Annotated in this window: 52 protein-coding genes, 1 tRNA gene and 1 other RNA gene (2 of these 54 cut by a window edge); 26 read left to right on the forward strand and 28 right to left on the reverse strand. The window is 59.3% G+C overall.

Annotated features, from left to right (window positions below; all coding sequences use genetic code 11):
* Positions 1 to 488, reverse strand: partial view of an SIMPL domain-containing protein gene (locus tag AGR1_RS02475; protein ID WP_149146088.1) — the 5' portion only. The gene continues 256 nt to the left of window position 1, outside the view; the window shows 488 of its 744 coding nt (coding positions 1-488); it begins with the start codon at positions 486 to 488; the stop codon falls past the left edge of the window.
* Between the two features lie 180 nt (positions 489 to 668).
* Between AGR1_RS02475 and AGR1_RS02480 the strand changes: the two genes are divergently transcribed.
* Positions 669 to 744 (forward strand) — tRNA-Ile (locus AGR1_RS02480).
* Between the two features lie 173 nt (positions 745 to 917).
* On the opposite strand, the gene AGR1_RS02485 is transcribed toward AGR1_RS02480, so the two are convergent.
* Both AGR1_RS02485 and AGR1_RS02490 read right to left on the reverse strand, forming a co-directional pair.
* Entirely contained in the window at positions 918 to 1289 is a 372-nt protein-coding gene (locus tag AGR1_RS02485; protein ID WP_162927320.1) for a hypothetical protein, read from the reverse strand.
* 207 nt (positions 1290 to 1496) lie between these two features.
* Positions 1497 to 2129 carry an outer membrane protein gene (locus AGR1_RS02490; RefSeq protein WP_080790270.1) on the reverse strand — a complete coding sequence of 211 codons (633 nt, stop codon included), beginning with the start codon at positions 2127 to 2129 and terminating at the stop codon, positions 1497 to 1499.
* Positions 2130 to 2566: 437 nt separating this feature from the next.
* Between AGR1_RS02490 and AGR1_RS02495 the strand changes: the two genes are divergently transcribed.
* A complete protein-coding gene (locus AGR1_RS02495; protein ID WP_080790271.1) occupies positions 2567 to 3019 on the forward strand; it encodes a hypothetical protein in 453 nt (150 codons plus the stop codon).
* 209 nt (positions 3020 to 3228) lie between these two features.
* On the forward strand, positions 3229 to 3789 hold the full coding sequence (locus tag AGR1_RS02500; RefSeq protein WP_149146090.1) for a dual specificity protein phosphatase family protein: 561 nt from the start codon (positions 3229 to 3231) through the stop codon (positions 3787 to 3789).
* A gap of 198 nt (positions 3790 to 3987) precedes the next feature.
* Here the strand turns inward: AGR1_RS02500 and AGR1_RS02505 are convergent, their stop codons facing one another.
* Positions 3988 to 5247 (reverse strand): AGE family epimerase/isomerase, encoded by a 1260-nt coding sequence (locus AGR1_RS02505; RefSeq protein WP_187772023.1) that lies wholly within the window; start codon positions 5245 to 5247, stop codon positions 3988 to 3990.
* A gap of 178 nt (positions 5248 to 5425) precedes the next feature.
* On the opposite strand from AGR1_RS02505, the gene metH reads away from it, so the two are divergent.
* Positions 5426 to 9199, forward strand: a complete 3774-nt coding sequence (metH, locus tag AGR1_RS02510) for a methionine synthase (RefSeq protein WP_149146092.1) — start codon at positions 5426 to 5428, stop codon at positions 9197 to 9199.
* A 69-nt stretch (positions 9200 to 9268) separates the two neighbouring features.
* Here metH and AGR1_RS02515 read toward each other — a convergent pair whose 3' ends face one another.
* Positions 9269 to 10600, reverse strand: a complete 1332-nt coding sequence (locus AGR1_RS02515; RefSeq protein WP_080790274.1) for an MFS transporter — start codon at positions 10598 to 10600, stop codon at positions 9269 to 9271.
* A 78-nt stretch (positions 10601 to 10678) separates the two neighbouring features.
* On the reverse strand, positions 10679 to 11455 hold the full coding sequence (locus AGR1_RS02520; protein ID WP_149146093.1) for an AAA family ATPase: 777 nt from the start codon (positions 11453 to 11455) through the stop codon (positions 10679 to 10681).
* Between the two features lie 332 nt (positions 11456 to 11787).
* On the opposite strand from AGR1_RS02520, the gene AGR1_RS02525 reads away from it, so the two are divergent.
* The gene (locus AGR1_RS02525; protein ID WP_149146094.1) at positions 11788 to 12429 is read left to right on the forward strand and encodes a hypothetical protein; all 642 of its coding nucleotides are present in this window, start codon (positions 11788 to 11790) and stop codon (positions 12427 to 12429) included.
* Positions 12430 to 12473: 44 nt separating this feature from the next.
* Here AGR1_RS02525 and AGR1_RS02530 read toward each other — a convergent pair whose 3' ends face one another.
* The 6 genes from AGR1_RS02530 to AGR1_RS02560 all read right to left on the reverse strand — a co-directional run bounded on the left by AGR1_RS02530 (position 12474) and on the right by AGR1_RS02560 (position 18697).
* Positions 12474 to 13517 carry a zinc-dependent alcohol dehydrogenase family protein gene (locus AGR1_RS02530; RefSeq protein WP_149146095.1) on the reverse strand — a complete coding sequence of 348 codons (1044 nt, stop codon included), beginning with the start codon at positions 13515 to 13517 and terminating at the stop codon, positions 12474 to 12476.
* 72 nt (positions 13518 to 13589) lie between these two features.
* The gene (locus tag AGR1_RS02535; protein WP_080790278.1) at positions 13590 to 14648 is read right to left on the reverse strand and encodes an ABC transporter ATP-binding protein; all 1059 of its coding nucleotides are present in this window, start codon (positions 14646 to 14648) and stop codon (positions 13590 to 13592) included.
* Between the two features lie 12 nt (positions 14649 to 14660).
* Positions 14661 to 15443: an ABC transporter permease gene (locus tag AGR1_RS02540; RefSeq protein ID WP_080790279.1), complete on the reverse strand. Its 783-nt coding sequence runs from the start codon at positions 15441 to 15443 to the stop codon at positions 14661 to 14663.
* Positions 15440 to 16324, reverse strand: a complete 885-nt coding sequence (locus tag AGR1_RS02545; protein WP_149146096.1) for an ABC transporter permease subunit — start codon at positions 16322 to 16324, stop codon at positions 15440 to 15442. Before AGR1_RS02545 ends, AGR1_RS02540 begins: the two co-directional genes overlap by 4 nt.
* Before the next feature lie 99 nt (positions 16325 to 16423).
* Positions 16424 to 17530, reverse strand: a complete 1107-nt coding sequence (locus AGR1_RS02550; RefSeq protein ID WP_149146097.1) for an ABC transporter substrate-binding protein — start codon at positions 17528 to 17530, stop codon at positions 16424 to 16426.
* 288 nt (positions 17531 to 17818) lie between these two features.
* The gene (locus AGR1_RS02560) at positions 17819 to 18697 is read right to left on the reverse strand and encodes a MurR/RpiR family transcriptional regulator (protein WP_080790282.1); all 879 of its coding nucleotides are present in this window, start codon (positions 18695 to 18697) and stop codon (positions 17819 to 17821) included.
* Positions 18698 to 18872: 175 nt separating this feature from the next.
* On the opposite strand from AGR1_RS02560, the gene AGR1_RS02565 reads away from it, so the two are divergent.
* The 6 genes from AGR1_RS02565 (at position 18873) to AGR1_RS02590 (ending at position 26470) form a co-directional block, all read left to right on the forward strand.
* Positions 18873 to 19646, forward strand: a complete 774-nt coding sequence (locus tag AGR1_RS02565) for an N-formylglutamate amidohydrolase (RefSeq protein ID WP_080790283.1) — start codon at positions 18873 to 18875, stop codon at positions 19644 to 19646.
* Positions 19647 to 19870: 224 nt separating this feature from the next.
* A complete protein-coding gene (locus tag AGR1_RS02570) occupies positions 19871 to 21385 on the forward strand; it encodes an amino acid permease (RefSeq protein ID WP_149146098.1) in 1515 nt (504 codons plus the stop codon).
* 65 nt (positions 21386 to 21450) lie between these two features.
* Positions 21451 to 22818, forward strand: a complete 1368-nt coding sequence (locus tag AGR1_RS02575; protein ID WP_149146099.1) for a glutamine synthetase family protein — start codon at positions 21451 to 21453, stop codon at positions 22816 to 22818.
* A gap of 18 nt (positions 22819 to 22836) precedes the next feature.
* The gene (locus tag AGR1_RS02580) at positions 22837 to 24225 is read left to right on the forward strand and encodes an aldehyde dehydrogenase family protein (RefSeq protein ID WP_080790285.1); all 1389 of its coding nucleotides are present in this window, start codon (positions 22837 to 22839) and stop codon (positions 24223 to 24225) included.
* Complete coding sequence (locus AGR1_RS02585; protein WP_080790286.1) at positions 24222 to 25367, forward strand: iron-containing alcohol dehydrogenase; 1146 nt, start codon at positions 24222 to 24224, stop codon at positions 25365 to 25367. Before AGR1_RS02580 ends, AGR1_RS02585 begins: the two co-directional genes overlap by 4 nt.
* Positions 25368 to 25753: 386 nt before the next feature.
* Positions 25754 to 26470, forward strand: a complete 717-nt coding sequence (locus AGR1_RS02590; RefSeq protein ID WP_149146100.1) for a ParA family protein — start codon at positions 25754 to 25756, stop codon at positions 26468 to 26470.
* 48 nt (positions 26471 to 26518) lie between these two features.
* Here AGR1_RS02590 and AGR1_RS02595 read toward each other — a convergent pair whose 3' ends face one another.
* Positions 26519 to 27037 (reverse strand): periplasmic heavy metal sensor, encoded by a 519-nt coding sequence (locus AGR1_RS02595; protein WP_149146101.1) that lies wholly within the window; start codon positions 27035 to 27037, stop codon positions 26519 to 26521.
* 57 nt (positions 27038 to 27094) lie between these two features.
* Here AGR1_RS02595 and AGR1_RS02600 point away from each other — a divergent pair, with 57 nt between their 5' ends.
* The 3 genes from AGR1_RS02600 (at position 27095) to AGR1_RS02610 (ending at position 29586) form a co-directional block, all read left to right on the forward strand.
* Positions 27095 to 27649, forward strand: coding sequence for a Crp/Fnr family transcriptional regulator (locus AGR1_RS02600; protein WP_149146102.1), 555 nt, complete (start codon positions 27095 to 27097; stop codon positions 27647 to 27649).
* 61 nt (positions 27650 to 27710) lie between these two features.
* Positions 27711 to 28334: a TetR/AcrR family transcriptional regulator gene (locus AGR1_RS02605; RefSeq protein ID WP_210248730.1), complete on the forward strand. Its 624-nt coding sequence runs from the start codon at positions 27711 to 27713 to the stop codon at positions 28332 to 28334.
* Positions 28335 to 28380: 46 nt separating this feature from the next.
* Positions 28381 to 29586 carry an MFS transporter gene (locus AGR1_RS02610; RefSeq protein WP_187772024.1) on the forward strand — a complete coding sequence of 402 codons (1206 nt, stop codon included), beginning with the start codon at positions 28381 to 28383 and terminating at the stop codon, positions 29584 to 29586.
* A gap of 69 nt (positions 29587 to 29655) precedes the next feature.
* On the opposite strand, the gene AGR1_RS02615 is transcribed toward AGR1_RS02610, so the two are convergent.
* On the reverse strand, positions 29656 to 31044 hold the full coding sequence (locus tag AGR1_RS02615; protein ID WP_149146105.1) for a L,D-transpeptidase: 1389 nt from the start codon (positions 31042 to 31044) through the stop codon (positions 29656 to 29658).
* A 155-nt stretch (positions 31045 to 31199) separates the two neighbouring features.
* Here AGR1_RS02615 and AGR1_RS02620 point away from each other — a divergent pair, with 155 nt between their 5' ends.
* From AGR1_RS02620 to AGR1_RS02630, 3 genes are all read left to right on the forward strand, one after another.
* Complete coding sequence (locus AGR1_RS02620) at positions 31200 to 32036, forward strand: aldose 1-epimerase family protein (RefSeq protein WP_149146106.1); 837 nt, start codon at positions 31200 to 31202, stop codon at positions 32034 to 32036.
* A 97-nt stretch (positions 32037 to 32133) separates the two neighbouring features.
* On the forward strand, positions 32134 to 32472 hold the full coding sequence (locus AGR1_RS02625; RefSeq protein ID WP_080790294.1) for a TIGR01244 family sulfur transferase: 339 nt from the start codon (positions 32134 to 32136) through the stop codon (positions 32470 to 32472).
* 48 nt (positions 32473 to 32520) lie between these two features.
* A complete protein-coding gene (locus tag AGR1_RS02630) occupies positions 32521 to 32862 on the forward strand; it encodes a RidA family protein (protein WP_003494829.1) in 342 nt (113 codons plus the stop codon).
* 113 nt (positions 32863 to 32975) lie between these two features.
* Here the strand turns inward: AGR1_RS02630 and AGR1_RS02635 are convergent, their stop codons facing one another.
* The 7 genes from AGR1_RS02635 to AGR1_RS02665 form a co-directional block, all read right to left on the reverse strand.
* A complete protein-coding gene (locus AGR1_RS02635; RefSeq protein ID WP_080790295.1) occupies positions 32976 to 33392 on the reverse strand; it encodes a MarR family transcriptional regulator in 417 nt (138 codons plus the stop codon).
* Between the two features lie 75 nt (positions 33393 to 33467).
* Positions 33468 to 33842, reverse strand: a complete 375-nt coding sequence (locus AGR1_RS02640; RefSeq protein WP_236760795.1) for a multidrug efflux SMR transporter — start codon at positions 33840 to 33842, stop codon at positions 33468 to 33470.
* A gap of 53 nt (positions 33843 to 33895) precedes the next feature.
* The gene (locus tag AGR1_RS02645) at positions 33896 to 34216 is read right to left on the reverse strand and encodes an SMR family transporter (RefSeq protein ID WP_080790297.1); all 321 of its coding nucleotides are present in this window, start codon (positions 34214 to 34216) and stop codon (positions 33896 to 33898) included.
* 293 nt (positions 34217 to 34509) lie between these two features.
* Positions 34510 to 35274: a HugZ family protein gene (locus tag AGR1_RS02650; RefSeq protein WP_149146108.1), complete on the reverse strand. Its 765-nt coding sequence runs from the start codon at positions 35272 to 35274 to the stop codon at positions 34510 to 34512.
* Positions 35275 to 35341: 67 nt separating this feature from the next.
* A complete protein-coding gene (locus AGR1_RS02655) occupies positions 35342 to 37009 on the reverse strand; it encodes a thiamine pyrophosphate-binding protein (RefSeq protein WP_187772025.1) in 1668 nt (555 codons plus the stop codon).
* Entirely contained in the window at positions 37006 to 38208 is a 1203-nt protein-coding gene (locus tag AGR1_RS02660) for a CaiB/BaiF CoA-transferase family protein (RefSeq protein WP_149146109.1), read from the reverse strand. The genes AGR1_RS02655 and AGR1_RS02660 overlap by 4 nt, the downstream gene beginning before the upstream one ends.
* A gap of 101 nt (positions 38209 to 38309) precedes the next feature.
* Complete coding sequence (locus tag AGR1_RS02665; protein WP_149146110.1) at positions 38310 to 39260, reverse strand: alpha/beta hydrolase; 951 nt, start codon at positions 39258 to 39260, stop codon at positions 38310 to 38312.
* Positions 39261 to 39407: 147 nt separating this feature from the next.
* Between AGR1_RS02665 and ettA the strand changes: the two genes are divergently transcribed.
* From ettA to metF, 3 genes are all read left to right on the forward strand, one after another.
* Complete coding sequence (gene ettA / locus AGR1_RS02670; protein WP_078051840.1) at positions 39408 to 41057, forward strand: energy-dependent translational throttle protein EttA; 1650 nt, start codon at positions 39408 to 39410, stop codon at positions 41055 to 41057.
* A gap of 160 nt (positions 41058 to 41217) precedes the next feature.
* A complete protein-coding gene (locus AGR1_RS02675) occupies positions 41218 to 42231 on the forward strand; it encodes a metalloregulator ArsR/SmtB family transcription factor (protein ID WP_077981657.1) in 1014 nt (337 codons plus the stop codon).
* A 1-nt stretch (position 42232) separates the two neighbouring features.
* Positions 42233 to 43126, forward strand: coding sequence for a methylenetetrahydrofolate reductase [NAD(P)H] (gene metF, locus AGR1_RS02680; protein ID WP_187772026.1), 894 nt, complete (start codon positions 42233 to 42235; stop codon positions 43124 to 43126).
* Positions 43127 to 43591: 465 nt separating this feature from the next.
* Here metF and AGR1_RS02685 read toward each other — a convergent pair whose 3' ends face one another.
* The 7 genes from AGR1_RS02685 to AGR1_RS02715 all read right to left on the reverse strand — a co-directional run bounded on the left by AGR1_RS02685 (position 43592) and on the right by AGR1_RS02715 (position 51155).
* Complete coding sequence (locus AGR1_RS02685; RefSeq protein WP_080790302.1) at positions 43592 to 44818, reverse strand: lytic murein transglycosylase; 1227 nt, start codon at positions 44816 to 44818, stop codon at positions 43592 to 43594.
* 122 nt (positions 44819 to 44940) lie between these two features.
* The gene (locus AGR1_RS02690) at positions 44941 to 45720 is read right to left on the reverse strand and encodes a GH25 family lysozyme (RefSeq protein WP_080792788.1); all 780 of its coding nucleotides are present in this window, start codon (positions 45718 to 45720) and stop codon (positions 44941 to 44943) included.
* 234 nt (positions 45721 to 45954) lie between these two features.
* On the reverse strand, positions 45955 to 46674 hold the full coding sequence (locus tag AGR1_RS02695; protein WP_162927323.1) for a class I SAM-dependent methyltransferase: 720 nt from the start codon (positions 46672 to 46674) through the stop codon (positions 45955 to 45957).
* The gene (locus AGR1_RS02700; RefSeq protein WP_080790303.1) at positions 46671 to 47921 is read right to left on the reverse strand and encodes a DUF3419 family protein; all 1251 of its coding nucleotides are present in this window, start codon (positions 47919 to 47921) and stop codon (positions 46671 to 46673) included. Before AGR1_RS02700 ends, AGR1_RS02695 begins: the two co-directional genes overlap by 4 nt.
* A gap of 161 nt (positions 47922 to 48082) precedes the next feature.
* A complete protein-coding gene (locus AGR1_RS02705) occupies positions 48083 to 49120 on the reverse strand; it encodes a lytic transglycosylase domain-containing protein (protein WP_149146111.1) in 1038 nt (345 codons plus the stop codon).
* A 135-nt stretch (positions 49121 to 49255) separates the two neighbouring features.
* Positions 49256 to 49891 (reverse strand): LysE family translocator, encoded by a 636-nt coding sequence (locus tag AGR1_RS02710; protein WP_149146112.1) that lies wholly within the window; start codon positions 49889 to 49891, stop codon positions 49256 to 49258.
* A 52-nt stretch (positions 49892 to 49943) separates the two neighbouring features.
* On the reverse strand, positions 49944 to 51155 hold the full coding sequence (locus AGR1_RS02715) for a pyrophosphate--fructose-6-phosphate 1-phosphotransferase (RefSeq protein WP_149146113.1): 1212 nt from the start codon (positions 51153 to 51155) through the stop codon (positions 49944 to 49946).
* Between the two features lie 319 nt (positions 51156 to 51474).
* On the opposite strand from AGR1_RS02715, the gene AGR1_RS02720 reads away from it, so the two are divergent.
* The 6 genes from AGR1_RS02720 to rnpB form a co-directional block, all read left to right on the forward strand.
* Positions 51475 to 52215, forward strand: coding sequence for a DnaJ family molecular chaperone (locus tag AGR1_RS02720; RefSeq protein ID WP_004430712.1), 741 nt, complete (start codon positions 51475 to 51477; stop codon positions 52213 to 52215).
* Positions 52212 to 52991, forward strand: a complete 780-nt coding sequence (locus tag AGR1_RS02725; protein WP_149146114.1) for an N-acetylmuramoyl-L-alanine amidase — start codon at positions 52212 to 52214, stop codon at positions 52989 to 52991. The genes AGR1_RS02720 and AGR1_RS02725 overlap by 4 nt, the downstream gene beginning before the upstream one ends.
* A gap of 248 nt (positions 52992 to 53239) precedes the next feature.
* The gene (locus AGR1_RS02730; RefSeq protein WP_149146115.1) at positions 53240 to 53779 is read left to right on the forward strand and encodes a transglycosylase SLT domain-containing protein; all 540 of its coding nucleotides are present in this window, start codon (positions 53240 to 53242) and stop codon (positions 53777 to 53779) included.
* Positions 53780 to 53871: 92 nt separating this feature from the next.
* Complete coding sequence (locus tag AGR1_RS02735) at positions 53872 to 55059, forward strand: FAD-dependent oxidoreductase (RefSeq protein WP_149146116.1); 1188 nt, start codon at positions 53872 to 53874, stop codon at positions 55057 to 55059.
* A gap of 59 nt (positions 55060 to 55118) precedes the next feature.
* A complete protein-coding gene (locus AGR1_RS02740; RefSeq protein WP_080790308.1) occupies positions 55119 to 56309 on the forward strand; it encodes an FAD-binding oxidoreductase in 1191 nt (396 codons plus the stop codon).
* Between the two features lie 56 nt (positions 56310 to 56365).
* Positions 56366 to 56717: RNase P RNA component class A (gene rnpB / locus AGR1_RS02745), an RNA gene on the forward strand; it runs 51 nt beyond the window's last position.

Below are 56717 nucleotides of genomic sequence, written 5' to 3' on the forward strand. Positions count from 1 at the left end.
TTGTCATTGGTGAAGGTGATGTCGCCGCCCTGATTGATGCCGAGCTTGACGGACGTATCGAGGATCGTGCCGAGCTTCTTCAGGTCGCGCACCCGCACGGTCAGGCCGTTGGACACCTGATAGCCGGTGATCTCGGGCGCGACATAAACACCATCCTTGGGTTCATAGTGCTTGTAGAGCGGCTGCACCGAAAAATTGCTGGTCTGCAGATCGCGGTCCTCGATGGCGGCCTCTTTCAACGCCTTCATAACATCGGCAAGCGCCTTGGAGTTTTCGGTCAGCGCCGCAGCCGCAGTCTCCGCCTGCTTGACGACGCTGAAGGACAGGATCGCCATGTCGGGGGCAATGGCCGACTGGCCTTCACCGGAAACACTTATGGTGGCTTCGCGCGGGGAAGCTTCCTGCGCAGACACCTGGGCGGCGAGCGGCATCATGGCGGCTGCGGTCATTGCGGTGAGTGCGAAAAGGCGGGCCGTTTTTGTCTTCATGGTGTTTCCTCGTTGATTGAGTCCCTTTGAAGGGTATTGCCTTAGATTGTGTAGCTAATACGGCGGCGCTGCTTTGCGAAAGCATCATTGGCTTGTCGGGCTCAAAAAATTACGTTAGAGCGTGACCCACCGGATTCGAGCCATTGCGAAACCGGTGCTTCGGACTGGTTTTTCCGAAAGGGGCCTGTAGCTCAATGGTTAGAGCCGGCGGCTCATAACCGCTTGGTTGGGGGTTCGAGTCCCTCCGGGCCCACCATTTTCTTTCAAGACCAATTGCTTGGGATGTTTCGCGACTTTCGAGCGCGCGCTTCTGTCACGTCTGAGGCGTGATCTCTGCTATGCAGGTGGCAAATTCCGGAAGTGGAATGAATGCATCTAAGTCGATCCGGTATGCCGATGGGGCAAGCCGGATCGAGAAAAGCTTCAATGTCAGTTACAAACCCGCATACTTTCCGTATGCCAGCCGCCATCATAGGAATTGGGCACGCGCCGGTCTTCGAACCAGCAGCGGGGGCGGGGCGGCGGTGGCGGCTCGTAGTAGCGCGGACCGTTGTTGCTGTTGGCGATGGCGCCGCCGATCAGGCCGCCGATGACGCCTGCGGCGAGGCCGCCGGCAATCGCTGCGCCGTCATTGTGGCGGCGGTGTTCGCGGTAGGGCGGCGGGGGGGGACCGCCGCGGTCGTAACCCCGGTCATAGCGCGGGCGATAGGGATAGTCCTGCGCGGCAGCGGTGCCATAGGATGCAAAAATGCTGCCGGTGGCGACCAGCGCGGCAACAGTGGAAAGAATTATCTTTTTCATCGGGGCTACTCCATAAGCCTGCCTGCGGAGATAGAGGCTCATTATGCCCGGATGATGGCACGGCACGCGTGAACGGCCTGTGAACATTTCATTTCTGCACGGTTCATATTTCCCTGAACCCAGGCGACGGAGATCGCGACCGATGCAGGCTTTCAGCAATAAAAAGCCCGGTGGATGGCCGGGCTTTTTTGTCGAAACCGATCGCGGTCAGAACTTCACGCCGAGACCGACTTTCACGGTGTGCTGGTCGACATCGGTGTTGATACCGAAGATGTCCTTGTCGCTATAGTCGTTATACCGATATTCCAGCCTGCCGAACACATTGTCTGTGAAGGCATAGTCCAGACCCGCGCCGACGGTATAGCCGTTGAACGTGGTGCTGTCCTTACCGGCGCCGGGCGTTTCGATGAAGCCGCGTGTCGCGGTCCAGCCCGCGGTGGCATAGAGCAGGGCATGGTCGAAGGCATAACCGACGCGGCCGCGAACGGAACCCTGCCAGTCGGTGCCGATCTTGACGCCAGCATAGTCATTGTCGTTCCAGTTATAATCGACATCGCCTTCGATGCCGAGGACCATATTATTGTCGAACTGGTAGTTGTAACCCACGAAGGCGCCGAGAATGCCGCCGTCGAAATTATCCGAGGCGACCGGGCCGCCCGCCGAAAAATCGCCATTCGCCCAGCCCGCGCCGCCTTGAATACCAAGATAGGGGCCAGACCAGGTAAAGACCGGCAGGGTTTCCTGTGCGACCGGAGGTGCGGGCGTTTCGTAGACGGCATCCGCGGCCATCGCGGTGCTGGCCGACAGGGCCAGGAGTGACGTTACGATCAGCGTTTTCATCGTTTTTCTCCCTGAGCTGACTGACATCCATAGCATAGATTAGCTGCTTTTAATATGGGCCGAGGTTCAGCGGTGCCAGGAGGCGCTCGTGTCCCCCGGCGTTGCTGGCCGTCCTGCCCTGGATCGCGGCTTTTTATCGCCCCGCCATGTTGTTCTGATGCGGCGAACGTCCTCAGCCGAGTTTGGTTCCCTTCACCGTTTGGACAAAGGTCCGGTACGGTGGACGGTCGATGTCACGCTTGGTTGTCTTGACAGCGGGGGGGGCGACCATAGAGTTGTGGTAGACGACGCTGTCGATTTGCGTTGGATTGCCGGCGGCATAAGCTGCGGTTGATACGACGCCGTCGCGACCTCCTGGTGAGGGAGATCGTTGCGGACGGGAAGGGCATGGGAGGGTGAGATCACATGAGGCTTTATTTTAGCGGAGGAGGGGCGACGTGATTGTCGGAGCCGTTCTCAGCGCCATTCTTCTTCTCACCCTCATTGCGTTTCCGCGACATCTCAAATCCGTTGTCATCTGCCTGCTGCTGATCTGGACGGCCACAGCCGCCTTTGTGATTTATGACTGGCGGCGCGGCAACCAGCGGCTCGACCATATCGTCGCGAGCGCGGCATTCGATTCGGTCTGCCCGGATGCGGCATTGCCGATCCGTGTCAGCTTCCGCAATGACAATGACGTCGCGGTGCAACGGCTCACCTATACGCTTGAAGGGTTCGAACCGGCCTTCCGCGCCTCCGTTTCCTTCGATCCCTATCAGGTTAGCGAAAGGCGCATCGAGGCCGGGGAGACTTTTTCGGCCTGCCGGGCGTTTCGTATGCGCAACAATGAAAGCGTAGAACCGCAAAGCCTGGAGTGGCGCGTTACCGTCATTTCCGCAGAATTCGAATGAGCGGCTCAGGCGGCTGCGGTTATCACGGCATTTTGAAAATTGTCTCGCCGGATGAGCGAAGGCGGAAAATCCGGGCATCACGGCAGATTCGGGCGGACAGGCGAATTCTCCTCCTCCGCACCGAAACCGGCTGGAACAGCCGCTGACTTGTTTTCGTCCACTTGCGATGCCATCTCCCCTCCGTTCGATGAATATCGCGGGTTGATGGTTTGCGTATTGTTCTGAAGTTTCTGAAAATAACCGCCATTGGCCTTGTCGCCCTGCCGGTTCTGACGGGCGCACATATCGGCATCGGCCAGCTCACCGGAAATTTTCACGAAGTCATTCCCGGAGAGCTTTACCGTTCGGCCCAGCCGAGCGGCAAGGACATCGCTGCCTATGCCAAGGCTTATGGCATCAAGACGATCATCAACCTGCGCGATGAAAAGCGTGAGGGTTGGTACGAGGCCGAAAGCCTTGCGGCGAAAAACAACGGTATCCGGCTTGTCGATTATCCGCTGAGTTCAAGCGAAAAAGTCTCGGTGGAGGATTCGGAAACGCTGGCGGCGGTGCTGCGCAATGCGGAAAAGCCCGTTCTCATCCATTGTGAGCATGGCGCGAACCGTACCGGGCTTGCCTCTGCCATTTACGTGGCGGCCGTCGCCGGCAAGAGCGAGGCGACCGCCGAGTTTCAGCTTTCACCCTATTACGGGCATGTGCCGATCCCCGGTGTCGGTCGCTATGAAATGTATCAGTCGTGGGATGATTTCGAGGAAACCATCGGGTTTTGAAATTGTTCAGGGGCTTTTGATATCCCAAAAGAGCTTTGTAGCCGACACCTCTGTTCCACACTCGACGTCATCCTCGGCCTTGTGCCGAGGATCTATTCACGTCTCGCCAAGTCGGTAGGTTGCAGATGCTCGGGACAAGCCCGAGCATGACGGAGAGTGGTTCTAGACCTCCGTCGCTATCCGCCTACAACCAAGTTCTCAATAATCCCCGCCGCTTTCCCTGATCACCTTCGTCAGGCTTCCCGTCGCCGGGAAAAGCGGGATGAGGCAGGCTTGGAGCGCGTGGTAGATATCGCCCTTGCCGGGGAACAGCGTGTGGGCGGGAACCAGATCTTCAGTCAGTTCCTCATGCCAGCCGCCATTCTCATGGTCGATGAAGTTGTTGGCGATCGTACTCCAGATGCGGCGGTAGCTGTCTTCATAGAAGTCGTCCGCCGGCAGGTTCTCGTTGAGGAAGTGGGCAGCGCCCGCCGCCTCGGACATGGGCCACCAGAGCTTGGCTCGTTTGTCGGGATTGTCGTTCCAGTCGAGCGTATAAAAGAAGCCGCCCTTTTCCCGGTCCCAGCCAAGCGCCATGGATTGCACGAACAGCGATTTTGCGGCCACCGGCATCCAGTCATGGCGGCGTTCTCCCAGCACCCATAATTGCAGGATGAGACGCGCCCATTCCAGCCAGTGGCCAGGGGTGGAGCCGGAGGGGCGGAACATTTCATTGCCGCGATACTCCTTGTCGAGCGTCCAGTTCTCGTCGAAATGCTCCGGCACGCGGAAATCCAGCTCGCCGGCGCGACGGCGGATGACGAGATCGGCGATGCGTTCGGCCTTGCTGAGATAGTTATTGTCGCCGGTCACCTCATAGGCGGCCATCAACGCTTCGGTCAGATGCATGTTGGAGTTCTGGCCGCGATAATTCTCGATGGGCGACCAGTCGCGATGGAATTCCTCGGCGATAGCGCCGTGCTTTTCTTCCCAGAAACGGGTTTCCAGCACTTCGGTAATATCGGCCAGCATCTGGTCGGCGAGCGGGTGGCCGACGGTCTTGGCGGAGGATGCGGCCAGAAGCACGAAGGCATGGCCGTAACCCTGCTTGGTGGCGTCCACTGGGCCGGCGTCATTCACCTGCCAGAAATAACCGCCATGCTCGCTGTCGCGATGGCTGTTCCAGAGATAGGTCATGCCGTGGTCGACGATATCACCGCAGCCCGGACGGCCAAGCAGATGGCCGATGGAGAAGCAATGCACCATGCGCGCAGAGGCATGGATGCCGCGCACGGGATCATTTGCCTGCAGCGGCGCGCCCTTGGCATCCAGATCGAAGAAACCGCCGGCGCGGTTGAGGGCGCGGTGCTGGAAGAAGTCGAAAAGTCCATCGGCCTGCTTCACCAGCCACTGGCGGTGCCAGGGCAGGGTGTTCCAGTTGCGGCTGTTGTGATCGTCCTCGGGCATTGCGTCCTCCATGCGTTTGCTGCTTCGGCTTATATCCTTGCCGTATAAACCTGTCATCTGTCAGCGATATTTCGTAACGTGACGCAACGACGCAAAGCCATGTCTGTCCCTTGAAGATATATTGACATAAACATATCTTTATGTGACTTGACGACTTGCGATCTTGCAAATCGAAATGAGGAGTGTGCCCGTGTTTGACGATCTGTTTGGCCCTGAAGGGGCAAAGCGCGACGGCGCGGAAATTTTCAAGGCGTTGCGCGAAGCTGCCAGCGAACGCATCCTCATTCTCGACGGCGCCATGGGCACGCAGATCCAGGGTCTGGGTTTTGACGAAGACCATTTTCGCGGCGACCGCTTTATCGGCTGCGCCTGTCACCAGAAGGGCAATAACGACCTTCTGATCCTGACCCAGCCGGACGCCATCGAGGACATCCATTATCGTTATGCCATGGCGGGTGCGGATATTCTCGAAACCAACACGTTTTCGTCGACGCGCATCGCGCAGGCCGATTACGAGATGGAAAATGCCGTCTACGATCTCAACCGCGAAGGTGCGGCGATCGTGCGACGTGCCGCCCTGCGCGCCGAGCGGGAAGATGGCCGTCGCCGTTTCGTGGCTGGCGCCATCGGCCCGACCAACCGCACGGCCTCGATTTCGCCTGACGTCAACAATCCCGGTTACCGCGCCGTCAGCTTTGACGACCTGCGTATCGCCTATGGCGAGCAGATCGATGGCCTGATCGACGGCGGCGCCGATATTATCCTGATCGAGACGATCTTCGATACGCTGAACGCCAAGGCGGCGATCTTTGCCTGCGAGGAGCGTTTCGAGGCCAAGGGCATCCGCCTGCCGGTCATGATCTCGGGCACCATCACCGACCTTTCCGGCCGCACGCTGTCTGGCCAGACGCCGTCTGCTTTCTGGAATTCGGTGCGCCACGCCAATCCCTTCACCATCGGTCTCAACTGCGCGCTGGGTGCTGACGCCATGCGTCCGCATTTGCAGGAACTGTCTGATGTGGCCGATACCTTCGTCTGCGCCTATCCGAATGCAGGCCTGCCGAATGAATTCGGCCAATATGACGAAACGCCTGAAATGATGGCGCGGCAGGTGCAGGGTTTTGCCCGCGACGGTCTCGTCAACATCGTCGGCGGTTGCTGTGGCTCGACGCCGGAGCACATCCGCGCGATTGCCGAAGCCGTCAAGGATTACAAGCCGCGCCCGATCCCCGAGCACAAGCCCTTCATGTCGCTTTCGGGCCTTGAGTCCTTCGTGCTCACCAAGGACATTCCCTTCGTCAATGTCGGCGAGCGCACCAACGTCACCGGCTCGGCCCGCTTCCGCAAGCTAATCACCGCCGGCGATTATACGGCAGCGCTGGCCGTCGCCCGCGACCAGGTGGAGAACGGCGCGCAGATCATCGACATCAACATGGATGAAGGCCTGATCGATTCCGAAAAGGCGATGGTGGAGTTTCTCAACCTCATCGCCGCCGAACCGGATATCGCCCGCGTGCCTATCATGATCGACAGCTCGAAATTCGAGATCATCGAGGCCGGCCTGAAATGCGTTCAGGGCAAGTCGATCGTTAACTCGATTTCGCTGAAAGAAGGCGAGGAGAAGTTTCTCCAGCAGGCGCGGCTCGTCCACAATTACGGTGCGGCGGTTGTCGTCATGGCCTTTGACGAGGTCGGGCAGGCGGATACCTATCAGCGCAAGGTGGAAATCTGCTCGCGCGCCTACAAGCTGCTGACCGAGAAGGCGGGCCTCTCGCCGGAAGACATCATCTTCGATCCGAACGTCTTTGCGGTGGCGACGGGTATCGAGGAGCACAATAATTACGGGGTCGATTTCATCGAGGCCACCAAGACCATCCGCGAAACCATGCCGCTCACGCATATTTCCGGCGGCGTCTCCAACCTGTCCTTCTCCTTCCGCGGCAATGAGCCGGTGCGTGAGGCGATGCATGCCGTATTCCTCTACCACGCCATTCAGGTCGGCATGGATATGGGCATCGTGAATGCCGGTCAGCTTGCGGTTTACGACAATATCGATGCCGAACTGCGCGAGGCCTGCGAGGATGTGGTGCTGAACCGCCGCGACGATGCGACGGAACGGCTGCTGGAGGTCGCGGAACGTTTCCGTGGCACAGGCGCCAAGGATACCAAGGTGCAGGACCTCTCCTGGCGTGAACTCCCCGTCGAAAAGCGGCTGGAACATGCGCTGGTCAACGGCATCACCGACTATATCGAGGCCGATACGGAAGAGGCACGTCAGAAGGCGGAGCGTCCGCTGCATGTCATCGAGGGGCCGCTGATGGCCGGCATGAATGTGGTCGGTGACCTGTTCGGTTCAGGCAAGATGTTCCTGCCGCAGGTGGTGAAATCCGCCCGCGTGATGAAGCAGGCGGTGGCCGTGCTGCTTCCTTATATGGAAGAGGAAAAACGCCTGAATGGTGGGGCCGAGCGCAGTGCCGCCGGCAAGGTGCTGATGGCGACCGTGAAGGGCGATGTGCACGATATCGGCAAGAATATCGTCGGCGTCGTTCTCGCCTGCAACAATTACGAGATCATCGATCTCGGCGTGATGGTGCCCACAACGAAAATCCTCGAAACGGCGATTGCCGAAAAGGTTGACGTGATCGGCCTTTCCGGCCTGATTACCCCGTCGCTGGACGAGATGGTGCATGTGGCCGCCGAAATGGAGCGGCAGGGTTTCGACATTCCGCTGCTGATCGGCGGCGCGACAACGAGCCGCGTGCATACGGCGGTGAAAATCCATCCGCGTTACGAGGCGGGTCAGGCGATCTATGTCACCGACGCCTCGCGTGCGGTGGGCGTCGTGTCGGCCCTTCTCTCCGCCGAGCAGAAGCCCGCCTATATCGACGGTATTCGCAGCGAATATGCCAAGGTGGCGGAGGCACACGCCCGCAATGAGCGCGAAAAGCAGCGCTTGCCGCTTTCCCGCGCCCGCGAGAATGCGCACAAGATTGACTGGTCGGCCTATAGCGCCGTCAAGCCGCAATTCTTCGGCACAAGGGTATTCGAAACCTATGACCTTGAAGAGCTTTCCCGTTACATCGACTGGACGCCCTTTTTCCAGACCTGGGAATTGAAGGGTCGTTTCCCCGCCATTCTCGATGACGAAAAGCAGGGCGAGGCGGCGCGGCAGCTTTACAGCGATGCGCAGGCGATGCTGAAGAAGATCATCGAGGAAAACTGGTTCCGGCCAAGGGCGGTGATTGGTTTTTGGCCGGCCAACGCCGTGGGTGACGATATCCGCCTGTTCACGGATGAAAGCCGCGGCGAAGAGCTTGCGACCTTCTTCACGCTGCGCCAGCAGCTTTCCAAGCGCGATGGTCGCCCCAATGTGGCGCTGTCGGATTTCGTGGCGCCGGTCGATAGCGGTGTTGCCGACTATGTCGGCGGCTTTGTGGTGACGGCGGGTATCGAGGAAGTGGCGATTGCCGAGCGTTTCGAGCGGGCGAATGACGATTATTCGTCCATTCTCGTCAAGGCGCTGGCCGACCGTTTTGCGGAAGCTTTTGCAGAGCGCATGCATGAGAGGGTGCGCAAGGAGTTCTGGGGTTATGCACCAGACGAGGCTTTTGCCGGCGACGAGCTGATCGGCGAGGCCTATGCCGGTATCCGACCGGCACCCGGTTATCCGGCCCAGCCCGATCATACCGAAAAGAAGACGCTGTTTGCCCTGCTCGACGCCACCAATGCGGCGGGCGTGGAACTGACGGAGAGCTATGCCATGTGGCCCGGCTCGTCGGTGTCGGGCATCTATATCGGCCACCCCGAGAGCTATTATTTCGGTGTCGCCAAGGTGGAGCGTGACCAGGTTCTGGATTATGCGCGCCGCAAGGATATGCCGGTTGAGGAAGTGGAGCGCTGGCTGGGACCGGTCCTCAACTACGTGCCGACGAACGGCGCGGAGGAAATCGACAGCGCGGCCTGATGTTCCGGTGTGCTGCCATTCAATAAAAAAGCGCGGGTCTTGCCCGCGCTTTTTGCATTCAGTCGGTGTTTAAGACCGTAAAGCCGCCAGTTCCTCGATGCCGACATGGCTCTCGACCTCGCTGCCGCGCAGGTAAAGATAGAGGCCGATCGCAAAGGCGAGGACGGCGATGAACACCAGATACCAGGCATGGGCCATGGGGTTGATCGCAAGCGCCGTCGTTACGCCAATCGGGGTCAGCCCGCCGAAGACGGCATAGGAGACGTTGTAGGCGAAGGAGAGGCCGGAGAAGCGAACCGAGGCCGGGAAGGCACGGACCATGACGTATGGCACCGCACCCGCCATACCGACCGAAAGACCCATGACGCCGTAAAGCACGAACATGGTTTGAAGCGATGTGCCAGCATAGCTGTAGAAGGTGAAGGTGGCGATGCCGAAGAAAATACTGGCTCCCATGAAGAAGAGGCCGGAGCCGATACGGTCGATCAGCGCGCCGGCGATGATGACGCCGAAGATCAGGAACAGCGTGCCGAAGCTGGTGCCGGCCAGCGCCTGTGTCGGGGTATAACCGTAAAGCTTCTGCAGGAAGGTGGCCGTCATCAGCGTGGTGACGACGATGGCCGCCGACAGAACCCAGGTCAGCAGGGCGGAGATGATCACGCCGCGCATATGGTGTTTCAGCACCAGCCCGAGCGGCAGCTTATCCGTCAGCGATTTCGACTTCTTCATTTCCATGAAGATCGGCGTTTCTTCCAGCCAGCGACGCAGATAAACGGCGATAAGGCCGAAAATGCCGCCAAGCAGGAAGGGAATGCGCCAGGCGTAACCGGCCACATCCTCCGGCGTGAAGAGCGAGTTGATGGCAAAGGCGATCAAGGATCCCAGCATGATGCCGAAGGAAAGGCCCGATGTGAGGAAACCGCAGGCAAGCCCGACGCGGCGGAAGGGCACATGTTCGGCAACGAAGGTCCAGGCCCCCGGCACTTCACCGCCAATGGCAGCGCCCTGCAGCATGCGCAGAATGATGAGCAGGATGGGGGCGGCAACGCCGATGGTGGCATAGGTCGGCATCAGCGCCATGCCCAGCGTCGAGAGCGCCATCAGCAGGATGGAGAAGGCAAAGACGCGCTTGCGGCCGTAACGGTCGCCATAATGGGCCAGCACGATGCCACCCAGCGGCCGCACCAGATAACCGGCGGCGAAGATGCCGAAAGTCTGGATCATCACCAGCCAGTCCGGCATCTCTGGTGGAAAGAACAGATGGCCGATGACGGTCGCGAAAAACACGAAAATGATGAAATCGTAAAATTCGAGCGCGCCGCCCAGGGCCGAAAGTCCGAGTGTCTTGAAATCCTGGCTGTTGAGGGGGCGGGCTGCCGCCGGTGTGGTGGTGGGAGACATAAGCCTGCTTCTTTTCTAAATTACGTAGTACTTATGGGCATGCGGCAAGCGCGGCGGGATTTCAAGCCTTATCGATGCTCAATCGCTCAGGTATTTCGAGGGACGATCAAGAAAGCGGCGCAGGAAACTGATGTTTTCCAGCTCGTCATAAAGGCGCTCGGTGATGCCGTCTGCGTCGAAATGATAGATCGTGGCTTCGGGAATAGCCAACAGCACGGGCGAATGGGTGGCGATGATCAATTGTCCGCCGCTATCGGCCGCGTTGCGGATGATCGCCGCCAGTTCCAGCTGCTTTTGCGGCGAAAGCGGACTTTCCGGTTCGTCGAGAAAATAGAGGCCGGCGCCATGCAGCCGCTGTTGCATGATATCGAGAAATCCTTCGCCATGCGAACGCCGGTCAATGATATTGTTCCTGACGATCCTGCGAAATGTATCCGGGGTTTCTTCCGGAAAGTCTTCGCCCTTCTTGAGCGCCTTTTCTCGCTCCCAGCGAAAATCGTCCAGCGCGTCCTCGTTCTGCCGGCGGATATAACCAAGCACGTCTTCCGCGCGCATGAACATGCGGATTTTCGGATATTTCTTGCGGGCGAAATAGAAGGACTTCGCCACGGTCTCGGCATGCTGAAGATAGAGGTCGCCGGCAACCTGGCCGTGATTGCCGATGGCATAGGCCGTCATTCCCGCTGCCAGCCCTTCCAGCAGCGTCGATTTGCCTGAGCCGTTATTGCCGGCAAAAAAGGTGATCGGCGTTTTGAATTCGAGGCGTTCCAGATGGCGCAGCGCTGGAACGGAGAAGGGATAGTCGTCTCTTCCGTCCGGGGTCTCTTTCATGGTTACGCTATCGAGAAACAGCATGTCGCGTTCCTTGTATCTAATCCGTCATGTTCGCCGACGTTGCGCTCTGTCGCATCATCGCGGCCCTATGCTCAAAGCAATTGCGTGTGATTGCGGCTTAACGTGGGGCGCTGTTCGCGCAAATGGTTTGCAGCGTCGGCGGAGATACGTCACGTCGCATCGTTCGAAGTTCAGTTTATTATAATTTAGTACAGTTCATTCTTGGAAAAAATCGATAAATATTAGATATATACAATATATATCTTAAATTTAAGATGTTATCACAAGTATAAACTTCAAATTAATTCAGTAATGCCAGTTGTTTTCATTCTCGTTGTTGTTGGAGAGGGTGAATGAAGCATCTTGCGCTTTTTTCGATTTGGGCTCTATTTTTCGCGATATTTGTGAGCGAAGCTGAGGCGCGGAAGTCCCGGTTTTTTGCCACCCCCGGATTCGGCGGCGGCGAGACAATCGATCTCGTTTATGATCTGCCGGATAACGAGCCTTTTCTTCGCGATGGGGAAGCATTCGACATCGGTTATCTCAACAGCGGGGATAGGAGCGGTTATGTGCTGTATCGTGGCGAGCGGTACAGCAGGCTTAGCGATGCGGATATAGCCAGGCTGAAGGCGACGCTTGGTTTTGATCCGACGACAAAAGACCGCATGGAGCGGGCGGCGAGGGGCAGCGACGCGCCCTGGAACCTCGTGATTATCATAGCGGTCGCAATTGTTGGTATCTTTGTGCTTGTCCACAAGGGCATGCAGCTCGTGCGATGGATTTCGCGACTGGCGACGATCTCCACAGTTGCGGGAAGTAAGCGGGAGGAGGAGGACACCCCCGACCCGCTGGAGGTCCGCAAGAAACAGCTGGTAAACCGTCAATGGAGCGATAGCCAGACGGATCACGCGGCGCGTATCCCGGCAGCATCGCCGGCCCATGCGTCTGCCCGAGGAACCACGGCGGTCCGGACATTCGGACGCAGGAGCGCCTGAGCGGTGCAAAATCCCTAAACCTCAGACGGTCTCAGGAGCCTGCACTATTCGAACCGGTCGATGATGCTGATGCCGCTTTCCCTGAAACTGTCCATGGCGGGCAGGGCGGTTGCTGCCTCGGAAAGCGTGATGTGGCGGCCGATCAGTTTTTCCGGCGCGAGCCTGCCGTTTTCGATCATCGCCAGCATGTCCTGGTAACGCCATGCCTGCATGCCGTGGCTACCATAGATCTCCAGCTCATGCGCGATCACCCGGGCCATGGGGATGGCGGGCATGGCATGCTCGGCGAGCATGAGCCCCACCTGCACATGGCGGCCGCGCCGACGCAGGTTGCTGATGGAGTTGCAGCACGTCTGCGGGTGGCCAAGCGCATCGACAGAGACATGTGCACCGCCGCCCGTCACCTCGCGAACCGCCTCGGCAACATCGGCAACCGCGCGGCTGTTGATGGTGGCGGTTGCTCCAAGCTGGCGGGCAAGTTCGAGTTTGTCTTCGGCAATATCGATGGCGACAACCTGTGCGCCGAGGCCCGCGCCGATCATGATGGCGGAAAGGCCGACGCCGCCGCAGCCGTGCACGGCCAGCCACTCACCACCCTTCAGGCGTCCCTGATCGGTCACGGCTCGGAAGGAGGTGGCGAAACGACAGCCAAGGCCCGCGGCAGTGGCGTAACTCATCGATTCCGGGAGGTGGACGAGGTTCTGATCGGCATAGTCGATGGCGACATATTCGGCGAAGGAACCCCAATGGGTGAAGCCCGGCTGGAACTGCGCTTCGCAGACCTGCTGGTTGCCGGAGCGGCACTCATGGCAATGGCCGCAGCCGGAGACGAAGGGCACGGTGACGCGGTCGCCGGTCTTGAAGCGGGTGACGTGTCTGCCGACGGCGGCTATCACACCTGCGAATTCGTGGCCGGGAACATGCGGCAGGCGGATATCCGGGTCATGTCCCATCCAGCCGTGCCAGTCGCTGCGGCAGAGGCCGGTCGCCTTCACGGCGATGACAACGCCGTTTTCTGTCGGCTCGGGATCGGGAAGCGAGGCAACAACAGGGGGTTCGCCAAAACGTTCATAGAACAGCGCACGCATAGCAGCCTCACATCTTCATTTCCGATCGATATGAGGCCTGCTTAACGTTTTCCCCTGACGGAGGAAAGCGATTTAATCTTTGATCACCATCAGATCATTGGCCGCAAATTTCAGCGTTACTTGCTCGCCAATCGCCGGGGGCGCCGTGCCGGGATCGTTGAACATGTCGAAAGACAGGGTTGAACCGCCGAGATCGAGACGGGTGCGGATGACGGAGCCGAGGAACTGGCTGGAGGTGACGTTGCCTGATATCGCGACATCACCCTTGGCGTTCGCGCCGAGTGCCCCGGCTTCGGGGCGCAATGCCAGCGTGATCTTTTCGCCATTGGTCGCTTCCACCGGCTGGGGCAGGGTGATCTGCTGATCACCGACGCGGATGACGTTGGCAGAGGCATCCAAGACGGTGGCGTCGATGAGGTTCAACGTGCCGACGAAAGAGGCGACGAAGCGGGTCGCTGGCTTGTTGTAGATATCGAAGGGGGAGCCGATCTGGTCGGCGCGGCCGCCATTCATGACGACGATGCGGTCGGAAATGGAAAGAGCCTCTTCCTGATCGTGGGTGACGAAAATGGTGGTGATGCCAAGTTTCTGCTGGATCTGGCGGATTTCTTCGCGCAGCGACACGCGGATCTTGGCGTCGAGCGCGGAGAGTGGTTCGTCCAGCAGAAGCACTTCCGGCTTCGGGGCGAGCGCGCGTGCGAGCGCCACGCGCTGCTGCTGGCCGCCCGACATCTGATAGGGATAACGGTCCGCCAGATGCTCCAGATGGATGAGCTGGAGCATTTCCTTCACGCGCGCATCGATCTCGGCTTTCGGTTTGCCAGCGACTTTGAGCCCGAAGGCGACGTTTTCGAAGACATTCATGTTCGGGAACAGCGCATAGGCCTGGAACACCATGCCGATATTGCGCTGGTTGGGGCGCAGCGCCGTTTGGTCCTTGCCGTTGATGATGATCGATCCGCCACTCGGCGTTTCGAAACCGGCGATCATGCGCAAAACGGTTGTCTTGCCGCAGCCCGATGGCCCGAGGAAGGAGACGAACTCGCCCTTTTCGATGGCCATGTTGAAATCATGCACGACCTGTACGGAGCCGAAGGATTTCTTGATGTTGCTAAGTGTCAAAAAGCTCATGAAATAGTGTCCTCAGGCCTTGGGAGGCGCGCCCTTCTGATAGCGTGAAACGAGTTGGATCAGGCCCAGGCAACCCCAGGTGATGCCGAAGGAAATCACGGCAAGCGCGGCCGGTTCATAGGCGCGGTTGGCACCGAGCAGCTGCATGTAGGGGCCGAAGGCCGGGCGGTTCAAAAGGGCCGCCATGGTGAATTCACCGATGACGATGGCGAAGGTCAAAAAAGCACCTGACAGCACCGCAACCAGAACATTTGGCAGGATGATGCGGGACAGGATGGTCGCCCAGCCCGCGCCGAGGCTTTGGGCGGCTTCCGTCAGCGTCGCCACATCGATGGTCCTGAGACCGGTATCGACGGCGCGGTACATATAGGGCAGAGCAAGCGTCGCATAACCGAACATCAAAAGCAGGTTGGTGCCGAAGCTCGTGCCCGTCAGCGGTAGCCAGCTCGAGGTGTTGTAAAGCCTGATATAACCAAAGACGATGACGATGGCCGGGATGACCAGCGGCAGAAGCGTGATGAATTCAATATAGGGCCGCAGACCTGGCAGTTTCAGGCGCACCCAATAGGCGGTGGGCACCACCAGCAGAACCCCGAAGACGATGGTGAACAGCGCCATCACCACCGAATAGCTGAAAGTCTCCTGAAAGCGCGGATCGCCCAGCACTTTTGCATAGGCGTCGAAGGAATATTCGGCGCGCCGCATTTTTAGCGAGAAGTTGGTCATGCCGATCAGCGGCAGGGCGAAATAGAGCAGGCCGAAGACCAGCGCGCCCCAAGCGAAGAAACGCTTCATTTCAGCCACCTTTCACTGCGGGCGCGCAGCCAGATATAAAGCGCATTGGCAATGCCGGTCACGACGATCATGCCAAAGGCGAGCGCGTAACCGAGATGGGGGTCGCCGAGAACGTCACCGCGTATCTGGGCAAAAAGCAGGATGGGTGCGATGTTCAGGGAGGAACCGGTCAGCGCTATTGCCGTGGCGACCGCACCAAAGGCATTTGCGAACAGCAGGGCGAATGTGCCGAGCAGCGACGGCAACAGGATCGGAAAAGCTATAAACCGCCAATATTGCATGCCCGTTGCGCCAAGAACTTCCGCAGCCTCACGCCATTCGCGCTTCAGCCCGTCCAAAGCAGGAGCAATGATCAGGATCATAAGCGGGATTTGGAAGAAGAGATAGGTAATCGTCAGACCCCAGAAGGAGATGAGGTTGAAGCCCATCAATCTGAGGTCTATTCCCAGTTGCGATTTCAGGAACACCGTGAGTATGCCAACCGGGCCGAGGGTTGCGAGAAACGCAAAGGCTAGCGGAACCCCGGCAAATTGCGATGCCACCCCTGAAAACGTCATCAGCGGCCCGCGCAACAGGCTTGGAAGACCGCCAAGTATGACGGCCGCAGCAACTGAAAAGCCGATCAGACATCCCAATAATGACGACGCAAGGCTGATTTTTATCGATATCGTAAACGCGCCCATGATCGAGGGCGTGAAAAGCCCTGCGATATTGGCAAGCGTAAAACTGCCGCTGGCGTCCTGAAAAGCACCGATGACGATCTTCATCGTCGGCAAAATCAAAAACATCGCAACAAAGACGACGAATGGCAGCACACCCATCCAATGAAGCGGCAGCTTTCTGCCCGCGTCGGATGGTCCGCCGGTGTTGGTTGATGGCATGCCTTGTCCCCACACGCCGTTTTAAAACGGTCTATATATTGCGGTTATCACGAAAGAAACACCCCGGCCGTTCTTCAGCCGGGGTGCGTTTTCAACAACTTACTTGACGTTCGCGCCAACGGTCTTGTCCCAGCCGCCGGTAACGGCAGCCTTGTTGGCATCAACTTCCTCAAGCGTCGGGAAGATTGCCTTTTCATAGGCTGCTGCCGGCGGCAGGCTGTCGATCAATTCCTGCGGAACCTTGCCGGCCTTGACCATGGCGTTGAAGCGGATCGGGTGGCAATAGCCCTTCAGCCAGCCGAGCTGACCGTCGTCGGAATAGAGATGCTCCATCCAGAGCTTCGCTGCGTTCGGGTGCGGTGCATAGGCAGAAATGCCCTGCACGTAAACGCCGGCCAGAACACCTTTTTCAGGCACGACGACTTCTGTCGGCGGGTTGTCGTTCAACGTCTTTTTCCAGGAAAGCGCGTTGTAATCCCAGGCGATGATGATTGGTGTCGAACCCTGTGCGAGCGTGCCGGCCTTGCCGACGGTCGGAACGAAGTTGCCTGCCTTGTTGAGGTCGGCAAAATACTTCAGACCGGCTTCACCGGCTTCCTTGCCGGACTTTGCGCCCTGGCCAAGACCGGCGGCGAGAACGCCGAGAATTGCCTGGTTGGATGTCAGCGGGGGGCCGGCAAGTGCGACCTGACCGGAATATTCCGGCTTCTGCAGGTCGGCCCAGTCTTTCGGCGTGTTCTTGACGAGGTCCTTGTTCACGAAGAAGGACATCACGCCGTAATAGTCGCCGTACCAGTAACCTTCCGGATCCTTGACGTTGTCGGGAATTTCGTCCCAGGTGGAGACCTTGTAGGGCTGCAGCAGGCCTTCGGCCTTCATCTGCGGGCCGAAGGCGAGGCCAACGTCGATGACGTCAGGCGCCTGCGGGCCCTTATTGTCTTTGTTGGCCTTCACCGCTTCCACTTCATCGGCGGAGCCGGCGTCGGGGTTCAGTTCGTTAACGGTGATTTCCGGATATTTCGCCTTGAAGGCGGCAATCACGTCGCCGTAACCGCACCAGTCGTGCGGCAGCGCGATCGTTGTCAGCATGCCTTCCTTCTTGGCGGCGGCGATCAGCTCGGCGCTCGGTTCAGCGGCGGCAATTGCGGTGGAGGCGATGACCAGAGCAGTGGTCGTAGCGAGCAGTCGGCGGCAGTGAGAGATCACTTTTTTCTCCTCTTCGTGTCTCATATTGCGGACGCTGATACGGATACTCGATGAAGCTAATGTGACGGCTGGATTGCAATCTTTTTATCCGGATTCCGTCACTTTACGCCCCTTTTCCGCCATCACCCGGCTTTTTGCCTGCAATTGCGGGAGTTCCCCCTCGTTGTCCGTGGTGGCCCAATGTGTTCCCCAGCTTGGTTTTTATCCTGTTTTATCGTGCTGGCAGCGATGACAGGTATCCAATCAGCGTGCGGCATCCGCGTCAAGCAAGTTGCCGGCTATATAGTTTCATGTTTTGTCCGGCCTGCGGAACAACCGTGTCTGCTCGAACAGGCCTTCCAGTGCATTCATGCGCTCCCTGGTTTCATCCCAGGCGCCGTTCTGGACCGCTTCGATCAGCGCTTCGACCACGAACAGCGTGACGACCGAGGAATCCCATGCTGAGGGCGCTTCGATCCTGACGCGGAAAATGTGCAGCGCGTGGCGCGCCACCGGCGATGTCCATTGATCGGTGAAGAGAATGATCTGCACACCGTTCGCCTTGGCCACTTCGGCCAGCGTCGTCATGTCGTGCTCGTAGCGGCGGATGTCGAAAATAACCAGCACATCGCCGGCGCTCATGTTCAACATATATTGCGGCCAGGCGCTGGAATTGGACGACATCAGCGTCGTCTTCGGCCGGATCACCTGCATGTGGGTGAAGAAATATTCGGCGATCGCACCGGTAATGCGCCCGCCGACGAAATAGATGCTGCGCTTGCGGTCGGAAAGCAGCGCTGCGGCATTGTCGAAAACGGCGGTATCGAGATCGCTCAGCGTATCGCGCAGATTGCCCGTAATGGCGTCTGCGAAGCGGTTGAGAATGTGCAGGCCGGGCGCATTGGTTGCCCAGCGGTCATGTTTGGCGACGGGGCCGGAGATCGTCGCCTCCAGCTCCTGATGCAGATGCGCCTGAAATTCCGGATAGCCCTTATATCCGAGCTTCTGCACCATGCGCGCCACCGTCGGTGTGGAAACACCGGCGTTTTCCGCAATGGTGGTGATGCTGCCGAGGCCGGAGACGGGGTAGTTGCCGAGCAGGCTCTCTGCCAGCCGTTTTTCCGAACGGGTCAGTGTGTCGTAATGGGCATGGATGACATCCGACACGGTGGCCGTCGTGCTGCGCAAATTTTTCCCCTTCCGGTCTTCTGCCGGTGAATAGCTAAAATAAACATCTGTGCCAGCTATCGAGTCAATGGGGAAATGAAGAGAAAATTTCAAAATTCCATTTGACACTCGCGATAATGTGAAGAATTCTTTTCGACATTGACGGAGCGACGGGGTTTCCGGGCGGGGTTCGTGCATGACGGTGCGGTCACGGTTTTTCACAGAAGCAGAAGGGCAGGCCGTCGGCGTCGAGAATGCGGCGGCGATGGGCGACGTCCTTCTCGTCTGCGAACATGCGTCCGCTGCCATGCCGCAAAAATACGGAACATTGGGCCTTTCGCCGGAGGTGCTTTCGAGCCATGTGGCCTGGGATCCGGGTGCTCTGGCCGTCGCCCGGCTGCTTTCGAAAAAGTTTGACGCCACGCTCGTCTACCAGCGTTTTTCGCGTCTCGTCTATGATTGCAACCGGCCGCCAGAATCGCCTTCCGCCATGCCGGTGAAAAGCGAGATTTACGATATTCCAGGCAATTTCGATCTCAGCGAAGCGGAGCGGTTCGCCCGCACCTCCGCGCTTTATGTGCCGTTCCATGACCGGGTGAGCGAGATCATCGCCGCGCGGCAGGCGGACGGCCGTAAAGTGGTGGTCGTGACCATCCACAGTTTCACGCCGGTTTATCACGGTCGGTTCCGAAAGGTTGAGATCGGCATCCTGCACGATGCCGACAGCCGTCTTGCGGATGCGATGCTGGCGGGCGCGGAAGGCTGCTCGCTCACAGTCAGTCGCAACGATCCCTATGGCCCGGAAGACGGCGTGACGCATACGCTGCGACTGCATGCGCTGCCGGACGGGCTTTTGAACGTCATGATCGAGATCCGCAACGATCTCATCAGCAGCGAAGGAGAACAAGCGGAAATCGCCGGGTTTCTCCATGAGCTTATGGGGAAGGCGCTCTCATCGATCGATGAGTGAGGGAGCTATGGCCGGCCGATGGTGAAAACACCGGGGTCGGCCGACAGATAAGATTGCCGCGATTTTATAAAAACCGGCCATGCAGCCGAAAAAACAAAGCGGCAAGGGAACAGCAAGTGCGTGCGGCCAATCGCGGGATCCTCCCGGGTGAAGCCGGAAACTGGGGCACAATCGGCCAATAATGGCTGACTGGCTTGTTTTTTTCTTATTCAGGAGAGAAGGGCATGGACAGTTCATCGTCAGGCGTCAGCTACAAGAAGGCTGATGCATCCTATTTCGAAAAACGCGGACTATCCCGTTATGCGGGCGTATGGTCGCTCTGGGCGCTTGGCGTCGGCGCGGTCATTTCCGGGCATTTTTCCGGATGGAATTTCGGCTTTTCCACCGGCGGCTGGGGCGGCATGCTGGTGGCAGGCATCATCATCGCCATCATGTATCTCGGGCTGACATTTTCGATTGCCGAAATGAGCCCGGCCCTGCCGCATACGGGTGCGGCCTATTCCTTCGCCCGCACGGCCATGGGGCCATGGGGCGGCTTCATCACCGGGCTTTGCGAGAATGTCGAATATGTGCTGACGCCGGCGGTCGTCGTCACCTTCATCACAGCCTATGTGAACTCCATTCTCGGCCTAGATCCGGCTTATTCACCTTTTGTGTGGATCGTGTTTTATGCGATTTTCCTGGGACTCAACGTCTTCGGGCTTGAGCTTTCGTTCAAGGTTACGCTCGTCATCACGCTGATTTCGCTTGCCGTTCTGGTGTTCTTCTGGATCAGCGCCATTCCCAACATCGATTTTTCGCGTTTTGCGCTCAACATCGGTGTCGGACCTGACGGCAAGGCGGTGGAACTGCCGGAGGGCGGCGGCTCCTTCTTCCCCTTCGGTTTCTCGGGCGTTCTCGCCACGCTGCCTTTCGCGGTCTGGCTGTTTCTCGCCATCGAGCAGTTGCCGCTGGCGGCTGAGGAATCCGTCGATCCGAAACGCGACATGCCGAAGGGAATCATCCTTGGCATGGTCACGCTGATGGTTTCGGCCTTCATGATCGTGCTGCTCAACCCGTCGCTGCCGGGCGTCGGCGCCTTCCATCTCAGCTCGTCGCTTGAGCCGCTTTTGGACGGTTTCAAGGCGATCTATGGCGATGGTGGCGTGGTGGTGCTCGGTCTCGTTGCTCTGACGGGCCTGATCGCAAGTTTTCATACGATCCTTTATGCGCAGGGCCGCCAGATCTATTCGTTGTCGCGTGCGGGTTACTTCCCGACCGTGCTGTCCATCACCCACTCGAAATACCGCACGCCATACGTGGCCAATATCACCGGTGCCATAGTCGGGCTCGCGGTCATGTTGGTCATCTGGTTCTCGCTGGGTGCGGAGCAGGGCGGCAGCATCATTGGCAGCGTGCTTCTGAACATGGCCGTTTTCGGTGCGATGTTCTCCTATATCATGCAGGCGATTTCCTTCATTCTTCTGCGCAAGAACCTGCCGCATATCGAGCGGCCGTTCCGGTCGCCCTTCGGTATTCCCGGTGCGGTGCTGACGATCATCATCGCCATCGTAACGCTGCTTTACCAGATCCAGGATCCGAACTTCACGAAGGGCGTGCTCTGGGTTGCCGTCTGGTTTGCCGTGGCGATTGCCTATTTCGGCCTCGTCGGTCGTCATCGCCTCATCCTGTCGCCGGAGGAGGAATTCGCGCTGGAGCACAAGCAGGCTGCCATGGCAGCGGCGGGTGCAAAGGCCTGATGCTTAAACAAACGGGCGGCCGCATTCCGGCCGCCCGGTCAATACAATAAAGGGAACGGACAAAAATGACGAGCTACACATTCGACGCGCTAAAAATGGATGTCGCCGAGGGGCGCATCGACACGGTTCTCGCCTGCCTTGTCGACATGCAGGGGCGTCTGATGGGCAAACGGTTTCAGGCGGAATTCTTTGTTGAAAGCGCCTTTGAGGAAACCCATAGCTGCAATTACGTGCTCGCCACCGACATGGAGATGGAAACCGTTCCCGGTTACAAATCCTCCAGCTGGGAGAAGGGTTACGGCGACTATGTCCTTAAGCCCGATCTTTCAACGCTGCGGCGGGTGCCGTGGCTGGAAGGCACGGCGCTGGTGCTTTGCGACGTGCTCGATCATCACACACACGAAGAGGTGCCCCATTCCCCGCGCGCTCTGTTGAAAAAGCAGGTGGCGCGGCTGGAGGCCATGGGGCTGAAGGCCTATATGGCGACCGAGCTCGAATTTTTCCTGTTCGACCAGACCTTCGACGCAGCCCGCGCCAGTGGCTACAAGGATCTGAACCTCGCCAGCGGTTATAATGAGGATTACCATATCTTCCAGACGACCAAGGAAGAGGATGTGATGCGGGCGCTGCGCAAGGGCCTGCAGGGGGCGGGTATTCCGGTCGAAAATTCCAAGGGTGAGGCGTCTGCAGGGCAGGCGGAAATCAACGTTCGTTATGCCGAGGCGCTGACCATGGCCGACCGGCACGCCATCATCAAGAACGCCACCAAGGAGATCGCCTGGTCCAAGGGCAAGGCGGTGACGTTCCTCGCCAAGTGGAACTACAATGCCGCCGGCAGTTCTTCACACATCCACCAGTCGCTGTGGAGCCTCGACGGCAAGACCCCAGCGTTTCTGGACAAGGACGCCAAGCATGGCATGTCGGAACTGATGCGGCATTATGTTGCCGGACTTCTGGCCCATGCCAGCGAGATCACCTATTTTCTCGCGCCCTACATCAATTCCTACAAGCGCTTCATGGCCGGCACGTTTGCGCCCACCAAGGCGATCTGGAGCCTCGACAACCGCACGGCCGGATATCGCCTCTGCGGGGAGGGCACCAAGGGCATCCGCATCGAGTGCCGTGTCGGCGGCTCCGATCTCAATCCCTATCTCGCCATGGCGGCTTTGCTTGCGGCGGGCATTGACGGCATCGAAAATAAACTTGAACTTGAGCCCGCTTTTGTCGGCGACGCCTATGGCGGCAAGGATGTGCGCGAGATACCCAAGACCCTGCGTGACGCCACTGCGTTTCTCGACGGATCGAAAATGCTGCGCAACGCCTTTGGCGACGATGTGATCGATCATTACGTCCGCGCCGGAGCTTGGGAACAGGAAGAATACGACCGCCGCGTGACCGACTGGGAAGTGGCGCGCGGTTTCGAACGAGCCTAATCATTACGGGAAAACATCATGACCATGATCCAGAATATCTCGCCCATCGACGGCTCGGTTTATGCCGAGCGCGAGGCGATGTCGCTGGAGGCGGCGCGGGCCGCCGTTTCGAAAGCGCGCAAGGCGCAGAAGGACTGGGCTCGACGCCCGCTGGAGGACCGCGTTCAGCTGGTTCTCAAAGGTGTCGCACGCCTTAACGAAATGGTGGATGAGGTCGTGCCGGAACTTGCCCATATGATGGGCCGGCCGGTGCGCTATGGCGGCGAGTTCAAGGGCTTCAACGAGCGTTCCAACTATGTTGCCTCCATCGCCGCCGATGCGCTGGCGCCGCTCGTCATCGAGGAAAGCGGCAATTTCGAACGCCGCATTGAACGCGAGGCACATGGCGTGGTCTTCGTCATCGCGCCGTGGAACTATCCTTACATGACGGCGATCAACACCGTTGCGCCCGCTTTGATGGCCGGCAATACGGTCGTCATCAAACATGCGGCGCAGACGCTTCTCGTCGGCGAGCGCATGGTGCGGGCCTTCGTAGAGGCCGGCGTGCCCGAAGACGTTTTCATCAATGTCTTCCTCGACCATGGCACGACTTCGGCGCTGATTTCCGAGGGCCTGTTCAATTTCGTCAATTTCACCGGTTCGGTGGAAGGCGGTCGTGCCATCGAACGTGCCGCTGCCGGCACTTTTACCGGTCTCGGGCTTGAACTCGGCGGCAAGGACCCCGGTTATGTGATGGAGGATGCCGATCTCGACGCCGCCGTCGATACGCTGATGGACGGCGCGACTTATAATTCCGGTCAATGCTGCTGCGGTATCGAGCGTATCTACGTCAACGAAAACCTCTATGACGCCTTTGTCGAGAAGTCGGTGGCGTGGGTGTCCAACTACAAGCTCGGCAATCCGCTGATTGAGGAAACGACGCTCGGGCCGATGGCCAACAAGCGTTTTGCCAAGGTGGTTCGCGCGCAGATTGCCGATGCCGTTTCGAAGGGTGCGAAGGCTCTGGTCGATCCGAAGCTGTTTCCCGTCGATGACGGCGAAAGCGCTTATGTCGCGCCGCAAGTGCTCGTCAATGTCGATCATTCCATGGAATTTATGACCGAAGAAACCTTCGGCCCGGCCGTCGGGATCATGAAGGTGAAGAACGACGACGAAGCCATCGCGCTGATGAATGACAGCAAATACGGATTGACCGCCTCGCTCTGGACCCAGGATGCCGCCCGCGCCGGGCGCATCGGCCGCGAAATCGAAACCGGCACCGTGTTCATGAACCGCGCGGATTATCTCGACCCGGCCCTTTGCTGGACCGGGGTGAAGGAAACGGGCCGTGGCGGCTCGCTTTCCGTTCTCGGTTTCCAGAACCTGACCCGCCCGAAATCCTACCATCTGAAGAAAGTCACGAAATGAATATCGTCGCCAACTGGAGCTACCCCACCGCTGTCAAGCTTGGCCGTGGCCGGATCAAGGAACTGGCGGAAGCCTGCAAGACGCTTGGTATCAAGAAGCCGCTTCTCGTTACGGATCGCGGCCTTGCCAATATGGCGATTACCGCGCATGCGCTGGATGTGCTGGAAGAGGCGGGTCTCGGCCGGGCGATCTTCGCCGAGGTCGATCCCAATCCCAATGAGATCAACATGGAAGCCGGCGTGAAAGCCTATCGCGATGGCGGTCACGACGGCGTCGTCGCTTTCGGCGGCGGTTCGGGCCTCGATCTCGGCAAGACCATCGCCTTCATGGCCGGGCAGACGCGCCCGGTCTGGGATTTCGAAGATATCGGCGACTGGTGGACACGGGCGGACGCTTCCAAGATCGCGCCCATCGTCGCCGTGCCGACGACGGCAGGCACGGGGTCGGAAGTCGGCCGCGCCAGCGTCATCACCAATTCGCAGACGCATGTGAAGAAGATTATCTTCCATCCGAAGCTCCTGCCCGGCGTCGTCATATGCGATCCGGAGCTGACGGTCGGCATGCCGAAGGTCATCACGGCGGGCACGGGCATGGATGCTTTCGCCCATTGCCTGGAAGCCTATTCCTCGCCCTTCTATCATCCGATGAGCGCCGGCGTGGCGCTGGAGGGGCTGCGGCTCGTCAAGGAATTCCTGCCGCGCGCCTATAAGGACGGCACGGATATCGAAGCCCGCACTAACATGATGGCAGCGGCAGCGATGGGGGCGGTTGCCTTTCAGAAGGGTCTCGGCGCCATTCACTCGCTCTCGCACCCGATCGGTGCGGTCTACAACACCCATCACGGCATGACCAACGCCGTCGTCATGCCAGCGGTGCTGCGCTTCAACCGTCCGGCCATCGAGGACAAGATCGCCCGCGCGGCCGCCTATCTTGGCATTTCCGGCGGCTTCGACGGCTTTTATGATTATGTGCTGGAGCTTCGCAGGGAACTCGGCGTGCCGGAGAATCTCACCGCCATGGGCATCAAGCCGGATCGTATCGACGAACTGGCGGCGGAAGCGATCAAGGATCCGAGCTGCGGGGGTAATCCGGTGCCGATGACGCTCGAAAATACGAGGAAGTTGTTCGAGGACTGCTTCTAAGGAGTGACCTTTATTCGTCAGGTTTGTGAGAGGTTGAGAGGGTGCCGCTTGTTTCTTCTCCCCGCCGGGGAGAAGGTCGCGGCAGCGGGATGAGGGGGGGCAAGCTCTCGGTTAATCGCTACCGTTGCCCCTTTATCCGACCCTTCGGGCCACCTTCTCCCCGGCGGGGAGAAGAAACGAGTGGCGACGTTGTGCCCTGCACGGGGAGCGAGCCACGTACGATCTCTAATCCATAAAGCCCGCGATGGTCCAGCCGCGGGCTTTTTGTTGCGGCGCATAACCGTTCTTAGTCTTTTCTTAACCATGTTCGTTAAGGTTATGGAAAGCACCATGATCGGCTCGGTGCGTGAGTGAGCATGAAATGGCTCTGATCAATCGGGGATATCATGCCTGTCATTACTTTTGCCAACACCAAGGGCGGCGCCGGAAAAACGACCGCTGTGCTGCTTCTGGCAACCGAACTCGCCCGTAGCGGCCACCGCGTGACGGTTCTCGATGCCGATCCGCAATTGTGGATTTCCCGCTGGCATGAACTGTCCGGCGAGATCGAGAATCTCTCGGTGATTTCGCATGTGACGATGGCTTCGCTGGAAGGCCATATTCGCGAAAACAAAGCCAACACCGACTGTTTCATCATCGACCTGCCGGGTGCGAAAACCCCGCTTCTGACCATGGCGCTCGGTATTTCCGATCATGTGCTGATCCCGGTTCAAGGCTCAGCCATGGATGCGCGCGGTGCTGCCGAGGTTCTGGACCACATCGAATTCCTGAACCGCAAGATGGGCAAGGAGATCGCCCATTCCATCGTACTGACGCGGGTCAACGCCATGGTGGCGACGCGCTCGCTGCTGCTCGTCAAAATGCTGCTGGCGGAAAAGAACGTCTCGGTGCTCAATACGCCGATTGTCGAGAGAGCGGCCTATCGCGATATTTTCGATTATGGCGGCACGCTTCTCTGTCTCGACAAGGACAAGGTCAGCAATATCGACAAGGCGGTGGAGAACGCGAAAGCCTTCGCCACCGAAGTCGTCGGCCTATTGCCAAAACGTCTTTCGCGGCTCGGCACGCAGCCCGCACGCCTCTTCACCCGCAAGGCCGCCTGAGAGCCGGAGCTGCCGCCAGGGCAGGAACCGGCTCCGTCCGCGCGCTCGTTAAGGCGCATAGCCGCGCAGCCTGTTGTAACGTGCGACCTGCTCCTTGGTCAGCAGCTTTGCCGTTTCGAGATGAGCGGCAAGGTGGATGTATCTCAGTCTGGCGCGGCTTTCTTCAATACGGTCGAGTTGCGCTCGCAGTTGATCCGCATCGATTGAGCCATTACGGAAGCCTGCATCCAGTGCCGCTTCGCCGGCGATCATTTGCCTGCCTTCTGTCGCAGCATCTTTCCGCATGGTTTGAAACAGCTGTTGGACGGCGGCGGCCTGCTCGGTCGTCAGCGCCAGTTCTGTCGCCATCTTGCTGACATGTGAGGGACCCGGCATACCGTTGAGATCGGCGGCTTTCGCAAAGCCCCATCCGCCTCCCTGTTCCAGTTCGGCAATATCTTCAGCCGACAGGCTCTTGATGGTTCGGCTCTGCTGGCCCGCATAGGGAGATTGGTGGAGATGCTGCTCTTCCCCGGCGGCTGAGAGGGGGAGAAGAGCGGTGAGGAAGACAAGAACCGTGGATTTCATGGGGCTACTCGGATTGTTGCGATCCCCTGAGCTTGTCAGCTGGCCCGTTTGCCGGACATGATAGAAATCATGTCGAGTTCGATTTTTGACCAGCTTCGCCCGAAGGCGTCCGTGTTCAGATCCTTTGAAAAAGGCGAATACCTTTTTCATCAAGGCGATTCCATTCACGTGTTGGCGCTGGTGGTCGAGGGCTATGTCCATCTGATGCGGTTTCAGGAGGATGGGCATAGTGCCGTGTTGCAGCGGGCGGGGCCGATGACGGTTCTTGCCGAAGCCTCGGTGTTTTCGGAGAAATATCACTGCGACGCCATCGCCATGACAGCCGGACGTGCCTTGTTCGTGCCTATCGGCACGCTGCGGCAATTGCTGGAACGCGAACCCGCATTCGCACTTGAATGGATAAATCATATCTCCGGCGAGCTAAAAAAGATCAGGACGCGGGCGGAAATATTGGCGTTGCGCTCGGTTGGCGCGCGGCTCGATGCCTGGATCACCGTCAATGAAGGTCTGCTTCCGCCCAAGGGGCAATGGAAGAACCTCGCTGCTGAAATAGGCGTTTCTCCCGAGGCGTTGTATCGGGAAATAGCCAGACGCCTGGCTTTATCGCGCTAGTTCGAACAGATGATAAAATTATTCGCTTGATTTGGAAACGATCGTTTCCTATATTCCGGCCATGAGCAATATCAATCACACCAATTCACCGGAACAGCGCCATCGCGGCAGGCCGCGCGAGTTTGACGTCGACCGTGCGCTCGACGGGGCGATCCGCGTTTTTTCGCGACGCGGTTATCATGCCACTTCCGTCGGTGATCTCACCGATGCGATGGAACTGGCGCAGGGCAGTCTTTACAAGGCTTTCAAGGACAAGAAAGCCATCTTCATCGCCACGATGGAACGCTACAGGATCGTGCAGACCGAACGTTTCGAGGCGGCGGTGGCTGGTTTCGAAACCGGTTATGAGCGTCTAAGGGCCGGTCTGATGTTCTATGCCGAACGTTCCCATGGCGGTGTCGGGTCGGACGGGTGTCTGGTGGTTGGTGCTGCTGCCGATCTGGCGGCGCTGGACGACGATATTGCACTCGTGGTCGAGCGGGCGGTGAAGGCGAGAGAGCGAATTGTCGCCCGCCTCGTTGCCGAAGGGCAGCAGGATGGTTCCGTGCGTTCGAAGGCCGATCCGGACGATCTCGCCCGGGCGATGCTGTGCATGATGTATGGAATGCGCGTGGTGGGAAAGACGGGACGCAGCCTGAAAGACATGGTGGCCGTGGTGGATATCGCCATGAAGCTTGCCGATTGATTTTGTGACTATTTAGGAAATGATTGTTTCCATATTGGAGAAAATGATGACGACGCGTGTAATTGAAGGGGATGATGTCGAGGGGACATCCATTTCCCCGGCCTTGACGTTCCTCCTGGCGACAGCCTGTGGACTGATTGCCGCCAATCTTTATTACGGCCAGCCGCTGGCCGGCATTATCGGGGCGGAGCTTGGTCTTTCTGCCGGTGCGACGGGGTTGATCGTGACCCTGACCCAGATCGGTTACGGTATCGGTCTGTTGTTTGTCGTGCCGCTTGGCGATCTTGTTGAAAACCGCAAGCTGGTGGTCTGCGCTGTCGCGATGGCGGTGCTTTCCCTTGTGGCGGCGGCATTCGCGCCGCATGCGGCCCCGTTTCTGATTGCTGCCTTTCTGGTCGGCGTCAGTTCCGTGGCGGTGCAGGTCATCGTTCCCTATGCCGCCCACATGGCGCCGCACGCCATTCGCGGCCGGGTGGTCGGCAATGTCATGAGCGGGCTGATGGCCGGCATCATGCTGGCGCGACCGGTCTCCAGCCTTCTGTCGGAAGTGGTGTCCTGGCGTGGTGTGTTTCTGACCTCGGCGGCCGTCATGGCGCTCCTTGCTGTGGTGCTTTTCCGGCTTCTGCCCGCCCGTATGCCCGATGCGCGCCTGAGCTACGGCGCATTGATGGCTTCGATGGGCAGGCTGGCGCTTCACACGCCGATCCTGCGGCGGCGGGCGATCTATCACGCCTTTCTGTTTGCGGCTTTCAGCCTGTTCTGGACCACGACGCCGCTTTATCTGAGCGGGCCGCATTTTAATCTCAGCCAGGGTGAGATTGCGCTCTTCGCGCTGGCCGGTGCGGCGGGCACCGTGGCCGCGCCGATTGCCGGGCGGATGGCGGATCGTGGCTGGACGCGTGCGGCCACCTTCTTTGCCTTGGCGGCGGTGGCGCTCTCTTTCGCTGTCACGCATCTTGCGCCCGAAGGCTCACATCTGGCGCTCGCCATTCTGGTCGTCGCAGCCATCGTTCTGGATTTCGGCGTCACCACCAATCTGGTGCTTGGCCAGCGCGCTATCTTCACGCTCGGAGCGGAATTCCGCAGCCGCCTGAACGGCATCTATATGGCGACGTTCTTCATGGGCGGCGCAATCGGTTCCGCAGTCGGCGGCTGGGCCTATGCCGTCGGCGAATGGCAAGCCGCCTCGTGGATCGGCTTTGCCTTACCTGTGGCAGCCCTGCTTTATTTCTTCACGGAACAACGCGATTGAAACGCCATTCAATGAAAAAAGCCCGGCGGACCAAACCGCCGGGCTTTTTATTTTTTCTTCCGGTCGATCCTATTCCGCGAATTCGACCACCACACCGGGGCGGACCATTTTTGCCAGTTCGGTCGCATCCCAGTTGGTCAGGCGGATACAGCCGTGGCTGTTGGTCTTGCCGATCTTCGAGGGTTCCGGCGTGCCGTGAATGCCATAGGTCGGCTTCGACAGCGCAATCCAGACCGTGCCGACCGGGCCGTTCGGACCCGGCGGGATCTGCAGGATCTTGTCGTTCTGGCCCTGCTTGAAGTTGATCTTCGGATTATAGGTGTAGCCAGGATTGAGCGCGATGCGCTCCACCGTGTGCGTGCCGCTTGGCGAGGGCGTGTCCGTGGAGCCGATGGTGGCGGGATAGGCTGCGATCAGATTACCGTCCTGACCATAGGCGAAGACCTGCTTGATGCCCTTATGGGCGACGATGCGGGCAACCTGTCCCTTTTTCGTCTCGCCCGGATTGACGACCTTGATAATGGTGCCGGGTACGGAGAAATCGATGCCGGGGTTCAGTTCTTTCAGGTAGTTCTCATCCATATGGAAGCGTTCGGCGAGCGCTTCCGAAGTCGAGGTGAAGGAGAGGGCAGGCAGCTGCGATTTTTCGGCATAGTCGTCCGGGATGGAGGCGACATAGGGGCCGGCGGCGTCGGCGGCGGTAATGGTGTAGTCGACAATAGGCATACCGCCGGAAGCGCGCAGACGCTCCAGAATGTCATCGGAATTGTTGGGGTCGAGCTTCTCGCCGGTCATGTCCTGCCAGGCGGCAATCGCCTTGTTGACGTTGTCGCCCATCTTGCCGTCGATAACGCCGGGCGAGATACCTTCACGGTCGAGGAATGTCTGGAGTGCAACGATTTCCTGGCGCGAGCGATTGACCGGCGTTGTCACCGGCGTATGGCGCTCGATCAGTTGCTCCGGCTGCGGAACCGCGGCCGTGGTGCTTTCGCCCGGCATCGGCTGGCCGAGCGGGCCGCTTTCAACCGCACCGGGTGCGGGAACGGAGCCGGTGTAGAAATTCTCGTCGGAGCCGTCGCCGCGATATTCGCGGTAATCGCGCACGCTGCCATTGTCCTGATAGCCGTAGTCGCGTTGCGGCTCACGATACCGGCCGCCGGGGGCTGGCGGATAATAGGTGGTGTCGCGCTGGCGCGCCTGCTGACGCTGCTGGTAGCCGGAGGGCATTTCGGTGGCGAGGAGATTGCCATACTGGTCGTAAAACACCGTGCGTCCCATCGCGTCGCGGCTGATGACGATATCGCCGCGTTCGGGAACGAAATCGAGCACGCGACCGTCCGGCGTCACCAGAACCGGCTGCTCATAACCATAACGCTGCTGCGCGCCAGCCTGTAGCGGGGTGAAAACCGACGCCACGGCGACCGTCAAACCCAGAGCTGCGTTAAGAAACTGTTTCACGATTCTGCTATCCCTTGCTTGTTCACCGATAAACACACCGCAATCTTGACCCTATTGTGAAAAAGATGAATTCGCGGTTAATGCAATCTTAATTTCCGTCACGGTTAGTAGCGTTTCCGTGAACCATGCGTTTTTGCTGCCACAGGGAGGTTGTCTTGCGTTCGTTTCAGGCTGGCAAATCGCCACGCATTTTCCTCGATGAAACCTCCGTTTTCGATATCGGCGCCTGCATCGTTGATGGTATCGATATCGCGCCAGGCCGCGCCATTCCTGATGATGGCGACGCACGCATCGACCACTCGCTGGAAGGCTTTCTCTTTACCTGCGGTCCCGATCATATTCGCCATCCCGAGCCGATCTATGGGGACGGGGAGGGGCGCCGATATCCGCTGCATGGATCCTTTTCTTCCCATCCCGCGACGATCATCGCGTTCGATGTCCATGAGTCCAATGCGCTGGCGCGCGTTGAGGTTCCCGTGAAGCTTGCCGATGGCGGCACCGCACTTCTCGAACGGACGTGGCGTATCGACGGCGAAAGCGGTGAAGTCAGCCTCGACGACCGGATCGTCAACACGTCCGGGCGGCCCATCCCGGTGTTCCTGATGTATCACATGAATGTCGGCGCCCGTCTCTTCGACGATGCCGTGCGGCTTGAGGGCGCGATGCTGCATGGCGGCGGCCATGGCTGGCGTTTCGGCGAAGAGCCGGGCAGCGTTTTCTGCGTTTCTGCCGGCGATGATGACGAGTGGGCGTCGCTCTCGCTCGGTCCGATTGCGGCCATCGGCGGGAAGACGCTGACCGTGCGTTTCCGTACGGAAACGCTGCCCTATCTGCAGATGTGGCGCAATCAGCAGGCGCCGGCCAATGTGCTCGGTATCGAGCCGGTTTCGCATCGCTGGGTCGGGCGGAGCGAGCTTGAGGCTGCCGGCGAGTTCAATATTCTCCAGCCGGGCGAAAGTCGTTCCTTCGGCCTGCGCTTTTCCATCCTCTGAGCCGTACCGAATGAAGATCGCCCGTCATTGACGCCGCGGTTTTGACCGCTTACATCGGATGCGGATTTCAAGGGTGATGGCCAGCGGAGGCACGAAGATGGATATCAGGCGCATAGACGACGAATATTCAGTAACGGGACAGATCAGCGTCGCCGATCTCGACGAGATCAAGGCGCTCGGCTTCAAGTCGCTCGTCTGCCACCGCCCTGACGGCGAAGAAGAAGGCCAGCCGCTTTTCGCCGATATTGCCGAGCGTGCCGAGCAGCTTGGCCTCACCATCATGCATGTGCCGGTCGGCCGCTATGGCGTCGATGCCGATGCCGTTGCCGGCATGGTGGATGCGCTGGACGAATTGCAGCGCCCGATGCTCGGCTATTGCCGCTCCGGCGCGCGCTCGACGGCGATTTACGAAAAGACCCATCACCTGCGCGGCTGATTTTCCGCGCATCATTCTATTTTAAATGCCAATCAACAGGAGTTTTCCATGACCATCAAGCGTATCGAACCGGGCAAGCGCATGAGCGGCGCCGTCGTTCACGGCAACACCGTTTACCTCGCCGGCCAGGTTGGCGAAGGCACGAGCGTTACGGAACAGAGCAAGTCCGCTCTCGCTGAAGTCGACCGCCTGCTGGCCGCTGCCGGTTCCGACAAGTCGAAGATCCTGCAGACGATCATCTATCTCTCCGACATGTCCACTTTCGGCGAAATGAACGCTGTCTGGGAAGGCTGGATCGACCCGGCAAACCCGCCAGCCCGCGCCACCAGCGGCGCACCATTGGCAACGCCGGATTACAAGGTTGAGTTCATCGTGACCGCTGCTCTCTGAGCAATGGTTTGATTTTTTAAGGAAAGGCCGGGTCGCGGAATGCGGCCCGGCCTTTTTTGTCGAGGCGATGCTGTCGGAAGCAAAGCCATTTGATGTCGGAGCCGGGTGGTCGTCTATGCTTGGGCTGAAGGAGTGAATTGCGCTGCCAGCGCCTCTTCGCAGCCATGCTGTTTTATTGCAGCAGCCAGTGCTGTTTCATAAAAGGTGCGCGCGCTATCGATGCGCGTACGCCCATTATCGGTCAAAACGGTATACACACCGCGTTTGTCGTCCGGACAAAGGTCCCGGACCGTGAGACCTGTCCGTTCCAGACGTTCCACCAGCCTGGAAACCGAACTCTGGTTGAGGCAAAGATGCGAGGCAAGATCCTGCATCCGCAATTCACCGGTGGGTGAGCGGGAAAGTGCCTCCAGCGCACGATATTCCGATAAGCCAAGTCCGCAGGCGGTTTGCATCGTTTTTCCGAGGTCGACTTCGACGTTGCCGACGGCTTGGGCAAGTTTCAGCCACGCATCGTGTTTGGAGGACATATGGGCAAGCTCCTGAAGGAAGGAAATCCTAACCCATATGTATGCTCATACAATAACATCTTCAAGCGGACGGCGCTATGACAGGCCGGGTTCTCCCTTGGGGAGTTTGGCGCTGTCGGCGAGCTTCAGCCACACGACCCCGGCGATGATAATCGCCAGCCAGAACGACTGGGTGAAAGTCAACGGCTGATCCAGCAAGAGACTGCCGCAGACGGCCGCCCCGACCGCGCCAATGCCTGCCCAAACCGCGTAGCCAAGCCCGACGTCGATGGTCTTGAGGGACACGCTGAGAAAATAAAGTGTCAGCAGGAAGAAGATTGCGGCGGCGATGGACCAACTCGGTATCGTGAAAGCCCTGCTGCCGCTCACGCTGAGCGCGTAGCCGATTTCGAAGAGACCGGCGAGCAGCAGCATGAACCACGCGCGCCCCGTATTCGTGTTCGTTGTCATTTCCATATCCTTTCTGATCTGGTTTTCTGACGTGAGATGTTGTCGCTCTATTTTTATGCCGCGCCGCTGAGCCGGAGTCCGATGACCCCGCCGATCACCAGGGCGATCCCAGCGATTTTCCTCCAGTCCAATCTTTGTTCGAAAAAAATCGCTCCCAGAACGACAATGCCGACGCCTGCTGTAGAGGTCCAAATGGCGTAGCCAACGCCAACGTCGAAAGTGAGAAGCGCAAAACTAAGGAAAACTGTCGCGATTGCGCCGCTGGCCAAAGTCGCGGCAGTCCACCAGGGATGAGAGAAACCCTTGGCATTTCCTGCCGATATTGCGACCGCGATTTCAAAGATCACTGCGATTGCCAGATACATCCAATGCATTGTCGTTCTCCGTTAGGATGATTGTTTGAAGGATTGGCCCTGTCTCCCGACCGATGAGTGGTCGATTGAGCATGCCAGGCTTGCAAATGGTCGTCTCGACGTGCCGACTATTTATTTGCATGTGCATGCATATTATTTGTGAAAGAAGAGGTCAACCTGTTTATCGTTTTCTTTCACATGGCGTGCGATGGCGCGGCGACGGGGGCGTTCGAGACGCCATGTATATGATGCCGGTCGAGGCCGAACCTGCGGCGAATCGCCTGTATTCGTTTGTTTTGAAGCCCTTGGCGGATTCAGCTTGCGGGTTGAGTCAATTGTTTCTCAAACTGCTTCAACGTCGTCACCCGCTCCGCAAACCAAAGCCGGGCCAGATCGCTGGCCGAGGCAAGGTCGATACCATCCGGGTCGATGGAGGTGATCGTCCAGCGGCCAGTCTTTGCGCCTGCCAGAACGGCGAGCCGGGCCGCTTCGCCCTTGATGGCATTGAGGCGGATCGCTTCGCTTTCCGCTGCCGCCATCAGTGCGTCTGCACCTGACAGATCTGTGCGCAGATCGGCCGGGGTGATGTTGCTGGCATTGCGGGCCGGGCCGCCATTGATCTGCACGCCTTCCGTCCGCAGTCTGTAAAGCCTCGTGTCGGGAAGGGAGAGATAAAGTTTTGCTTTGGGATAACGGGCAATGTAGCGCGCGATGGCGAGCGGCACTTCGTCCGGGCTGATTTGGTCCGCCCTGCCCACCAGTGTCAGCCGCGGCAGCGTCAGCGCGTCGCCCTTGCCAAAGGGAGCGAGCGTCAGCGAGATGCGTGGGTCCGCCTCCATGTTGCGGGCGTGCAGCGTCAGCCCCGCCGCGAAGAAGAACGGCGTACCATCCGGCTCGATGCCGATATTGGTGGCGGTCGTATAGGGATAACCGCTGACGGGATCGAGCGTGGCAAGCGCTGCCGTTCGCGATGTGTGCAGCACATCCCGGGCCACGCGCACGGCCTCGAAAGGCGCACCGGCCGAGGGCTCGATTTTTGCGCCGCGCGGGGTGATGACGAGAGGGGCTGCATCCGGCATGTCGTTTCCTAAGCTGTAAGTTTCAGTCAGGATTTACACCATGCCGGAGCCGTGTCCATGCGTAATATCAGCTTCCGGTCCTGATCTGTGTCAGGGTACGCGTCGGCGTGATCGCTTCCGCATCCAGCTTCACCTCGATGATGGCCGGCTTGCCGCTTGCCCGCGCACGTTCGAAGGCGGCGGCGAAGTCTTGCGTTTTTTCCACCGTTTCGCCGTGGCCGCCATAGGCCTTGGCAAAGGCGTTGAAATCCGGATTGACAAGATCGGTGCCGCTGACACGGCCGGGATATTCCCGCTCCTGATGCATGCGGATCGTGCCGTATGTGCCATTATTGACCAGCACGGTGATGACGGCCAAGCCGTACCGCACGGCGGTGATGAATTCCTGCCCATGCATCATGAAACAGCCGTCTCCGGCAAAGCAGATCACCTCACGCTCCGGGAAAAGGTGTTTGGCGGCAACCGCCGCCGGCAGGCCGTAACCCATCGAGCCTGATGTCGGGGCCGATTGCGTGTTGTAGCGGCGGAAGCGGTGGAAGCGATGGACCCATGTGGCATAGTTGCCGGCACCATTGGTGAAGATTGCGTCCTCGGGCACATTGGCCTCGATCCAGTCCATGATCGGACCCATCTGCACCGCGCCGGGGCCGGACTGTGGCGGGGTGGACCAATTGAGATAGGTGGCATGCATGGCGGCGGTGCGAGCCGCCCATGCGGCGCTGCCGGTAAGTGCGATGGAGGAGAGGGCGGCGATAAAATCGTCCGGTGCGGCGCAGATCGCGAGATCAGGACGGTAAACGCGGCCAAGCTCTTCTGCTTCAGGATAGATATGGACGAGTTTCTGCGACGGGTAGGGGATATCGAGCAGCGTATAGCCGGAAGACGGCATTTCGGAGAGGCGGCCGCCGAGCAGAACGACGAGATCGGCCTCCTTGATCTCCTTGGCCAGCGCCGGATTGATGCCGATGCCGACATCGCCCGCATAGGAGGGGCTGAGGTGATCGAACAGCATCTGGCGGCGGAAAGAACAGCCGACAGGCAGCTTGTTGCTTTCGGCAAAAGCCTTGAAGCCTGCGACGCTTTCCTCGGACCAGCGCGTACCGCCGATGATGAAGACCGGGCGCTTCGCCTCGCCCAGCATTTTTGCGAAGGTGGCCATCTGTGACGGGCCGGGATGCGCTTCGACAGGTGTGTAGGCCTTTGCCTCAGGCGCTTCTACCTCTTCGACCAGCATGTCTTCGGGCAGCGTCAGCACCACCGGGCCAGGGCGGCCGGAGGTGGCGACGGCAAAGGCGCGGGTGACGAATTCTGGAATGCGGCGCGCATCGTCAATCTCGCCTACCCATTTTGCGAATTCGGTAAAGGCGCGGCGATATTCCACTTCCTGAAAGGCTTCGCGCTCGCGGGCTTCACGCTGCACCTGGCCGATGAAGAGGATCATCGGAATGGAATCCTGCCTTGCGATGTGCAGGCCGGCCGAGGCATTGGTGGCACCCGGGCCGCGTGTCACCATGCAGATGCCGGGTTCGCCCGTCAGCCGGCCCCAGGTATCGGCCATCATTGCGGCGCCGCCTTCCTGGCGGCAGACCACGGTTTCGATGCCGCTTTCATAAAGCGCATCCAGCACGGCGAGATAGCTTTCGCCCGGAACGCAGGAAACGCGGGAGACGCCATTGGCCTTCAGCGCTTCGACGATCAATTGCCCGCCTGTTCTTTTCATTCCGGCTGCAGTCATGGCGTCGTGGTCCTTTCGATGTTTTCCAGTTCGGCCAGCACCTGCGCCTGATGTTCGCCGAGCTTCGGGCTCGGGCGTTCATAACGCAGCGGCGTTTGCGACATGATAATGGGTGTGCGGACACCGGGGATGACGGTGCCGTCTTCCGCTTCCAGATCGGCGCGGAGGCCACGTGCCTTAATTTGCGGATCGGCGAACATTTCCTCGATGGAATTGATTGGCCCGGCCGGCACGGCGTTGTTCTCGCAAGCGGTCAGAAGATCGCGCTTGTTCCATTTCAGCGTTTCGGTGGAAACGATCTGCCGGACTTCGACCTTGTGCGCCACGCGGGCCTTGTTTGTCGCGTAACGCTCGTCATCGGCAACCTCGGCGATACCGAGAATGGTGCAGAGGCGGCGGAACTGGCCGTCATTGCCGACCGCGAGGATCAGAAAGCCATCGGCCGTCGGCACCACCTCATAGGGGGAAATATTCGGATGGGCGTTGCCGAGCCTGACGGGCGGTTTGCCTGAGATCAGGTAATTCATATTCTGGTTGGCGAGCACGGCCGACTGCACATCCAGAAGTGCCATGTCGATATGCTGGCCTTCGCCTGATCGCATGGCGTGGATGAGAGCGGCCTGAATGGCTGTTACGGAATAAATGCCGGTGAAGATATCGGCAACCGCAACGCCCGCTTTCATCGGCTGGCCGTCAGCTTCGCCCGTTATCGACATGAAACCGGACATGCCCTGCACGATATAGTCGTATCCGGCGAGATCGGCGTAAGGCCCGGTCTGGCCGAAGCCGGTGATGGAGCAATAGATCAGCTTCGGATTGAGAATCCTCAGGCTCTCGTAGTCGAGGTCATATTTGGCAAGCCCGCCGCGCTTGAAGTTTTCGATGACGACATCGGCGGTGCGCACCAGCCGGCGCACCAGTTCGCAGCCCTCAGGTGTCTTCAGATCGGCGACGATGGAGCGTTTGCCGCGATTGGTGGCGTGGTAATAGGCAGCGGAGAGATTTTCCCCATCATCGCTTTCGACGAAGGGCGGTCCCCATGCGCGCGTGTCGTCGCCACCCTCGGGGTTCTCGACCTTGATGACGTCAGCGCCCATGTCGGCCAGCATCTGCCCCGCCCAGGGACCTGCCAGAACACGCGCGAGTTCAATGACACGGATGCCTGCGAGCGGCGGTTTCCTGTTCGGCATGTCGGTCATCTGTCCCCCGGGATTTTCTGCTTGCCGGTTTATAGACCGCTGCCTGCCGCGCCGCATGTGATTTTATCTCATGGACTTATTCCGTTTCGGCAAAAGGGTTTTCAGTCACCCACAACCCGGCCGCACCAGGCGGCAAAATCCGCCGCGACGGGCTGCCAGCCGATTTCGTTCAAGGTCTCGTGCCGCATGCCCTTGTAGATCGTGTGCTCGACATGGCTGAAACCTGCCTCGCGGAAACGTTCGGCGAGCCAGGCGATTTCTTTGCCGTCATTGGTGGCTTTGTCCTGATCGCCGCTGACAAGCAGAAGCGGCAGGGTTTTCGGCAGCCGCTCCAAGAGTTTTGGCCCACGATAGGAGAGTTCGAAGACATCCTGCCACAGGGAAACGCTCGCCTCGAACTTGCAGAGCGGGTCTTCCACATAGGCGTCCACAGCCGCCCTGTCGTGGCTCAGCCAGTCGGCATGGGTGCGCCTTTCCGGCATTCGGGCATTCCACACACGGAAGGTTGCCTTCGGCAGAATGGCGCTCGGCACATCCGAGCCTTTCAGCATTTTTTCCAGTCGCAGCAGAACCTGTGCGACACGGCCCATGAGGCCGGGATTGAGGTTGGAATTCCAGATGGACAGGCCGTCGAAGGCATCCGGATGGCTGACGGCAGCGTTAAGCGCCACGAGGCCGCCCATGGAATGACCGAACAGGATCGTGGCCAGGCCGGGATGCCTTTCGCCGACCATCCGGCGCATCGCCATGACATCGGCAACGACCTTTTCCGCACCGTCCTTCCAGCCAAAACGGCCGAGAGGCGCATCCGCCGCTCTCGTGCGGCCATGGCCGCGATGGTCGTGGGCATAGACTTCGAACCCCTGCTTCGACATCACATCCGCGAGCCGGCGATAACGGCCCGCGTGGTCAACCAGCCCGTGGCAGATCATCAGCACGCCGCGCGCCGGGGCAAGAGCGGAGGGCTGGTGGCGAAAGGCGATGGATGCGCCGGAGGGGGCTTCCAGTCTCTCAATACGGCTGAAGGCCAAGTCGTCGGTCGTTTCATTCATGATCGCGCCTGTCCTGCCATAACATCCCTTGTCATAATCATGGGGTCATAATCGTGCCAGAGGTTGCCCCAAGGTCCTATTTACCCTACATAGCGGCAAATTTCCCGATACGTACTCTCAAAAATCCGATGTGGAGCATTCGCTACAATGGCACGTCAATTCATCTATCACATGGCCGGGCTGAACAAGGCCTATGGCGCGAAGAAGGTTCTGGAGAACGTTCATCTCTCCTTCTACCCCGACGCCAAGATCGGTATCCTCGGCCCGAACGGCGCCGGTAAGTCGACTGTTTTGAAGATCATGGCCGGTCTCGACAAGGAATATACCGGTGAAGCCTGGCTCGCCGAAGGCGCGACGCTCGGTTATCTCGAGCAGGAGCCGAAGCTCGACGAAAACAAGACCGTGATGGAAAACGTCATGGAAGGTGTTGCCAGCAAGACGGCCATCGTCGACCGCTACAACGAACTGATGATGAACTATTCCGACGAAACGGCGGATGAGGGCGCAAAGCTTCAGGACATCATCGACAGCCAGAATCTCTGGGATCTCGAAAACCAGGTCGAGATGGCCATGGACGCGCTGCGTTGCCCGCCCGGCGATTCGGCCGTAACCGGCCTTTCCGGTGGTGAGCGCCGCCGCGTGGCACTGTGCCGTCTGCTGCTGTCGCAGCCGGACCTGCTGCTGCTCGACGAACCGACCAACCATCTGGACGCTGAAACCATCGCCTGGCTTGAAAAGCACCTGCGCGACTATCCCGGCGCCGTGATGATGATCACCCACGACCGCTACTTCCTCGACAACGTCACGGGCTGGATTCTCGAGCTCGACCGCGGCCGCGGCATTCCTTACGAAGGCAACTACTCCGCTTACCTGCAGGCGAAAGCCAAGCGCATGCAGCAGGAAGCCCGTGAAGATGCCTCGCGTCAGAAGGCAATCAGCCGTGAACAGGAATGGATCGCATCCAGCCCCAAGGCCCGCCAGACGAAATCCAAGGCCCGTATCAAGGCCTATGACGAGCTGGTGGAAGCGGCGGAAAACCGTCGTCCCGGTGATGCGCAGATCGTCATTCCCGTTGCGGAACGTCTTGGTCGCGTCGTTATCGAAGCCGACAACCTCACCAAGTCCTATGGCGACCGCGTACTGATTGAAAACCTGTCCTTCAAGCTGCCGCCCGGTGGCATCGTCGGCGTCATCGGTCCGAACGGTGCGGGTAAGACGACGCTGTTCAAGATGATCACCGGTCAGGAAAAGCCTGATAGCGGTTCCGTGACCGTTGGTGACACCGTTCAGCTCGGTTATGTCGACCAGAGCCGCGACGCGCTGGCGGGCGATAAGACCGTGTGGGAAGAAATCTCAGGCGGCAACGACATCATCAAGCTCGGCAAGTTCGAAGTGAACTCGCGCGCCTATTGCGGCGCCTTCAACTTCAAGGGCGGCGATCAGCAGCAGAAGGTCGGCAATCTCTCGGGTGGTCAGCGCAACCGCGTGCACCTTGCCAAGATGCTGAAGGCCGGCGGCAACGTGTTGCTGCTCGACGAACCGACCAACGACCTTGATACGGAAACGCTGGCAGCGCTTGAAGAAGCGCTGGAAGCTTTCGCCGGCTGTGCCGTTATCATCAGCCACGACCGCATGTTCCTCGACCGCCTGGCCACCCACATCCTCGCTTTCGAGGGTGACAGCCACGTGGAATGGTTCGAAGGCAACTTCGAGGACTACGAAAAGGACAAGGTCCGCCGCCTCGGCCCGGAAAGCATCAAGCCCGGCCGCGTGAGCTACAAGCGCCTGACGCGCTGATCCTTTTCCGCATCGCTTCAGAAAGGCCCGCCGCAAAGCGGGCCTTTTTTCGTGTAATAAGTGGACATGATCTCGTCCCGAGACACTTTACGCTTGCATCTCGCACCACATCGACATAAAGATATCTTTATATCTTGATTAGCTTGCGAGGCGCGGCAGAGTGGCGTTCGGTCTGGACAAATTGGTGGATCTCCTGAAGGCGGCGGGTGAGACGACGCGTTTTCGCTTGCTGGCGCTTCTTTCGGCCGGCGATCTGACGGTTACCGACCTTACCGAAATCCTCGGCCAGTCGCAGCCGCGCATCTCCCGTCACCTCAAGCTTTTGACGGAAGAGGGGCTTATCGAGCGTTATCAGGAAGGCGCATGGGCCTATTTCCGCTTGCGGCAGGATGGCGAGCCTGCGGGCGTTGTGCGGCAGCTGCTTGGCGCCGCGTCGCCCTCCGACGCGGTTCTCCAGCGCGACAGCGAACGGCTTGCCACCGTCAAGCGGGTGCGGGCTGAACGTGCGCAGGATTATTTCAGCCGCAACGCATCCGCCTGGGACGAGTTGCGCCGCCTGCATGTAAGCGACGAGGCCGTGGAAGGCGCGCTCCTGAAGCTGGTGGGCACCACGCCGATCGATTCGCTTCTCGATCTCGGCACCGGCACCGGCCGCATTCTGCAGCTTCTGAGCGGTATCTATCGCCGCGCGATCGGTGTGGATGCCAGCCGTGACATGCTCTCGGTGGCGCGTGCCAATCTCGACAAGGCGGGCGTGGTCAATGCATCCGTTCGCCATGGCGACATTCTCAATCTGCCGCTCGAGGGACAGGATTTCGATCTGATCGTTATTCATCAGGTCCTGCATTTCCTCGACCAGCCGGAAATCGCGCTTTCGGAAGCTGCGCGCATGCTGCGTCCCGGCGGTCGGCTGATCGTCATCGACCTTGCGCCGCATTCCTTCGAATATCTGCGCGATGAGCATGCGCATGTGCGGCTCGGCTTCTCGCATCCGCTGATGGAAGAATGGTTGAAGAAGGCCGGGCTTTCTCTGGAGCGCGCCGTCGATCTTCATTCTGAAAAAGCGTCCGACGAGGCTCTGGATGTTACGATATGGGTTGCCCGCGACCAGCGGCTGCTGATGGCAGACGATGTGGCGCAAGAGGCGGTTTTACTTCGCTCCGGGAGGGCATGATATGTTGAGGTCAGAAACCGCACGCCGTGATGGCGACATCCGGTTGTCTTTCGAATTTTTCCCTCCCAAGAACGCCGAGATGGAATCCCAGCTTTGGGAAACAGTCGACGAGCTGAAGAAGTGGAATCCGGATTTCGTTTCCGTCACCTATGGTGCCGGCGGCTCCACAAAAGCGCCGACGCTGGACGCGGTACGCCGTATGATCGCCGACGGCCATCTGCCGACTGCCGCGCATCTGACCTGCGTGGATGCGAGCCGGGATGAGGTGCATCAGGTCGTAGAAGAGTTCCGCAATGCTGGCGTTCGCCATTTCGTGGCGCTTCGCGGCGATCCCTCCACCGGCATCGGCACGGCTTACCAGCCGCATCCGGAAGGGTATGAGAATGCTGCCGCTCTGGTGAAGGGGCTGCGCGACATCGCCGATTTCGAGATTTCCGTTTCGGCCTATCCGGAAAAACATCCGGAAAGCGCAAGCGAGGCTATCGATATCGACATGTTGAAGCGCAAGGCCGACAATGGTGCGACGCGGGCGCTGACGCAGTTCTTCTTCGATAATGACGTGTTCGAACGTTACATGGAGCGGGTCACGGCGGCGGGCATCACCATTCCGGTGGTTCCGGGCATTATGCCGATCCAGAATCTCACCCAGCTCAAGCGTTTCGCCGGCCGCTGCGGCACCAGCATTCCCGGTTTTCTGGATGAGCGTTTCGAAGGCTATGACGACGATCTGGAAGGTCGCGCCCGCGTGGCCGCGGAGGTTGCCGCCGAACAGATCGCCGATCTTCAGCGTCGTGGCGTCAATGAGTTCCATCTCTACACCATGAACCGCGCGCCGCTGGTTGACGCGGTGCTGGAGAATCTCGGGCTGGAGCGTCTGCGCCGCAGCGCCGCGTGATTTTACACAGCAGATTACCGACATGAAAAAAGCGCAGGTCCCTTAGGGCCTGCGCTTTTTAAACTCGTGTCATCTACGGTTTTTATCTGCGTTTGGTCTTCACGTCTCGTCAGATGAAAAGCATCACCGCTACGAACAAAAACGCCAAACCGACTGCCAAGGCATTGAGAGATTTTGTAAGTCCCATGGGTGCCTCCTGTTGTTGACAGGGTCGATAATATGACCGTTTTGTGGCGGTTGGAAAGCGGTTTTTGTGATGCAGTGCAGCAAGGCTTGGCGCGGCGTAAAAAGCTGATTTCTTTAATACATTGAAAATAAAAGGTTATTTTCTTATCACGCAGTGCTTCATATGTTTAAAAAAAGTAAATGACCGGGGTGTTATCCCCAGTCATCAGGTCGAGATTAACACTTTATGCCTTGATTCCGTCCGACAGATTAAGGGCCGGAAGGCCTCGTTAAGATTGATTAAAGCGCCTGCAGAAGTGCGGCAGAAGGCCAGCCATCGGCGGGCAGCCCGAGACGCTGCTGTTCTTTCTGGATGGCGACGCGGGTGCCGGAACCGAGAATGCCGTCCACCTTGCCGACATTGTGTCCACGCGCTTCGAGCTTGGTCTGAAGCTGCTTCATGGTCGCATCATCGAAACCGGGCTCCGGGTTGCCCTTGTTATAGACGGGAGAACCCATCAAGCGTGTGGCGAAATAGGCGGCCGAAGTCGTGTAGATGAACGACTGGTTCCATTCCAGATAGATGTTGAAATTAGGATAGGTAATGAAGGTAGGCCCCTTGCGGCCCTGCGGCATGATGAGCGCGGCGGGAAGGGAAGCGAAGTTCTTGTTGCCGTCGCGCGGGGTGACGCCGAGCGCGAACCACTCACCAGCGGTCAGCGCGCCGCCGAGGCCGGATTTTTCCCAAGGCAGGTTTTCCGGCAGGGAAACTTCCTGAATCCAGGGTTCGCCCTTCTTGAAACCGAGATGCTGGATGAATTTGGCCGCCGTCAGGATCGCGTCCGGGGCGCTGCTCTTAACGTTGATGTGGCCGTCGCCATCGCCATCGACCCCGAAAGCGATGATGTCCTTGGGCAGCATCTGCACCTGACCGATTTCACCGGCCCATGCGCCCGTATTGGTGGCTGGATCGAGGTCGCCGTGCTGGACCATTTCGATCAGCGCCAGCAGCTGCGGGCGGAAGAGTTCCGGCCGGCGGCAATCATGCGAGAGGGTCACCAGCGCGTTGCGGGTGTTGAAATCGCCCTGAACGGCGCCGAAATCCGTCTCCATGGCCCAGAAGGCGGCGATGACGCCGGCCGGCACGCCATATTCATTTTCCGCGCGGGCGAAGGTGGAGGAGAGCTCCTGCAGCTTCTTGCGGCCGATATCCAGACGGGCCTGGCTGACGGTGCGCTGGGAAAATTCCAGGAAGGTCTGGCGGAAGACGCCCTGTGCACGGTCACGCGAGAGCACCTTCGGGTCGATCTGCGCGCCGGCAAGCGCCTTCTGGATCGCATCGGCCGGAATGCCCTTGGCAAGCGCGTCGGCTTTCACGCCTTCGAGGAATGCACCGAGATCGCCGCCGCAGGCAACCTGCTTGGGATCGTCAGGCGAGGCGACAGGCGGCGTTGCGAGTGCGGAGCCGGTAGAAAGAAGCGACAAAGCGGCGGCAAAAAAAATGCTGCGCGACCGGAACGTGGGCATGGGAATTTCCTCGATAGGTTGTTAGCCCGCTTTACCCATATGTTTGCGACAAAAAAACGGACCGAATGATCTGACGTGGCTGAACAACGCCGATTTTTCAAAAGTGTTGCTTCTTGGCCGTCTTATTTGGCGGAAGCAATCCATTTCCGCCAGTTTTTCTCACTTCCGGCGAAGACATTGATGTCGGTGGGACCGTTTACGCCGGGCACGACGCCGGTTGCGGTATATTGCCAGAAGGCCCATTTGCGATCTTCGTAGATCTTGGCCGGATGGGCGGCAACGGAGCGGACCCAGAAATGGTAGTCCTTGAACTGGCCGACGAGATTGTCGCGGTGGAAGTCCACCGAGGTGTAGATGATCGGACGCTTGCCGTAATGGGCTTCGATGCGGTCGAGGAAACGTTGCATCTCAGCGCGCACGATGCCGGGCGCCGGGCGTGTCTTGCAGGTGGGTGAGGAGGGGTTCCACTCCACGTCGAGAACCGGCGGCAGGGTGACGGCATCCTTCGGAACGTTGCGAATGAACCAGTCGGCCTGGGCGTCCGCTGTGGAGCAGAAATAATAGAAGTGGTAGGGCGCGTGCAGAACATCTGCAGCCGCCGCGTTGCGCCAATGGTCGCCGAATTTCGGATCGATGCGATCCGATCCCTCCGTCGCCTTGATGAAAACGAAGGAGACGCCGGATTTGCGCACGGTTTGCCAGTCAACGTCGCCATTCCATTTGGACACGTCGATGCCGTGCACCTCATGGCGGTGAGGGTTGTTCGTGCCGAAATCCTGCGGATCGGTATCGGAAAATTTTGGCCTGGAAACGGATGCGGTTTCCAGCAGGTCATAGCTGGTGGAGGTGCAGCCGCCGATCAACAGTAAAGCCGACAATAGTGCCGATAAACGCAGCCGCATTGAAACCCTGATGAAAGTGTTGCCCATCCCGCGGCCGCAAAACGGCGCGCCGTATCTCCCAATTTACGCATAACATGGTAAACAAGCGGTTATGGCAAGGGGCAAGGTGCTTTTTGCATCTCGCAAGCCGCTGGATTTGAAGCGATTTGCGATTTTTACTGCTGAAACCTCGCCCGGCGAAGCCTTGAAGGCGACGTCGCATGCGCGCAGGCGGGTTTCGCAATCCGCCGTGAATCAGGCGTCGGCCAGGATGCGGTGGATTTTCGGCTGCTGCGCTTCGGCGACCGGAAGCGTGATGACGGCCCGCCACGCATAACCCCGGGCGATTTCCTCGAATTCGAGATTGCCGTCAAAACGGCCGGCCATATTGGCGAGGACGTAACGGAGATTGGCGCGGGGTGTGACGTGAAAGCGGGTGAGCCAGGCTTGCAGAAGGGTGCGGAACCACTTCGGCAATTGTTCCTGCTGGCCGAAATCGACGATATGCAGTGAGCCGCCGGGTTTCAGCGCCGTGAGCGCCTGTTCGATCGCCTTTTCCCAATCCGGTATCATCGACAGCGCATAGGGGATCATGACGCGGTCGAAGCCGTCGGGTTGGCCGAATTCCGAGGCGCGGAAGGCAGTGGCATCTGCCACGCGCAGAATGGGGCGTTCCGCCTTGCCGGCGAAATTTTCGGCTGCGGTCAGCAGCATTTCGGCGGAAATGTCGAGGCCGAACAGTTTCGCCTGTGGAAATTTGCGGCTGGCCAGCAACAGGTTGCGGCCGGTGCCGCAGCCAACTTCCAGCAAGGTGCCACCTTTCGGCACGTCGAGGCCCGAAATGGTTCTGTCGCGGCCGAGGAGGTAATATTTGCGGGTGATATCGTAGATATGCCGCTGGTGGCGATACATGCGGTCCATCAGGCTCGCATGCGCGCTGTCTGCAAGGCCCACATTCTCGCCGATGGTTTTCATGCCATAGCCCTCTGGTAGATATGGAAGCCGCCGTAGATGGCCGAGCGGTCCATGGCGTTGAGCGCGGTGGAACGCTCTTCGAGATAGACCCACTGGTTGCGGATGTCAGGCGAAAGCCGGCCTTCGATGACGCTCTTTTCGGCGGCGGTGCGGAAGATGACGCGCGCGCCGGATGCCGCGGTGCGGCTGATCTGCGACCATAGTTCGTTGAGCTGTGTGTCCGTCATCCAGTCCTGCGCATCGAGGAGAATATAGCGGTCGACGGCGCTTGCCGGCTTTTTGGAGAGAAGCTCGGTATAGGTGGCGTGGTGCACGGCGACTCGTGCGGTGTTGTTGCGGATCGTTTCGTAATATTCCGACTTGAGATAGGCGGGCAGGGCACCCTCATGCGGTTCGGGATAACGGCGCGCGAAGGCTTGCCAGGCGAAATAATTGTCGCTGAGCGGGAAGTTGCAGGCGAGCTTTTCCAGCCGCTCCTTGAGCACGGAGGCAACCGTGCCATCGGCGGAAAGGCTGGCCAGCTCGTCATATTGGCGCGGCGGAATGCCAAGGCCGAACAGCGAGCTTTTGCGCTTCGTCAGCCAGCGCACCACCGGCTTGTCGAAAAGGGGCGCGACCTTGCTGTCGAAAAACTGGCGCTGTTCGTCCAGTGTGCGGGTCTTGGCCATCTCGGTGAGTTTCACGCCGTGCAGCCGGGCCATGAGATGGCCGGCGCCGATGAAGCGGCCGAGCAGGCCGGTGCGATAGATGTTCCTGTCGAACACCGAGATGCGTCGGCGGCCGGAAAGGGTGCGCTTCGACCAGTATGCCTTGGTCGTGGCGTCGAGATGCTCGGCTATGAAACGGTCGTAACCGATGCTGTTGCTGCGGTGGTTGGCGCGGCCGAAGTGGCGCACCACGTCCTGATGGGCGGGCAGATGGCGGAAGGCGGCGAGCTTCAGCTTGTTCAGCGCAATGTGGTGCGGGTTGAGATCCACGACATCGATGCTGGCCGGATTGCGGGAGAGGTAGGCCAGCATGTTGCAGCCGCCCGAGCCGATGGTGACGATGCGGTGGCCTTCGCCAAGCTCCATCGCCTCCATGTCGATTTCCGGGTCTTCCCATATCTGCGGATAGACGAGGCCGGAAAAGAGGACGCCGAAGAACCGCTCGGACAGACCGCTTTTGGAGAGTGCCTTGTGCTGGAGCAATGCAGACTTCAGTTTCGTGTTCTTGCTGAAGCCGGTCTTGGGTGCCGCACTCGTCATATGTTCACCTCTCAGTCGATTGAGAGGCGTCTACAGCCGTCACACTACAGTTTGATGACAGGGGCTGTGGGTGAAAACAATGAGACGAAAAGACGCTGTGAAACTATCGGCGTCTAAGCTGCCACGAATCCAGACTGCATTCCCAATGCAGCCGGAGGCCATCACTTGCGCAGAACGTGCAGCATGCCCTTGCGCTTGGCGTCGTAGTAATAACCGCGCGCATAAAGCCGGACCGCGTTATCGCGGTCGTTGCCCGCCACAACCCATGCGCCGCGCAGATATTTGACGGCGTATTTGAGGTTGGTTTCGGCATCGAACAGGCCAGAGGCGGGGCCATCGAAGCCCATGGAGCGGGCCGTGGCATGCCTGATCTGCATCAGGCCGAAATTGCCGCTGCTATAGGCGCCGGGATTATACATGCTTTCACGCCGCACCACGCGGTGAACCAGATCTTCCGGCACATCATACATGGTGGCGTATTTGGTAATAAGGCCGCTGAGCTTTTCGCGTCCGACCGGGGCCGCCATCGATTCGTTCTGACGGATAGCGGCAAGCGCGGCGTTGGTCGGGCCGGCGGCATAGGCCAGAACCGTGCTGTCCGGCTTTGGCAGCGGAATGACTTTGCGTTCGGCCGTCAGTTCGGTGCCAATGGAGGGTGAGCCGGGTGGCGGCGGCGCGGGCGGGAAGCTGCCCTTGACGGCAACCACCTGCGGCAGATCGGCGGCGGCATCGTGGACGGCCGGTTTCGCCGCCATGTCAGCCGTTTCGATGGCTGCGGCCGCCGGATTGGCGTTTGTCGGTGCGAGTGCCGTGGCCGTGGTCGGCGCAGATGTCGTCACACTCGCTTGGGCGACGTCGTTCTGCATCGGTTGCGTCTGGCCGGCGATGGCTGCGGCGATTTCAGAAGCCGGCGGCAGCGCCACGCGTCCGCCCTTGACGGCGACGGCGGTGGGAAGTGCTGCAGACTGGGAAGAGGTTGGGGTTTCGGCGGTCTTCACCGTTGCTGCTTCGGCCGTTGCCGGCTGCGCCGATGTTTGCGCAGGAGTGGTCGCGGGATTGACTGTCGCGATCTTCGGGCCGTTCGGCCCTTCCTTTGCGGTATATTCGACGCTGGTGCATGCGCTCAATGCCAGTGCCAGTCCCACGGTGGAAGAGAGAAGAAGTGCACTTCTTCCGCGGAATTTTCCCGAATTTCGCATGTTGCCGCCTTCGTTATGCCTGTCTTTCGATACCCCCGCGTCGAGCGAAGCAGGCAGTGTCCCGTCGAGCCTTCATTAACCTATTGTAAGGATAGCGGCAAGCCGGGAGGCCGCTCCCGGCTTTCGGGCGGTTTTTCAGGCGGCGATGCGCCTGTATCCGGCGCTGACGGCGCGGCCGGAAATAAAGTGGGTACGGTATTTCGTCCGGATTTTTTTATCGCCCGACATACGGCGCACCATCGCCAGAGTAGGCCCGGCAAACAGCGCCTGCGCGGTCAGAATCACCAACGCCTGAAGAAGAATGGCGGCCTGCGCCATGGCGAGCGTTTCAATTGTATTGCTGGAAGTGGACACGAATTGCGGCAACAGCGCCAGAAAGAAAGCGAAGTAGCGCGGGCGCAGGGCGGCAATGGCGTAACAATCGCGGAAAATGCCGCTCCAGGATTTGCCGGGCAGATTGTCATTATCGGCATTGGCGGCCTGGGCGGCAGGCGTGGCGAAGGTCCACAGGAGAAACAACATCAGCCAGCCGATACCGGCCCATTGCACGATTTCCACGAATGATTGCGGCAGATAGACGAGACCGGCCACCGGAATGGCGGAAATCGTCATGGCCGTGACGATGCCGAGCGCGCCGCCGCTGACGGAGGCGAAGACCGTCTTTTTGCCGCGAGTGGCGGAATAGGAGGCGACAGAGAATACAAGGGGAGAGGGGAGTGCGAACACAACGGCACATGCTGCACAAAAAATCAGCCAGGCCTGTCCAGACATTCTCTTCCTCCTTGCCCTCCCTGTCGCCGTATTATTTTAGCCTATCGTAAAATCAGGCCGCTGTGAACGGCTGACCGACGTGTTCCATCACTTCGGTAAACCATTTTGCAGAGAGGTCGAAATGCTTTCCGCCCTTGATACGCGGAAACTCGATGGTCCGCAATTTGCCATTCTTGTCTTCATCATGGCCGGTGACGCCGGAGACCTTGTTGAGCGCGCTTTCGACTGCGAGATCGACCATGCCCTGAATGAGGCGCAGGTCGTCGCCATTGGCGGCGGCGGAGCGGGCGAAATAGCCCGATTTCTGCACCATGGAGCGTTCCGCACCGATGAGGCTGGCGAACTGCTTCTGGAACCAGCCGCCGACATTGATGGTGTCGATCTTCACATGGCCGAAAGCGTCGCGCTTGACAGCCTCGCCGGAGGCTTCGCGTTCGGCGACGATGGAATCGAGGCCCGCACCTTCGGAAACGAACAGCGTGACATAACCGTTCCTGTCCATGATTTCCTTCAGTCGCTCGGCTTCCGCCTCGATGTCGAAGGCCATTTCCGGCAGGTAGATGCCGTCGATGTTCTTCATCTGCGTGTTCATCATCAGGCCTTCGACATACTCATTGCCGCGGGTCTTCTGGATATAAGCGCGGGCGGTGGCGGCCGTCAGCCAGCCGCAATGGCGGCCCATGACTTCGTGGATGACAAATGTCTTCGGCGCAGCGCTCTGTTCGTTGCTGACATTGTCGAAGAAGGAAGCGCCGACTTCGGCAGCCGTCCAGGCGCCGAGCGACTGCTTGATCGGCACCACGTCGTTATCCACCGTCTTCGGCAGGCCGACAACGGTGAGGTCATAGCCGTTAGCGCCAAGATAGGCGGCGAGATCGGCCGCTGTCGTGTTGGTGTCGTCGCCGCCGATCGTGTGGAGAATGGTGACACCGTCAGCCGCCAGCCGGTCAGCGGCGACGCGCAGCGGATTGTCGCCTTCCTTGACCAGACCGCGCTTGGCGCAATCGGCGGCATTGGTGAGTTTCACACGGCTGTTGCCGATCGGCGAGCCGCCGTAGCGGTGGAGCAGATGCGCCTTTTCCCGCATATCCTTGGTGATCTCGATGCGGTCACGCAGAAGCACGCCCTGATAACCGGAGCGGTAAGCGATGATGTCGATCTCGGGCGCGATGTCGCTGTAACGCTCGATCAGGCCGCCCACGGCCGAAGAGAGACAGGGCGCAAGGCCACCCGCGGTCAGCATTGCGACTTTCTGTTTGGCCATCATGGCTCTCCTTTTCACATATACCCAAAGACATGTCTGGCAAATGGATGCGACAGCCGCGTGTTGGTGTAAAGTGAATTTATGAAGAAGAACGCCGATTTCTCGCGGTTTTTCAGCAGCTTGAGCAAAGTGGCGTAATATAATCGTTTCAATCGGCATCGCCGGCGGACGGCTATCCGCCCTCTGTGGAAAACTATGGTTCCGTCGTCTGCCGTACTCTTGTTCCTGAAGCAAAACTGTCGCAAAGATGAATAAAAGTTAATGCCGCCGGCCCGCTAGACATATTGCATTCGCGGCAATATCCCGTCATGCTTGTTGCATGATGTTCGATTTCGCCTGTCTGCAAATTTCATCCCTGTGGGAACGGCTGCTCGGCGCAATCGGCGACGCGGCAGGCGGTGCGCTCGGGCGCGTGGTGGAAGCCATCCGCACCCTTTTCGAAGGTGATCCGGAAACCCGCCGCAAGGTTTCCTTTTCCGTGGCCATCATCGCGCTCTCCGCCAAGATGGCGAAGGCCGACGGTGTCGTCAACGACGCGGAAGTGCGCGCCTTCCGGCAAATCTTCGATTTTCCGGAAGAAGAAGCCAAGAACGTCGCCCGTCTTTATAATCTCGCCCGCCAGGACGTTGCCGGTTACGAGGCCTATGCGGAGCGGCTTGCTGGTCTTTGCGGCTCCGGGCACGCCAATTGCGAGATGCTGGAAAGCGTCATCGACGGCCTGTTCCACATCGCCAAGGCCGATGGGCTGATACACGAGCGGGAGCTGGCCTTCCTCGGCCGGATCGCGGAAATCTTCCGTATCACCGAAGATCACTTCGAAACGATCATGGCGCGGCATGTGCATATGGATGGGCGCGATCCCTACCGCGTGCTCGGCGTTTCGCCTTCGGACGATTTTCTGGATATCCGCAAGCGGTACCGAACGCTGGTTGCCGAGCACCATCCCGACAAGCTCATCGCCCGCGGCGTTCCCATGGAATTGCACGCGGCCGCGAATGAGCGTATGGCGGCTCTCAACGCCGCTTATGCGGCCATCGAGAAAGAACGCCGCGTCGCATGAGTGAATGTCTGCCGGATTTTACCCCGGATTTCGGGGGCGCAACCGTTGCGCCTTCGCCTAACCATGGCGAAAGGCTGGGTGTGGCCGGTCCCGATATTATCCTGTTGCATTATACCGGCATGACGACGGCCGACGGCGCACTGTCGTGGCTCTGCAATCCCGAAAGCCAGGTCTCAAGCCATTATTTTGTCTTCGAGGATGGGCGCGTTATCCAGCTCGTGCCGGAAACACGCCGTGCCTGGCATGCGGGCAAAAGCACCTGGGCGGGGGATGAAGACATCAATTCCCGCTCCATCGGTATCGAGATTGCCAATCAGGGCCATCCAGGTGGCCTGCCGGAATTTCCGGAAAAACAGGTGGAAGCCGTCATCGAATTGTGTCGCGATTGCGGCCAGCGCTGGTCTATCGCCCCTGAAAGGGTGCTGGCGCATTCGGATGTTGCACCGATCCGCAAGGTCGATCCGGGTGAAAAATTTCCGTGGGACATCCTGTCGCAGCACGGTGTCGGCCATTGGGTGGAGCCTGCTCCGATCCGTGGCGGTCGCTTTTTTCAGCGCGGCGACCATGGCCAACCGGTCGAAGCGCTGCAGTCGATGCTGTCTATTTATGGTTACGGCGTTGAAATCACAGGCGCTTATTGCGAAAAAACCGAAGGCGCCGTGGCTGCTTTCCAGCGGCATTTCCGCCCCGCTTTGGTGGATGGTATCGCGGATTTCTCCACCATCGACACGCTGCACCGGCTGATCGCCAGCCTGCGGAGATTTTCGGGCGCGTAATCGCCAATTCTGGAAAAGCATTCCCACTTTTCCAGCGTGTTCAAGTCGCTTTTTTTCTTGTGCCACAGTTAATCCGCATTGAGGAAGTTTAAGAACGTCACTGTATGCGGTGTCGTTCTTCAGGGGAACTTACCGTCAATATCAATCAAGGAGACCGGACAGCGGAAGGTCGAGATCGACTTCCCGGGCACAGACTATTTGTGTCGCTTCATTGGTCCGGTCATCCGATCTGGAGACTTTTTCTACATATGAACAGGGTTGTTGTTGCTGTCGTGGCGAGCGTTGTTATGCTTGCTTCGCAGGGGGGGATTGCTTTTGCCAAAGACGAGGACGTCAAGACCAAAACCGTGACGCTGGAGACCTTCTTCCGCAAGCCCGGTTATCCCATTCCGGAAAAAAACCTACCTTCCTCTCTCAAGAACGGCTATTCCGATCTGATCGTCAAATATGCCAAGCGTTACGGCGTTCCCACCAACCTGGCGCATGCCGTGGTTTCGGTGGAAAGCAAGTTCAACCCCAAGGCCCGCGGTAGCGCAGGCGAGGTCGGGCTGATGCAGATCAAGCCGGCAACGGCGCGGATGATGGGCTATCGCGGCACGACCAAAGCGCTCTACGATCCCGAGACCAATATTCGCTGGGGCATGCAATATCTGGCGACGGCGCATCAGCTTGGCGGCGGTCAGGTGTGCGGCACGATCCTGCGTTACAATGCCGGCCATGGCGCCACCCGCATGAACCCGGTCTCCAAGCGTTATTGCGGCAAGGTGCAGGCGTTGCTGGCCGGCTGAGGCCGGTTTGCATTGCTTGTTAAATTGCGAAAAGCGATTCCGGTTCGGCCCGGCATGCTGTAGTCAGAAGCAAAGCTGATACGGAGCATGACATGCCGGATTTCAAATATATCGTGGTCGGGGCCGGGATGATGGGAGCGGCCGCGGCGCGGCATCTTTCGGCGCAGGTGGATGGCGTGGCGCTGATCGGACCGGGCGAACCTGCTGATCGCAAGACGCATCAGGGTGTGTTTTCAAGTCATTACGATGAAGCACGAATCACGCGTGGTTTTGATGGCGATCCGGTCTGGGCGGAACTCGCGCAGCGCTCCATCCGCCGTTATGCGGAGATCGAGGCGAAAAGCGGAATCCGCTTTTTCACGGAAGCGGGCTGCCTGTTCACCGGAAACGGCAAGGGGCTTGCGGGGGACTATGTGTCGCGCGCGCTCATCTCGGCCGACCGTCTCGGTCTCGGCGTAGAGACACTCGGCACTGATGCGCTGGCTGGCCGGTTTCCGATGTTCTCCCTGCCGGTCGATCACAGCGGTTATTTCGAGGCGCAATCCGCCGGCCACATCAATCCGCGCGCTCTGGTGAAGGCGCAATGCACGATTGCCGCCGCACAGGGCGCGCGGCTTGTGCGCCACACGGCGGCGCATATTCGCGATACTTCCCATGGCGTGGAGGTTTCGACCCGCGACGGGGCCGTCCATACCGCTGAAAAGGTCATCGTGGCGGCCGGTGGTTTCACCAACATGGCGGAACTTCTGCCTTCTCCCGTCGATATGGCGGCCACGGGCCGCACCATCGTCTTTTTCGAACTGGATGAGGCGCGGCATGCGCTGTTCGGCGCGATGCCCTCCACCATCGTGCTCGCGGAAACAGAGGACGACATCGTCTATATCCTGCCGCCGGTGCGTTATCCCGATGGCAAGGTCTATCTGAAGATCGGCCGGGAGAGCGAGAAGGGCAGGCTTGAAACGCTCACCGAAGCGGTAGACTGGTTCCACTCGGACGGTACGCCAGGTGAGGTGGAGTTTCTGAAAAAGCGGGCGCTGTCCCTGATGCCGGAGCTTGCCGGCTGCCCCGTGACCTCCGGCTCCTGTGTCGCCTCCATTACCCGTAGCGGCTATCCCTATATAGGCTATACGCAATCCTCCAATATCGCGGTTCTGACCGGCGGCAATTTCGTCTCCGCCAAGTCTTCGGACGAGATCGGACGGCTGGGTGCACAGCTGCTGCTCAATGGTCAGCTCACGGAGGATGAATTTGCTGCCGAAATGTCGCCGGTTTTTGTCTGACAATCCACCGGGAAGCCGCTAAAAGAATGCGGCTGAGCGGAACGGGTAAAGAGGGTGGTATGTCGGGACATTTCAATTACATCGTCGTCGGTCGCGGCATGATGGGTGCGGCCGCCGCCCGTCATCTGGCGGAAACGGTGGACGGCGTGGCGCTGATCGGTCCCGGTGAGCCTGCCGATATAAAATCGCATCAAGGCGTCTTCGCCAGCCATTACGATGAAGCGCGGATTACCCGTACCATCGATGGCGATGCCGACTGGGCGTTGCTCGCTAACCGTTCCATCGCACGTTATGCCGATATTGCCACACGCAGCGGTGTCGAGTTTTACGCGCCGGTCGGTTGCCTTATGGTGGGACCTGAACGGGGCGGCGCCAATACCTTTGTCGATGATGTTCTCAAGGCGGCGGCTCGGCTCGGGGTTTCCACGGAACTGCTGGATGACCAGAGCCTGAAAAGCCGCTTTTCCTATTTCTCTTTCGAACAGGGTTGCGAAGGCGTGTTCGAGAGCAACAATGCCGGATACGTCAATCCACGGGCGTTGGTGAAGGCGCAAACTATTCTCGCGGAAAAGGCAGGTGTCACGCTTATCGACGATATCGTCGTTTCGACGCGGGAAGAGGGTGGCCGGGCATCGGTTCAGACGGCTTCGGGCGCGGTTTATACTGCAGACCGGGTGCTGGTGGCGGCCGGTGGCTTCTCGATTACCAGGGATTTGCTGCCTCAGCCGGTCGGGCTTGATGTCTATGCCCGTACCGTCGCTTTCTTCGAGATTAATGAGAGCGATCTGGAGCAGTATGCGGACATGCCGTCGCTGATCTATGAGCCGCGCGACACCACAAAACATATCTACCTGCTGCCGCCGGTGCGTTATCCCGATGGCAAATTCTATCTGAAGATCGGCGGCGATCCCGACGATAAGAGGGTCGGCAGCGACCCGGAAATCCGGGAATGGTTCCGCTCCGGCGGACGCGAAAGCGTGCGTGATCATCTATCGGCGATTGTCGGGTCGCTTGTGCCTTCCATCGATCTCTCGCGTGTCTCGATGGCCGCCTGCGTGGTCTCCAAAACGCAAAGCGGTTATCCGGCCATTGGCTTTGCCGCCTCGCCGAAGATTGCGGTTCTGACCGGCGGTAACGGCACGGCGGCAAAAAGTTCCGATGAGATCGGGCGGCTCGGTGCTCTGCTGCTGCGGAATGGCCAAATCGACGACGGCGCCTTCTCGACGGATTTCAAACCCGCATTTCTTTGATCCTGACCGTCGCTTTTCGGTGGCTTTCGCTGCGGAACATGGTTATGCAGCCCAAGCCAGTTGGCTGGGCAGCCGCGCTTTACCAATGTCGAAAGACGGTAAGGTGAGGAAAGTCCGGGCTCCACGGAAATACGGTGCCGGATAACGTCCGGCGGGGGCGACCCCAGGGAAAGTGCCACAGAGAGCAAACCGCCATGCACCCGCATGGTAAGGGTGAAAGGGTGGGGTAAGAGCCCACCGCGCTTCTGGTAACAGCGGCGGCAAGGTAAACCCCACCGGGAGCAAGACCGAATAGGGATGACACGGGATGGGTGAAAGCCCGTTCACAGCCGGTTTCCGGGCCCGTCATCCGGGTGGGTTGCGCGAGGCGGCATGCAAATGCCGTCCCAGATGAATGGCTGCCACGTT

Source organism: Agrobacterium sp. B1(2019) (genome assembly GCF_008274755.1).
In the GTDB taxonomy this organism is placed as follows: Bacteria; Pseudomonadota; Alphaproteobacteria; order Rhizobiales; family Rhizobiaceae; genus Agrobacterium; species Agrobacterium salinitolerans.

What these genes read in the sequence shown, in the direction of transcription:
- AGR1_RS02635 (WP_080790295.1), bottom strand. Translation starts at nt 33,392, where the DNA reads ATGTCCTCCAAACACGATGCGTGGCTGAAACTTGCCCAAGCCGTCGGC.
- AGR1_RS02590 (WP_149146100.1), top strand. Translation starts at nt 25,754, where the DNA reads ATGCCTGTCATTACTTTTGCCAACACCAAGGGCGGCGCCGGAAAAACG.
- ettA (WP_078051840.1), top strand. Translation starts at nt 39,408, where the DNA reads ATGGCACGTCAATTCATCTATCACATGGCCGGGCTGAACAAGGCCTAT.
- AGR1_RS02710 (WP_149146112.1), bottom strand. Translation starts at nt 49,891, where the DNA reads ATGTCTGGACAGGCCTGGCTGATTTTTTGTGCAGCATGTGCCGTTGTG.
- AGR1_RS02630 (WP_003494829.1), top strand. Translation starts at nt 32,521, where the DNA reads ATGACCATCAAGCGTATCGAACCGGGCAAGCGCATGAGCGGCGCCGTC.
- AGR1_RS02610 (WP_187772024.1), top strand. Translation starts at nt 28,381, where the DNA reads ATGACGACGCGTGTAATTGAAGGGGATGATGTCGAGGGGACATCCATT.
- AGR1_RS02540 (WP_080790279.1), bottom strand. Translation starts at nt 15,443, where the DNA reads ATGAAGCGTTTCTTCGCTTGGGGCGCGCTGGTCTTCGGCCTGCTCTAT.
- AGR1_RS02520 (WP_149146093.1), bottom strand. Translation starts at nt 11,455, where the DNA reads ATGCTGTTTCTCGATAGCGTAACCATGAAAGAGACCCCGGACGGAAGA.
- metF (WP_187772026.1), top strand. Translation starts at nt 42,233, where the DNA reads ATGTTGAGGTCAGAAACCGCACGCCGTGATGGCGACATCCGGTTGTCT.
- AGR1_RS02740 (WP_080790308.1), top strand. Translation starts at nt 55,119, where the DNA reads ATGTCGGGACATTTCAATTACATCGTCGTCGGTCGCGGCATGATGGGT.
- AGR1_RS02485 (WP_162927320.1), bottom strand. Translation starts at nt 1,289, where the DNA reads ATGAAAAAGATAATTCTTTCCACTGTTGCCGCGCTGGTCGCCACCGGC.
- AGR1_RS02585 (WP_080790286.1), top strand. Translation starts at nt 24,222, where the DNA reads ATGAATATCGTCGCCAACTGGAGCTACCCCACCGCTGTCAAGCTTGGC.
- AGR1_RS02735 (WP_149146116.1), top strand. Translation starts at nt 53,872, where the DNA reads ATGCCGGATTTCAAATATATCGTGGTCGGGGCCGGGATGATGGGAGCG.
- AGR1_RS02600 (WP_149146102.1), top strand. Translation starts at nt 27,095, where the DNA reads ATGATAGAAATCATGTCGAGTTCGATTTTTGACCAGCTTCGCCCGAAG.
- AGR1_RS02515 (WP_080790274.1), bottom strand. Translation starts at nt 10,600, where the DNA reads ATGTCTCCCACCACCACACCGGCGGCAGCCCGCCCCCTCAACAGCCAG.
- AGR1_RS02650 (WP_149146108.1), bottom strand. Translation starts at nt 35,274, where the DNA reads ATGCCGGATGCAGCCCCTCTCGTCATCACCCCGCGCGGCGCAAAAATC.
- AGR1_RS02525 (WP_149146094.1), top strand. Translation starts at nt 11,788, where the DNA reads ATGAAGCATCTTGCGCTTTTTTCGATTTGGGCTCTATTTTTCGCGATA.
- AGR1_RS02700 (WP_080790303.1), bottom strand. Translation starts at nt 47,921, where the DNA reads ATGACGAGTGCGGCACCCAAGACCGGCTTCAGCAAGAACACGAAACTG.
- AGR1_RS02530 (WP_149146095.1), bottom strand. Translation starts at nt 13,517, where the DNA reads ATGCGTGCGCTGTTCTATGAACGTTTTGGCGAACCCCCTGTTGTTGCC.
- AGR1_RS02725 (WP_149146114.1), top strand. Translation starts at nt 52,212, where the DNA reads ATGAGTGAATGTCTGCCGGATTTTACCCCGGATTTCGGGGGCGCAACC.
- AGR1_RS02705 (WP_149146111.1), bottom strand. Translation starts at nt 49,120, where the DNA reads ATGCGAAATTCGGGAAAATTCCGCGGAAGAAGTGCACTTCTTCTCTCT.
- AGR1_RS02665 (WP_149146110.1), bottom strand. Translation starts at nt 39,260, where the DNA reads ATGAATGAAACGACCGACGACTTGGCCTTCAGCCGTATTGAGAGACTG.
- AGR1_RS02720 (WP_004430712.1), top strand. Translation starts at nt 51,475, where the DNA reads ATGATGTTCGATTTCGCCTGTCTGCAAATTTCATCCCTGTGGGAACGG.
- AGR1_RS02640 (WP_236760795.1), bottom strand. Translation starts at nt 33,842, where the DNA reads ATGACAACGAACACGAATACGGGGCGCGCGTGGTTCATGCTGCTGCTC.
- AGR1_RS02505 (WP_187772023.1), bottom strand. Translation starts at nt 5,247, where the DNA reads ATGGAGGACGCAATGCCCGAGGACGATCACAACAGCCGCAACTGGAAC.
- AGR1_RS02595 (WP_149146101.1), bottom strand. Translation starts at nt 27,037, where the DNA reads ATGAAATCCACGGTTCTTGTCTTCCTCACCGCTCTTCTCCCCCTCTCA.
- AGR1_RS02625 (WP_080790294.1), top strand. Translation starts at nt 32,134, where the DNA reads ATGGATATCAGGCGCATAGACGACGAATATTCAGTAACGGGACAGATC.
- AGR1_RS02690 (WP_080792788.1), bottom strand. Translation starts at nt 45,720, where the DNA reads ATGCGGCTGCGTTTATCGGCACTATTGTCGGCTTTACTGTTGATCGGC.
- AGR1_RS02715 (WP_149146113.1), bottom strand. Translation starts at nt 51,155, where the DNA reads ATGGCCAAACAGAAAGTCGCAATGCTGACCGCGGGTGGCCTTGCGCCC.
- AGR1_RS02655 (WP_187772025.1), bottom strand. Translation starts at nt 37,009, where the DNA reads ATGACTGCAGCCGGAATGAAAAGAACAGGCGGGCAATTGATCGTCGAA.
- AGR1_RS02685 (WP_080790302.1), bottom strand. Translation starts at nt 44,818, where the DNA reads ATGCCCACGTTCCGGTCGCGCAGCATTTTTTTTGCCGCCGCTTTGTCG.
- AGR1_RS02580 (WP_080790285.1), top strand. Translation starts at nt 22,837, where the DNA reads ATGACCATGATCCAGAATATCTCGCCCATCGACGGCTCGGTTTATGCC.
- AGR1_RS02545 (WP_149146096.1), bottom strand. Translation starts at nt 16,324, where the DNA reads ATGCCATCAACCAACACCGGCGGACCATCCGACGCGGGCAGAAAGCTG.
- AGR1_RS02660 (WP_149146109.1), bottom strand. Translation starts at nt 38,208, where the DNA reads ATGACCGACATGCCGAACAGGAAACCGCCGCTCGCAGGCATCCGTGTC.
- AGR1_RS02645 (WP_080790297.1), bottom strand. Translation starts at nt 34,216, where the DNA reads ATGCATTGGATGTATCTGGCAATCGCAGTGATCTTTGAAATCGCGGTC.
- AGR1_RS02605 (WP_210248730.1), top strand. Translation starts at nt 27,711, where the DNA reads ATGAGCAATATCAATCACACCAATTCACCGGAACAGCGCCATCGCGGC.
- AGR1_RS02695 (WP_162927323.1), bottom strand. Translation starts at nt 46,674, where the DNA reads ATGAAAACCATCGGCGAGAATGTGGGCCTTGCAGACAGCGCGCATGCG.
- AGR1_RS02575 (WP_149146099.1), top strand. Translation starts at nt 21,451, where the DNA reads ATGACGAGCTACACATTCGACGCGCTAAAAATGGATGTCGCCGAGGGG.
- AGR1_RS02730 (WP_149146115.1), top strand. Translation starts at nt 53,240, where the DNA reads ATGAACAGGGTTGTTGTTGCTGTCGTGGCGAGCGTTGTTATGCTTGCT.
- AGR1_RS02565 (WP_080790283.1), top strand. Translation starts at nt 18,873, where the DNA reads ATGACGGTGCGGTCACGGTTTTTCACAGAAGCAGAAGGGCAGGCCGTC.
- AGR1_RS02570 (WP_149146098.1), top strand. Translation starts at nt 19,871, where the DNA reads ATGGACAGTTCATCGTCAGGCGTCAGCTACAAGAAGGCTGATGCATCC.
- AGR1_RS02490 (WP_080790270.1), bottom strand. Translation starts at nt 2,129, where the DNA reads ATGAAAACGCTGATCGTAACGTCACTCCTGGCCCTGTCGGCCAGCACC.
- AGR1_RS02535 (WP_080790278.1), bottom strand. Translation starts at nt 14,648, where the DNA reads ATGAGCTTTTTGACACTTAGCAACATCAAGAAATCCTTCGGCTCCGTA.